This window comes from Streptomyces sp. NPDC056373, from assembly GCF_042262425.1.
Lineage (GTDB): Bacteria > Actinomycetota > Actinomycetes > Streptomycetales > Streptomycetaceae > Streptomyces.
This window is the reverse complement of record NZ_JBHJPX010000018.1, coordinates 44,336-100,058: the sequence shown is the minus strand read 5'-3', so window position 1 is coordinate 100,058 and position 55,723 is coordinate 44,336. Positions and strand designations below refer to the sequence as shown.

Annotated in this window: 49 protein-coding genes and 3 pseudogenes; 26 read left to right on the top strand and 26 right to left on the bottom strand. The window is 72.6% G+C overall.

What is annotated here, in order from left to right; genetic code table 11:
- The first annotated feature begins 101 nt into the window (after positions 1-101).
- The 3 genes from ACFCXS_RS32610 (at position 102) to ACFCXS_RS32600 (ending at position 1,519) form a co-directional block, all read left to right on the top strand.
- Entirely contained in the window at positions 102-548 is a 447-nt protein-coding gene (locus ACFCXS_RS32610) for an SHOCT domain-containing protein (RefSeq protein ID WP_376646957.1), read from the top strand.
- A 78-nt stretch (positions 549-626) separates the two neighbouring features.
- Positions 627-1,196, top strand: a complete 570-nt coding sequence (locus tag ACFCXS_RS32605; RefSeq protein ID WP_376646956.1) for a dihydrofolate reductase family protein — start codon at positions 627-629, stop codon at positions 1,194-1,196.
- A 134-nt stretch (positions 1,197-1,330) separates the two neighbouring features.
- The gene (locus ACFCXS_RS32600) at positions 1,331-1,519 is read left to right on the top strand and encodes a hypothetical protein (protein WP_376646955.1); all 189 of its coding nucleotides are present in this window, start codon (positions 1,331-1,333) and stop codon (positions 1,517-1,519) included.
- Between the two features lie 12 nt (positions 1,520-1,531).
- On the opposite strand, the pseudogene ACFCXS_RS32595 reads toward ACFCXS_RS32600, so the two are convergent.
- Positions 1,532-2,986, bottom strand: a pseudogene (locus ACFCXS_RS32595) (enolase C-terminal domain-like protein); the annotation flags it as partial.
- A 1-nt stretch (position 2,987) separates the two neighbouring features.
- Positions 2,988-3,677 (bottom strand): annotated as a pseudogene (locus ACFCXS_RS32590) (FAD-binding oxidoreductase); the annotation flags it as partial.
- A 75-nt stretch (positions 3,678-3,752) separates the two neighbouring features.
- On the opposite strand from ACFCXS_RS32590, the gene ACFCXS_RS32585 reads away from it, so the two are divergent.
- On the top strand, positions 3,753-4,460 hold the full coding sequence (locus ACFCXS_RS32585) for a 2-phosphosulfolactate phosphatase (protein WP_376646954.1): 708 nt from the start codon (positions 3,753-3,755) through the stop codon (positions 4,458-4,460).
- A gap of 109 nt (positions 4,461-4,569) precedes the next feature.
- On the opposite strand, the gene ACFCXS_RS32580 is transcribed toward ACFCXS_RS32585, so the two are convergent.
- Both ACFCXS_RS32580 and ACFCXS_RS32575 read right to left on the bottom strand, forming a co-directional pair.
- Positions 4,570-5,088, bottom strand: coding sequence for a hypothetical protein (locus ACFCXS_RS32580; RefSeq protein ID WP_376646953.1), 519 nt, complete (start codon positions 5,086-5,088; stop codon positions 4,570-4,572).
- A 371-nt stretch (positions 5,089-5,459) separates the two neighbouring features.
- A complete protein-coding gene (locus ACFCXS_RS32575; protein WP_376646952.1) occupies positions 5,460-6,023 on the bottom strand; it encodes a snapalysin family zinc-dependent metalloprotease in 564 nt (187 codons plus the stop codon).
- A 268-nt stretch (positions 6,024-6,291) separates the two neighbouring features.
- Between ACFCXS_RS32575 and ACFCXS_RS32570 the strand changes: the two genes are divergently transcribed.
- A complete protein-coding gene (locus ACFCXS_RS32570; RefSeq protein ID WP_376646951.1) occupies positions 6,292-7,749 on the top strand; it encodes a hypothetical protein in 1,458 nt (485 codons plus the stop codon).
- A gap of 77 nt (positions 7,750-7,826) precedes the next feature.
- Here the strand turns inward: ACFCXS_RS32570 and ACFCXS_RS32565 are convergent, their stop codons facing one another.
- The 4 genes from ACFCXS_RS32565 to ACFCXS_RS32550 form a co-directional block, all read right to left on the bottom strand.
- Entirely contained in the window at positions 7,827-8,438 is a 612-nt protein-coding gene (locus tag ACFCXS_RS32565) for a hypothetical protein (protein ID WP_376646950.1), read from the bottom strand.
- 64 nt (positions 8,439-8,502) lie between these two features.
- A complete protein-coding gene (locus ACFCXS_RS32560) occupies positions 8,503-9,327 on the bottom strand; it encodes a rod shape-determining protein (protein ID WP_376646949.1) in 825 nt (274 codons plus the stop codon).
- Entirely contained in the window at positions 9,324-9,698 is a 375-nt protein-coding gene (locus tag ACFCXS_RS32555; protein ID WP_376646948.1) for a TraR/DksA family transcriptional regulator, read from the bottom strand. The genes ACFCXS_RS32560 and ACFCXS_RS32555 overlap by 4 nt, the downstream gene beginning before the upstream one ends.
- A 43-nt stretch (positions 9,699-9,741) precedes the next feature.
- The gene (locus ACFCXS_RS32550; protein WP_376646947.1) at positions 9,742-10,053 is read right to left on the bottom strand and encodes a TraR/DksA family transcriptional regulator; all 312 of its coding nucleotides are present in this window, start codon (positions 10,051-10,053) and stop codon (positions 9,742-9,744) included.
- Positions 10,054-10,420: 367 nt separating this feature from the next.
- Between ACFCXS_RS32550 and ACFCXS_RS32545 the strand changes: the two genes are divergently transcribed.
- The 3 genes and pseudogenes from ACFCXS_RS32545 (at position 10,421) to secD (ending at position 15,119) form a co-directional block, all read left to right on the top strand.
- Positions 10,421-11,374, top strand: coding sequence for a sensor histidine kinase (locus tag ACFCXS_RS32545; protein WP_376647031.1), 954 nt, complete (start codon positions 10,421-10,423; stop codon positions 11,372-11,374).
- 2 nt (positions 11,375-11,376) lie between these two features.
- On the top strand, positions 11,377-12,060 hold the full coding sequence (locus tag ACFCXS_RS32540; RefSeq protein WP_376646946.1) for a response regulator: 684 nt from the start codon (positions 11,377-11,379) through the stop codon (positions 12,058-12,060).
- A 708-nt stretch (positions 12,061-12,768) separates the two neighbouring features.
- Positions 12,769-15,119, top strand: a pseudogene (secD, locus tag ACFCXS_RS32535) (protein translocase subunit SecD).
- Here secD and ACFCXS_RS32530 read toward each other — a convergent pair.
- The 6 genes from ACFCXS_RS32530 to ACFCXS_RS32505 all read right to left on the bottom strand — a co-directional run bounded on the left by ACFCXS_RS32530 (position 15,026) and on the right by ACFCXS_RS32505 (position 21,324).
- Positions 15,026-16,273 (bottom strand): glycosyltransferase, encoded by a 1,248-nt coding sequence (locus ACFCXS_RS32530; RefSeq protein WP_376646945.1) that lies wholly within the window; start codon positions 16,271-16,273, stop codon positions 15,026-15,028. The pseudogene secD and the gene ACFCXS_RS32530 sit on opposite strands and share 94 nt — an antisense overlap.
- Before the next feature lie 304 nt (positions 16,274-16,577).
- The gene (locus tag ACFCXS_RS32525) at positions 16,578-17,585 is read right to left on the bottom strand and encodes a trypsin-like serine peptidase (RefSeq protein ID WP_376646944.1); all 1,008 of its coding nucleotides are present in this window, start codon (positions 17,583-17,585) and stop codon (positions 16,578-16,580) included.
- Positions 17,586-17,844: 259 nt separating this feature from the next.
- Positions 17,845-18,339 carry an SRPBCC family protein gene (locus ACFCXS_RS32520; RefSeq protein ID WP_376646943.1) on the bottom strand — a complete coding sequence of 165 codons (495 nt, stop codon included), beginning with the start codon at positions 18,337-18,339 and terminating at the stop codon, positions 17,845-17,847.
- Between the two features lie 148 nt (positions 18,340-18,487).
- Positions 18,488-18,775 carry a zinc-ribbon domain-containing protein gene (locus ACFCXS_RS32515; protein ID WP_376646942.1) on the bottom strand — a complete coding sequence of 96 codons (288 nt, stop codon included), beginning with the start codon at positions 18,773-18,775 and terminating at the stop codon, positions 18,488-18,490.
- A gap of 182 nt (positions 18,776-18,957) precedes the next feature.
- Positions 18,958-20,598 (bottom strand): phosphoglucomutase (alpha-D-glucose-1,6-bisphosphate-dependent), encoded by a 1,641-nt coding sequence (gene pgm, locus ACFCXS_RS32510; RefSeq protein WP_376646941.1) that lies wholly within the window; start codon positions 20,596-20,598, stop codon positions 18,958-18,960.
- 231 nt (positions 20,599-20,829) lie between these two features.
- A complete protein-coding gene (locus tag ACFCXS_RS32505; protein ID WP_376646940.1) occupies positions 20,830-21,324 on the bottom strand; it encodes a hypothetical protein in 495 nt (164 codons plus the stop codon).
- Between the two features lie 139 nt (positions 21,325-21,463).
- Between ACFCXS_RS32505 and ACFCXS_RS32500 the strand changes: the two genes are divergently transcribed.
- The 3 genes from ACFCXS_RS32500 (at position 21,464) to ACFCXS_RS32490 (ending at position 23,094) form a co-directional block, all read left to right on the top strand.
- Positions 21,464-21,610 carry a hypothetical protein gene (locus tag ACFCXS_RS32500; protein WP_167526658.1) on the top strand — a complete coding sequence of 49 codons (147 nt, stop codon included), beginning with the start codon at positions 21,464-21,466 and terminating at the stop codon, positions 21,608-21,610.
- A 106-nt stretch (positions 21,611-21,716) separates the two neighbouring features.
- On the top strand, positions 21,717-22,589 hold the full coding sequence (locus ACFCXS_RS32495; protein ID WP_376646939.1) for a hypothetical protein: 873 nt from the start codon (positions 21,717-21,719) through the stop codon (positions 22,587-22,589).
- A gap of 178 nt (positions 22,590-22,767) precedes the next feature.
- On the top strand, positions 22,768-23,094 hold the full coding sequence (locus ACFCXS_RS32490; RefSeq protein ID WP_376646938.1) for an antibiotic biosynthesis monooxygenase family protein: 327 nt from the start codon (positions 22,768-22,770) through the stop codon (positions 23,092-23,094).
- A 70-nt stretch (positions 23,095-23,164) separates the two neighbouring features.
- On the opposite strand, the gene ACFCXS_RS32485 is transcribed toward ACFCXS_RS32490, so the two are convergent.
- Positions 23,165-24,505 (bottom strand): diacylglycerol/lipid kinase family protein, encoded by a 1,341-nt coding sequence (locus ACFCXS_RS32485; protein ID WP_376646937.1) that lies wholly within the window; start codon positions 24,503-24,505, stop codon positions 23,165-23,167.
- Between the two features lie 325 nt (positions 24,506-24,830).
- Between ACFCXS_RS32485 and ACFCXS_RS32480 the strand changes: the two genes are divergently transcribed.
- From ACFCXS_RS32480 to ACFCXS_RS32465, 4 genes are all read left to right on the top strand, one after another.
- Positions 24,831-25,337 carry an SRPBCC family protein gene (locus tag ACFCXS_RS32480; RefSeq protein WP_376646936.1) on the top strand — a complete coding sequence of 169 codons (507 nt, stop codon included), beginning with the start codon at positions 24,831-24,833 and terminating at the stop codon, positions 25,335-25,337.
- On the top strand, positions 25,337-26,404 hold the full coding sequence (locus ACFCXS_RS32475) for an LLM class flavin-dependent oxidoreductase (RefSeq protein ID WP_376646935.1): 1,068 nt from the start codon (positions 25,337-25,339) through the stop codon (positions 26,402-26,404). The genes ACFCXS_RS32480 and ACFCXS_RS32475 overlap by 1 nt, the downstream gene beginning before the upstream one ends.
- A 55-nt stretch (positions 26,405-26,459) precedes the next feature.
- Complete coding sequence (locus ACFCXS_RS32470; protein ID WP_376646934.1) at positions 26,460-27,140, top strand: hypothetical protein; 681 nt, start codon at positions 26,460-26,462, stop codon at positions 27,138-27,140.
- A 698-nt stretch (positions 27,141-27,838) separates the two neighbouring features.
- Positions 27,839-28,942, top strand: coding sequence for a GNAT family N-acetyltransferase (locus ACFCXS_RS32465; protein WP_376647030.1), 1,104 nt, complete (start codon positions 27,839-27,841; stop codon positions 28,940-28,942).
- A 64-nt stretch (positions 28,943-29,006) separates the two neighbouring features.
- On the opposite strand, the gene ACFCXS_RS32460 is transcribed toward ACFCXS_RS32465, so the two are convergent.
- Positions 29,007-29,597 (bottom strand): hypothetical protein, encoded by a 591-nt coding sequence (locus ACFCXS_RS32460; RefSeq protein ID WP_376646933.1) that lies wholly within the window; start codon positions 29,595-29,597, stop codon positions 29,007-29,009.
- Between the two features lie 149 nt (positions 29,598-29,746).
- On the opposite strand from ACFCXS_RS32460, the gene ACFCXS_RS32455 reads away from it, so the two are divergent.
- The gene (locus ACFCXS_RS32455; RefSeq protein ID WP_376646932.1) at positions 29,747-32,314 is read left to right on the top strand and encodes a SpoIIE family protein phosphatase; all 2,568 of its coding nucleotides are present in this window, start codon (positions 29,747-29,749) and stop codon (positions 32,312-32,314) included.
- 124 nt (positions 32,315-32,438) lie between these two features.
- A complete protein-coding gene (locus ACFCXS_RS32450; protein ID WP_376646931.1) occupies positions 32,439-33,131 on the top strand; it encodes a GAF and ANTAR domain-containing protein in 693 nt (230 codons plus the stop codon).
- 4 nt (positions 33,132-33,135) lie between these two features.
- On the opposite strand, the gene ACFCXS_RS32445 is transcribed toward ACFCXS_RS32450, so the two are convergent.
- Positions 33,136-35,268: a SpoIIE family protein phosphatase gene (locus tag ACFCXS_RS32445; RefSeq protein WP_376646930.1), complete on the bottom strand. Its 2,133-nt coding sequence runs from the start codon at positions 35,266-35,268 to the stop codon at positions 33,136-33,138.
- Positions 35,269-35,536: 268 nt separating this feature from the next.
- Between ACFCXS_RS32445 and ACFCXS_RS32440 the strand changes: the two genes are divergently transcribed.
- On the top strand, positions 35,537-36,262 hold the full coding sequence (locus ACFCXS_RS32440; RefSeq protein WP_376646929.1) for an ankyrin repeat domain-containing protein: 726 nt from the start codon (positions 35,537-35,539) through the stop codon (positions 36,260-36,262).
- A gap of 220 nt (positions 36,263-36,482) precedes the next feature.
- On the opposite strand, the gene ACFCXS_RS32435 is transcribed toward ACFCXS_RS32440, so the two are convergent.
- Entirely contained in the window at positions 36,483-36,650 is a 168-nt protein-coding gene (locus ACFCXS_RS32435; RefSeq protein WP_376646928.1) for a hypothetical protein, read from the bottom strand.
- 119 nt (positions 36,651-36,769) lie between these two features.
- Positions 36,770-36,952, bottom strand: coding sequence for a hypothetical protein (locus ACFCXS_RS32430; protein WP_376646927.1), 183 nt, complete (start codon positions 36,950-36,952; stop codon positions 36,770-36,772).
- A gap of 295 nt (positions 36,953-37,247) precedes the next feature.
- Here ACFCXS_RS32430 and ACFCXS_RS32425 point away from each other — a divergent pair, with 295 nt between their 5' ends.
- The 3 genes from ACFCXS_RS32425 to ACFCXS_RS32415 all read left to right on the top strand — a co-directional run bounded on the left by ACFCXS_RS32425 (position 37,248) and on the right by ACFCXS_RS32415 (position 41,420).
- Positions 37,248-38,069, top strand: coding sequence for a chitosanase (locus tag ACFCXS_RS32425; protein ID WP_376646926.1), 822 nt, complete (start codon positions 37,248-37,250; stop codon positions 38,067-38,069).
- A gap of 83 nt (positions 38,070-38,152) precedes the next feature.
- Entirely contained in the window at positions 38,153-39,115 is a 963-nt protein-coding gene (locus tag ACFCXS_RS32420; protein WP_376646925.1) for a DMT family transporter, read from the top strand.
- Between the two features lie 58 nt (positions 39,116-39,173).
- Positions 39,174-41,420 carry an MMPL family transporter gene (locus ACFCXS_RS32415; protein WP_376646924.1) on the top strand — a complete coding sequence of 749 codons (2,247 nt, stop codon included), beginning with the start codon at positions 39,174-39,176 and terminating at the stop codon, positions 41,418-41,420.
- A 12-nt stretch (positions 41,421-41,432) separates the two neighbouring features.
- Here ACFCXS_RS32415 and ACFCXS_RS32410 read toward each other — a convergent pair whose 3' ends face one another.
- The 3 genes from ACFCXS_RS32410 to ACFCXS_RS32400 form a co-directional block, all read right to left on the bottom strand.
- Positions 41,433-42,200 (bottom strand): sulfite exporter TauE/SafE family protein, encoded by a 768-nt coding sequence (locus tag ACFCXS_RS32410; RefSeq protein WP_376646923.1) that lies wholly within the window; start codon positions 42,198-42,200, stop codon positions 41,433-41,435.
- 175 nt (positions 42,201-42,375) lie between these two features.
- On the bottom strand, positions 42,376-44,436 hold the full coding sequence (locus ACFCXS_RS32405) for a DUF1996 domain-containing protein (protein WP_376646922.1): 2,061 nt from the start codon (positions 44,434-44,436) through the stop codon (positions 42,376-42,378).
- A gap of 252 nt (positions 44,437-44,688) precedes the next feature.
- The gene (locus ACFCXS_RS32400) at positions 44,689-45,369 is read right to left on the bottom strand and encodes a lytic polysaccharide monooxygenase (RefSeq protein WP_376646921.1); all 681 of its coding nucleotides are present in this window, start codon (positions 45,367-45,369) and stop codon (positions 44,689-44,691) included.
- A 567-nt stretch (positions 45,370-45,936) separates the two neighbouring features.
- Here ACFCXS_RS32400 and ACFCXS_RS32395 point away from each other — a divergent pair.
- Positions 45,937-46,899 carry a YihY/virulence factor BrkB family protein gene (locus tag ACFCXS_RS32395; RefSeq protein ID WP_376646920.1) on the top strand — a complete coding sequence of 321 codons (963 nt, stop codon included), beginning with the start codon at positions 45,937-45,939 and terminating at the stop codon, positions 46,897-46,899.
- A 13-nt stretch (positions 46,900-46,912) separates the two neighbouring features.
- Here the strand turns inward: ACFCXS_RS32395 and ACFCXS_RS32390 are convergent, their stop codons facing one another.
- Complete coding sequence (locus ACFCXS_RS32390) at positions 46,913-47,365, bottom strand: flavodoxin family protein (RefSeq protein ID WP_376646919.1); 453 nt, start codon at positions 47,363-47,365, stop codon at positions 46,913-46,915.
- Between the two features lie 131 nt (positions 47,366-47,496).
- The gene (locus tag ACFCXS_RS32385) at positions 47,497-47,928 is read right to left on the bottom strand and encodes a DUF3618 domain-containing protein (protein WP_376646918.1); all 432 of its coding nucleotides are present in this window, start codon (positions 47,926-47,928) and stop codon (positions 47,497-47,499) included.
- A gap of 179 nt (positions 47,929-48,107) precedes the next feature.
- On the opposite strand from ACFCXS_RS32385, the gene ACFCXS_RS32380 reads away from it, so the two are divergent.
- A complete protein-coding gene (locus tag ACFCXS_RS32380) occupies positions 48,108-48,557 on the top strand; it encodes an SRPBCC family protein (protein ID WP_104781657.1) in 450 nt (149 codons plus the stop codon).
- A 59-nt stretch (positions 48,558-48,616) separates the two neighbouring features.
- Here the strand turns inward: ACFCXS_RS32380 and ACFCXS_RS32375 are convergent, their stop codons facing one another.
- Together ACFCXS_RS32375 and ACFCXS_RS32370 are read right to left on the bottom strand one after the other, a co-directional pair.
- Positions 48,617-52,948 (bottom strand): HAD-IC family P-type ATPase, encoded by a 4,332-nt coding sequence (locus ACFCXS_RS32375; RefSeq protein ID WP_376646917.1) that lies wholly within the window; start codon positions 52,946-52,948, stop codon positions 48,617-48,619.
- 16 nt (positions 52,949-52,964) lie between these two features.
- Positions 52,965-53,519 carry a hypothetical protein gene (locus ACFCXS_RS32370; RefSeq protein ID WP_376646916.1) on the bottom strand — a complete coding sequence of 185 codons (555 nt, stop codon included), beginning with the start codon at positions 53,517-53,519 and terminating at the stop codon, positions 52,965-52,967.
- A 257-nt stretch (positions 53,520-53,776) separates the two neighbouring features.
- Between ACFCXS_RS32370 and ACFCXS_RS32365 the strand changes: the two genes are divergently transcribed.
- The 3 genes from ACFCXS_RS32365 to ACFCXS_RS32355 are packed head-to-tail and all read left to right on the top strand — an operon-like array spanning position 53,777 to position 55,513.
- A complete protein-coding gene (locus tag ACFCXS_RS32365; RefSeq protein ID WP_376646915.1) occupies positions 53,777-54,454 on the top strand; it encodes a hypothetical protein in 678 nt (225 codons plus the stop codon).
- Between the two features lie 10 nt (positions 54,455-54,464).
- A complete protein-coding gene (locus ACFCXS_RS32360; RefSeq protein WP_097214668.1) occupies positions 54,465-54,752 on the top strand; it encodes a BON domain-containing protein in 288 nt (95 codons plus the stop codon).
- Positions 54,749-55,513: a metallophosphoesterase gene (locus ACFCXS_RS32355; protein ID WP_376646914.1), complete on the top strand. Its 765-nt coding sequence runs from the start codon at positions 54,749-54,751 to the stop codon at positions 55,511-55,513. The genes ACFCXS_RS32360 and ACFCXS_RS32355 overlap by 4 nt, the downstream gene beginning before the upstream one ends.
- The last annotated feature ends 210 nt before the right edge of the window (positions 55,514-55,723 follow it).

The following is a 55,723-nucleotide window of genomic DNA, read 5'->3' as shown; positions in this document are numbered from 1 at the left end:
GCACGCTCACCCACGCCGGGTGAGGTCGATCGGGTCTTTCCGGATCAGGCTGAAGGCAGCACCCGCCGGTGGCCCGGCGGGCGTCGGGACGGAGGAGAGAGATGAGCGCGCAGACGTATCTGGCCTACGACTATCCCCTGTTGAGCGTCTTCTGGAGCATGCTCCTGTTCTTCCTGTGGATCATGTGGTTCATCCTGCTCTTCCGTGTGGTGGTCGACATCTTCCGAGACGACGACCTGAGCGGCTGGGCCAAGGCCGGCTGGCTGGTGTTGACCGTCGTGCTGCCCTTCCTGGGCGTGTTCGTCTACGTCATCGCCCGCGGCAAGAACATGGGTCGCCGTGAGATGGCGCAGGCCCGAGCACAGCAGGAGGCCTTCGACGCCCGCATCAGGCAAGCAGCGGGCAGTGAGGGCCGGTCCAGCAGTGTCGACGAGCTCGCCCGACTGTCCGAGATCCGCGACAGCGGTGCCATCACGGACGACGAGTACCGCAGGGCGAAGGAACTCGTCCTGACGGGACATGCCCCGGCCGGGCAGTCGGGAGGATGATGACGCGCCGCGCGCACAGCCCGCGGCAGCGCACCGGGACGTCGTACGGTCGAGCCCCGTGAGCGAGGAGGACCCCCGATGCGCAGCGTGACCTACTCGATGAACGTCTCACTCGACGGCTACATCGTCGGGCCGGACGGCGGCTTCGACTGGTCGGTACCCGACGAGGAGGTCTTCCGCTTCTGGATCGACGAGATCCGTGGGGTCGGTGTCCATCTGCTGGGGCGACGGCTGTACGAGACGATGCTGTACTGGGAGACCGCCGACCAGGATCAGACGCTGGACGACGCGCAACGCGAGTGGACCGCGCTGTGGAACCCGCTGCCGAAGGTGGTGTTCTCCAGGACGCTGTCGACGGTGCGGGGCAACGCCCGCCTGCTGTCCGGGAACCTGGCGACGGAGATCGAACGGTCGCGTGCCGAGCCGGCGGAGGACGACATCGCGATCGGCGGCGCGACTCTCGCCGCCGAGGCGGCCGCGTCGGATCTGATCGACGAGTACCGGACCATGGTCTACCCCGTGCTGGTCGGCGGGGGCACCCCGTACTTCCCGCAGCACGAACGCCGGGTCGATCTCGAACTGGTCGAGTCCCGCACGTTCGGTTCGGGAGTCGTCTACCACCGGCACCGGGTGGTGCGCCAGGACTGACGCCCCGCCGGCCGCACAGGCGCCTCCTCCCCCTCCGGCTGCCGATCGGTTCACCCGAACAGCCGCCCCCGCGCTGTGCAGCGGCCGCGGATGCGATGTCCTGGTCGGAGAGTCGTCCGTCCCATGGGGGAACCATGTACGAGATGTGCCCCGGCCTCGACGAGCCCGGCACGACCTTCGTCTGGCACGTGAAGGCCAAGAACGGAACCGTGGCCCTGTGCGGCCTGCCACTCGAACCGGGCGCGGCGAAGCCGGTGGAGACGGATCGCCACTGCCCGTCGTGCATGACCTCGTTCGGCCGCCTGGTCGACCGGCGCGGCTAGCTTCCGTCCCCGTCAGCCCACCCGGTACCGCTCTGCGCGCTCCGTGTTCAAGGTCAGGCCCAGGCCGGGCTCGGCTGTGCCGCCAGGGCCGATGCTGCCGCCTCGGGGGTCGAGGACGCCGTCGAACAGGATGCGTTCGATGCGGACATGGTCATGGAACCACTCCAGGTGGCGCAGATTGGGCACCGCCGCGGCGGCATGCGCGTGGGCATGGGGAGCACGGTGACCGGAGATCTCCAGGCCGCGGCCCTGGGCGAGAGCCGCGGCACGCAGCCAGACCGTGATGCCGCCGCACCGGGTGATGTCCGCCTGCAGGCAGTCGACGGCGCCGGCGGCGAGCATGTGCTCGAAGTACGGCAGGGTGTAGCCGTACTCGCCGGCGGCCACGTCGATCATGACCTGGTCGCGGATGCGCGCGAGGGTGCCGAGACGGTCGGAGGAGACCGGCTCCTCGAACCAGCTCACGCCCTCGTCGGCCAACGCGCGAGCGACCCGGACGGCCTGTTTGGCGTCGTAGCCTCCGTTGGCGTCCACGAACAGGGCGGTGGCCCCGTCGCCCACGAGGGCGATGGCGGGGCGGTCGCCGTGGGCGAACTTCGCCCCGATCACGTAGGGGACTCCGGGCCCCATGGTGGCGAGCGTGCCGGAGAGCGAGCCGCGCATGTCGCCGCGCAACCTCAGGTGGCGCGCGTACCAGTTGGCGGCGGAACCGGAGTCGGCGGCCAGGACGACGTTCTCGGGCAGCAGGCCGTTCAGCGTGTGGGCCACGTACTCCGGGTTGATCGGTTCGGCGTCCACCGCGGCGCGCCGTTCCATGACCTCCCGCCAGCGGGCGGTGTTCTTCTCGATCTTCTTGCGCCGGCCGTCGTGCTCGGCCGGCCGCAGGTGCGGCAGCAGCCGCTGCAGGGTCGCGCGGGCGTCACCGACGAGGTTGACCTCGAACGGGTAGCGCAGGCCGACCATGTGCGGGTCGATGTCGATCTGGACGGCCCGCGCCTGGCCGAACTCCGGCATGAACTGCGTGTAGGGGAAGCTGGATCCGATGACCAGCAGGGTGTCGCAGTCCTGCATCAGCTCGTACGACGGGCGGGTGCCCAGCAGGCCGATCGCGCCGGTGACATAGGGGAGGTCGTCGTCGAGCGCGTCCTTGCCGAGGAGCGCCTTGGCCACGCCGGCGCCCAGCCGGTCGGCGACCTCCATGACCTCCTGGCGGGCCCCGCGAGCGCCCTGGCCGATGAGCAGGGCGACCTTCTCCCCCGCGTTCAGCACCTCGGCGGCGCGCTCGATGTCGGATTCCGCGGGCACCGGGGCGTAGTGGGACATGCCGAGGCTGGAGGGCACCATCTTGAAGGCGTGCCCCGGGGCGGAGTAGTCAAGTTCCTGCACGTCGGCCGGGATGATGACGGCCGTCACCGAGCGGCGCGCCATAGCGGTGCGCATGGCCCGGTCGAGCACGTTGGGCAGTTGCGAGGTTGTAGCCCGAGACCCGGCGCGGGATCCGGGGGTACCCCGTGCGGATGTCCGCCAGGTACTCGGAGACGATGCGCTCCGGACCGAGGTGGATGTCGGCCCGGCGCCCGCCCTCGGCGATGATCCGTGCCCGTTCGGCCTCGGACGTGGGCCCGACCCACATACGGGTGCCGTCGTACGTGAGGACCTCCAGCCGGCGGACGTTGTCCACGGTCTTGCCGTAGGCCTGTGCCGAGGCCCCGCAGGAGTTGTTGCCGATCATGCCGCCCAGCGCGCAGTGGCTGTGGGTGGACGGTTTCGGGCCGAACTGCAGCTTGTGTCCGGAAAGTTGCCGGTTGAGTTCGTCCAGGACGATCCCCGGCTCCACGACGCAGGTGCGCGCGTCGGGGTCCACCGAGACCAGGGCGTGGCAGTACTTGGTCGGGCTGCGGAAGAGATGGCCGTGGACCCCGTCGACCAGGTGCGCCGCATCGCAGGCCTCGTCGACGATCCGCTCAGCCCCGCCCCGCCCGGCGCTCCTCGGAGCGGGTTCAGCCGGCCGGAAGGCGAGAGGGCCTAGACACCGAGGGCCCGGCCCGGCGGGCGTGACCGGCCGCCTCGGCGAACCGATTGGTGTCGAGGCACTCGTTGATGTTGGCCACGCGACAGCCCGCTCTTCTCTCGATGCACGGCCCTTGGCGTGATGCAGTTGCGGTGACGGTTCATGGTTCTGCTGGTCCGGGGTGGCGGCATCCGTCGGCCGGGCATGCGCGATCATGGCCCTGTGGAAGCTCGTTTCGTCGGCATCGCCGAGCTGGCCGAAGTCCCCTCCGTGGCCGTCGTGGTCGACGTCATGCGCGCCTTCACGGTTGCCGCGTGGGCCTTCGGCCAAGGGGCGGAGCGGATCGCTCTCGCCGAGTCACTGGACGAAGCCCTCGCGCTCAAGGCCCGGCACCCGGACTGGATCGCGCTCAAGGACGGTCCGCCCGCTCCGGGCTTCGACACCGTCAACTCCCCCGGTCTGCTGCGGTCTCTCGACCTGGGCGGACGCACCGTCGTGCAGAAGACGACGGCCGGGACGGTCGGCGCCCTCGCGGTCAAGGAGGCCTCACTGGTGCTGTGCGCCGGGTTCGTCGTGGCGGAGGCGACGGCTCGGCTTCTGCGGACCCGCACCGGTGACGGCGACGGCGTCACGTTCGTGGTCACGGGCGAAGGCGGGCGGGCCGATGAGGATCTGGCGTGCGCTCAGTACATCGCCCGCAGAACCGTCGAAGCGGGGACGGACGCAGCCGCCTACCTCCGCCGCGCCGGGCGTTCGCGCGCCGCCGCCGAGCTGGCGCAGGGCGTGCGTCAAGGCGTCCATCCCGATGACCTCGCTCTCTGTATCGAGCTCGACCGGTTCCCCTTTGCCATGGTGGCGGCCCTGGAAGACTCGCTCATGGTCCTCCGCCCGTGTGCCGTGCCTTCGCCGGCCGACGGGCTCTCGATCTGATCGCTCCCCCACCGGCCGAGCGGGTCGGTCGACGCTCACGGCTCCCGTCCGGCGAGGCGTTGCCCGGCGTACCGGCGGGCCCGGGCATCCGGGACGAGCCATCGCACCGTCAGTGCCCGGCGGCTGCCTTCACCAGGGCCACCGCCACGCCGATCGCGGCGTCCAGCACGCCCGCCACCACCGCCGCCAACACGCCGCCGCCCATGCGCAGCCCGCCCAGACAGCCCCACAGGAAGAGGGACACCACGCACACTCCCGCCGCTGCCGACAACGCGGCGTCCAAGGAGAGGACGTCCAGCGCGGCCAGCGCGATCAGTACGGCCGGGCCCACGGCACACGACAGGAGCGGGCTGCTGACGTACAGCATGCGGCGCAGCTCATGGCCCGTGGCGAGGCGGCGGTGGACGGTACGGTGCGCCTGCTGGTCGGCGACGAACGCGGCGAGCCACAGGCCCAGTGCGGTCGTGAGGACGGTGGCGACGGCGCCGAGGGCGCCCACCTCACCGAGGGACAGACCGACCACCACGGCGATCATCGTGATGGTCGCGTAGATCCGCTCCTTCAGCCGGTCGGCCAGTACACCGGCCTCCACGTCAGGCGGCGCATCCGCTCCACGGTCGTCCACCACCTGATGCCCCTCACCCGCGGTCCTCACCACAGCCGCGACACGCGTACGCCGGTCACCGCATCCAGCATGCCTTCCGAGGGTGCACACCCGTTGCTTCCACGCCGGACCTGACGGGGCGTTGCCGTGAACCGGTGGCGGGCCGCGAAGGGGCGCCCCCGCTGCGGAACCTGCGCGGACCGACCGTGCTGGTGCGTGCGCGGCCGGAGCGGTACCGCGAAGCTCCCGTCGGGGAACCGCACTTCGCGACGCGTCCGGTTCCCCCGCCGTACCGCATTCCGGCAGGGGAACCGTCGGCGCTGTCACCGCCGCCGCTCGAGGGCGAGCCGTCCCGCGAGGCGCCGGGCCTTCTCCGAACGAGTGCAGTTTCCGCGTCAGTCCACGATCACCCCGGCATGCGCCACCTGGGCTCCTCCGGTGAGTGCGCCGCCGAAGTTCCCCTCGACCTCCGCCTTCTCCGCCGCGTTCGGGTAAGGGTTCGCGCACGACGTGCCCGCGGTGGAGCCGGACATCAGGCTCGAGCACGGTCCGGGCTTGCGATCCGGCAGGCCCAGGATGTGCCCGAGTTCGTGTGCCGAGATGCGGATCGTGTTGTAGCCCTGGTCGACGGCCTGGCGCCCGATGTAGACGGTGCCGTTGCCCAGCGTGGTGGGCAGGGCCCGCGGCCAGCCGTTGTCCGCGATGACCCGTATGTTCGCGCGTTGCCCGGCCGCTACGGGCCGCAACTCGACGGCGTCGACACTCTCGTTCCAGATCGCCGCGCCCCGGTCGACGGCACTTCTGAACTCCGCGGAGCCGCTCGCGTCGTAGGTCACGACACGGGCGGCCGGAAGCCCGTCGGCCGTCGAGGGGACAGCGGCCGTGGCCTGACCGCCCGTCAGGGAAACGGTCACCAGACAGGCAGCGGCGAGACCGCCGGTCAGCATACGGACGTGCATGATCGACCTCCTTGTGGGGGAAGGGCAGTCGTGCTCATGACATTCCCTAGCCCATTGCCCAACGGGGTCGTCCCTGAATCCTCAGACGACGGCCGCCACCGAGACACCGATGGCGATGAACAGCCGGCCGGTGGTCAGTTCCCAGCGCCGCCGGAGCCACGGGGATCACCGCAGCCAGGGGCGCGTGTGCCCACCGGCGTTGACCTCGTACGCACGTCACCAGCACAATCTGCGGGCCTGCGTCATCCGCAGGCGAACAGGGGGAATCATGTGCGACACGTGTCCTGACCGTGAGACGCTCCATGCCATCGCGCGGAACCCGGCGGCACCGGTCGACGTACTGGTCAGGCTGCTCTCGGAGCAGGCCATCGCCGCCTGGGGCACGCTGGCCTGGCGCGTGCTGCCGGACGAGGTGGTCGACGCGATCGTCGTACATCCCGATCACAGGCTGCGCTCGACGCTCGCCGAGAACCCCTCGGTGACGCCGGAGCAGCGCGCCCGGCTCGTCGACGATCCCGACGCACGGGTGCGCGAGGCCCTGGCCTACGGCCCCGACTGGTTCCGCGTACCCGTGGAGCCGCTTCCGGCGGTCGTCCAGCGGCGTCTGCTCGCCGACGAGGACGCACGGGTCCGCCGCAGCGCGGCCGACTCCCGGCACACCGCTCCCGAACTGGTCGCCCTTCTCGCCGACCACCAGGACGCGCACCTGCGGAGGGCTGCGTGCCGCGAGTGGGCCGCGCTCTCCCAGGACGTCCGCGACCGCCTCCTCCAGGACCCCGTGGAGGAGGTGCTCCGGGCAGCCATGCGGGAGGCGTGCCGCGACGACGCGCGCTGCACCGACCTGCTGCTCGACGCGGACCTCGATCCCTTGCTCCGGCAGCAGGTGATCCGGTCCGGGGCCCTGAGCACGGCGACCGCCGAACGGCTCGCGGCCGGCGACGAGTCGGACCGGCGCGAACTGGCGGCCAACCCCCACCTGCCCGTGCACATCGTCCGCAGGCTGGCCGACGACGACGCGCACAGCGTCAGGCTGGCCGTGTCGGTCCGGCCCGAGCTGACGGAGAGCGAACGTGACGCCGTCGACATCACCATCAGCGCGTCGGACCGGCTGCATCCCGTCGAATGGGTGCGGCTGTGCGCCGATCCCGACGTGCTGCGCCGGTGCGCCCGGTCGGCCAACGTCCTGCTGCGCCGCAGCGCCGCCTACAGCCCACACCTGCCCGCAGACGCCGTCGAACTGCTCTCGCGGGACGACGACCACGCCGTGCGGCTCCTGCTGTGCGAGAACCAGTCGACCGTGGACGGCGAGGTCGTGCTGCAGACCTACCTGGACTGCCGGGTCATCACCAAGGGCGGCCTGCTCGGCCACGCCAACTTTCCGCGCACCGACGCCGGGCGGCGCTTCGCCGACGACCCGGACCCGGAGAAGAGGTGCCTGGTGGGACTCGACCCGCACGCTCCGGCCGACGTGGTGGTCCGGCTGCTCGCGGATCCCGACGCACGCGTGCGTGGCACGGCCGCGGCACACCCCGCCCTGCCCGTCGACCTCATCCTGAAGAGCTGCGACGACCCGGAACTCTCCGGCCGGGCCCTGAGCAACCCCGGCCTCCCGGCAGCGGTCATGCACCGCCACCTCGACGTCCTGGACATCCCACGAGCACTTCCGAGCGAACTTGATGAGATGTCAGCACACCCGGGTGCGCCTCATGGGACTGGACGGAAGTGAGCGCGCTGCGTCCGCAGGAAGGCCATCTGCGAGTCGGTCGCGTCGTGGAGGAGCACCACCCCGCAGTTGGAATCCGTTCAGCCTGGGGCCGTTTCGGCCCAGGCGGACTCCCACTCCGCCAGGTTGCGGTGCTGGATGACGCGGTGGGCAGTGCCGTAGGCGACGGCTGCCGCGGCATGCACGCCGAGAACGGCGATCAGGGCACAGCCCATGGCACGGCTGCGGATCTGATCGGGGCTCAGGGGTGGGTCGGTGAGCTTCCCGTCAGTACCGGCCCAGACGCGGAGGGTGCTGCCCTTGGGCAGAGCCGGCTGGGCATCGGCGTGCGCCGTACGGGTGCGTCCCTGGGGGTCGGTGAATCGGACCTCGGTCGGATAGAGGGTCCGCTTCGCCTCGGCCGAGCCGGGCTCGGGATGACTACGGGCGTCCTCGACGAGAACGGCGGTGGTCCGGTGGCGGGTCGCTGCCTGGTGCTCGGCGGCGCGGGCGTAGTGGCGATGGGCGGCGTCACCGACGAGGAACAGGGCGAGAGGGGTGGCCGCCGGCAGCACCAGGGTCAGACCGACGCCGAGCCATGCCTGGACCACGTCGCTGCGGCGGCGCAGGGGGTTGCGCCGCAGGCGCCAGAACATGACCCGGGGCAGCTCCCGCGGCGGCAGTGGTGGGGGCAGGGACATCTGGCCGGGCATGGTCCTCCTTTCGGCGTGGAAACGGCGCAGGGGGGCGCCGACCCGGTGCGAGGACGTGCGCGGCCTAGCGGGGGTGGGCGGCGGGTGGCGGGGGCGCCGCGGTCGAGGGGTGGGTGTGGGCGGCTTGCAGGAACCTGGCGGCACCCCGGACGGCCGCGGTGTGCGGAGCCGGGACGATGCGCAGCGGTGTCTTCAGCCGGGCCGTGAGGGCGAAGGTGATCTCGGGTCGCAGGGCTCCACCGCCGGCCAGGAGAACACCGCGCCGCAGGGCACCGGCGGTGAGGGAGGCGCGGTCCTGGCGGCGGATCGCGGTCAGCATCGCGGCCACCGCTTCGACGATCTGCTCGGGCATGGTCGTCTCACCGAGGTCGCTGGTGCCCACGGCCGTCCGGTGCGCGTCGGTGACGGCGCCGTCGCACAGCAGCACCGCCTCGGTGAGGTGGGCTCCGATGTCCACCACCACCAGCGGCCGCGACATGTCGGCGTCGGCGGCCAGGGCGATGCCGCGGGCGCTGGGCACGGTCAGGACGCTGCGGGGACGCAGCACCTCGACGGCGGCGCGGGCCCCGGTGCGGTAGGCGACGCCGTCGAGTACGGGTGTGGTGACGATGACCATGGGGCGGGTGAACCGGGGCAGCCGGTGGCCGAGCAGTCGCCGCAGCATCCGGCCACAGCCAGGAGCGTCGACGATGGTGCCGCGCTGGACGGGATGGATCGCACCGGCGCCGGGGAAGGTGACGGTGGGTACGTCGACGACCGTGCCCTTGCCGGCGATCCAGACGCGGGTGCGGGCGCTGCCCATGTCCAGCGCGATGCCGCAGCAGCGCCTGCACAGGGGCCACGGCCGGTGACGGGCGACGTCACCGGGCAGGCCGTGCGGGGCGTTCATGGCTGTGCCTCCTTGACCTGCTGGCAGCGGCCGCAGTAGCGGGCCTGCGGCACGATCATGAGCCGTTCCCGTTCGACCCGGCGCCGGCACAGGTGGCAGAGGCCGTAGCTCCCCTCGTTCATGCGGGCGAGGGCCGCTTCGACGTCGGTGAGGACCATGCGGGCGGAGGCGGCGAGTTTCACGCGGACCTCGATCTGCGCGGCGGCCCGTTGCCGGAGCCGGTCCTCGGTCCGGGAGGTGACCGGCCCGGCCAGCAGGCGCAGTTGCTCCTGCCGGAACAGGCGCTGCTCGTGGAGGTTCTCTCGCAGCGCGGCGAGGTCCTCGGCCGACAGCTGCGTCGTGCTCTCGTCGATGGTCTGGTGGTTCACCACGTCACCCCTTTGCGGCAGGGCGTTGGAGGTCGGTACGGACGGGTCAGGCGGTGCGGCGCCGGCAAGCGACGCAGTGGCGGGTGTAGGGCAGGATCTCGAGGCGTTCGGCGGGGACGGGCTTCGCACAGCCCACGCAGATTCCGTAGGTGCCGTCGTCGATGCGGATGAAGGCCTCCTCGATCTCTCCGAGGACCCGCCGCATCGCGGTCTTCTGCGCGGACAGCAGGTGGTCCTCCGGGCCGCGCTCGCTCTCGTCGAGGGCTCGCAGCTGGGCCAGCCGGGAGGTGCGGGCGTGTTCCAGGTGCCGGCGGGCCTCGTGCGGGTGGGGTTCGGCCCGGGGGACATCGAGCGACATGGTCGGTTCCTTTTCTCGGCGGCGCGTGCGCGGATCGGTCATGCGCGGCGGGCGGCCCGGCGGCGTTGCCGGGCCGCCCGTTCGCTGTCGGGTGGTCGTGTGCTCTCCACCTTGGCCCGGCCCGCGCCGGATACCCATCGGGCGCGGAACCCATTTGCGGCGGGACGGGGGACCCACGGGGCCGAGCCCTGGGTGCCGCGTGCCCGGGGAAATGGGGGTCAGGTCCCATGGACGGGACGCGTGGGGAAGGGGCAGCCTGATCGAAAGGCTTGCTCAGTGCCCGTGCCGCGAAGGCGGCGGGCCCCGCGATGGCCGACTGTGGAGGTGAGACCCGGGTTTCGGAAGGGGAGGCGCAGGGACCGTGACGGTGTCCTTGTTCTGGCGGATTTTCGCGCTCAACGCCGTGGTGCTCGGTACGGCCACGGCCTTGCTGCTGTGGGCTCCGGTGACCGTGTCCGTGCCGGTGCTGCTGACCGAGGCGGTCATCCTGGTCGGCGGTCTGGCCGTGATGCTCGTCGCGAACGCCGCGCTGCTGCGGTTCGGCCTGGCTCCCCTGGACCGGCTCACCAAGCTGATGACGACCGTGGACCTGCTGCGGCCCGGCCAGCGCCTGCCCGCTTCCGGCGGTGGCGGGGTCGCGGAGCTGATCCGTACGTTCAACGCCATGCTGGAGCGGCTGGAGCAGGAGAGGGTCGCCAGCAGCACCCGGGCCCTGCTGGCCCAGGAGGGGGAACGCCGCCGCATCGCTCAGGAACTGCACGACGAGGTCGGCCAGAGCATGACCGCGATCCTGCTGGGCCTCAAGCGCTCGGCGGACGACGCCCCGGAGCCGCTGCGGGGGGAGCTGCAGGAATTGCAGGAGATCACCCGGGAGAGCCTGGACGAGGTACGCCGGCTGGTGCGCCGGCTGCGGCCGGGGGTGCTGGACGATCTGGGCCTGGTCAGCGCGCTGACCTCGCTCAGTGAGGACTTCGCCACCCACACCGGGCTGCTGGTCACCCGCCGCTTCGACGCCGACCTGCCCGCGCTGGAGCCGGAGTCGGAGCTGGTCCTCTACCGCGTCGCGCAGGAGTCGCTGACCAACGTCGCCCGCCATGCGGACGCCCGGCGGGTCACCGTCGCCCTGCAGCGCGCCGACGACGGCGTGGTGCTGACGGTGACCGACGACGGCAGCGGTATCGAGGCGCCCCGCGAAGGCGCCGGCATCCGCGGCATGCGCGAACGCGCCCTGCTCGTCGGCGGCACCCTGGAGATCACCCCGGCGCCCCGGGCCGGCACCCGCGTTCAGCTCACCGCGCCCGTCGCAAGGAAGCAGCCCTGACCATGCCCGACACCACCACGCCCGCCCCGGCGGAACCAGGCGCGATTCGCATCCTGCTCGCCGACGACCACGCGCTGGTCCGCCGCGGTGTGCGGCTGATCCTCGATCAGCAACCGGACCTCCACGTGGTCGCCGAGGCCGGTGACGGGGCCGAGGCCATCGAGCTGGCCCGCACCCACGACGTCGACCTGGCCGTGCTCGACATCGCCATGCCGCGCCTGACCGGCCTGCAGGCGGCCCGCGAACTGGCCGCTCTCGAACCGGGCCTGCGGATCCTGATGCTCACCATGCACGACAACGAGCAGTACTTCTTCCAGGCTCTGAAGGCGGGCGCGAGCGGGTACGTGCTGAAGTCGGTCGCCGACCGGGACCTGGTCGCCGCCTGCCGGGCCGCGATGCGGGACGAGCCCTTCCTGTACCCGGGCGCGGTCACCGCCCTGATCCGCAACTACCTCGACCGGGCCCGCCACGGTCAGGAAACACCCGACCAGATCCTCACTCCCCGGGAGGAGGAGGTCCTCAAGCTGGTCGCCGAGGGCCACTCGTCCAAGGAGATCGCGGACCTGCTGTTCATCAGCATCAAGACCGTCCAGCGGCACCGCGCCAACCTGCTGCAGAAACTCGGCCTGCGCGACCGGCTCGACCTCACCCGCTACGCCATCCGTGCCGGGCTGATCGAGGCCTGACCCGAATCCGGGCCCGGTCCGTACATCGCGAGGGAGGGGGGAACGGTGCACCACACCGTGCGCACAGCGCCCGTCGTCGGCGCCACTCGGCTCCGCTCCCCCGTCGGCGCGGTGCTCGCGGTGGTCGTGGCGGTGCTGGCCGTCCTCGGCCTCGCCACCCCACCGCCCGGTGCACCGGGCACGGGCCCGTCCGCCCACCTCACGTCGGCCGGCCACCTCCGTCACGACGTAACGCGCCCGGCGCCGGGCCACCCCCTGTGCGTAGGGGCGTGCACATCGGCGGACGGTCTCCGGTACGACGGGACATGCACAGCGCCGGGTCACCTCCGGTACGACAGGACATGCACGACGCCGGACCGCCTCCAGTACGACGGGGCGTGCGCCGACGACGGGTGCGATGCCGCTCGCGTCGTCCGTGCGGCGGGCCGTCACGAGCAGCCGCAGGGGGAGCACCCGGTCCCCCGCGGCCTCTCCGGCACCTGCGACCGGAGCGCGCACGCCACCCCGTGCCGGCTTCCGAGCCCGTGCGGCCCTCCGACCCGGCGCGTGCCCGCCTCGCAGCCGCACGTGGCCCAGGACCAGGGGCGGGCACCCCCGGTGTCCTCCGGCACCTGACGCCCCTTCCGCCCGCCCCTTCTCCTTCACCCCGACCACGCCGCAGCGGCCCGCGACGGCCGCCGCGGTGCTGTGCCCTGCCGGAGGCCTCCCTTGAACCGTGCCCTGCGCGTGAGAGCGCTGCTCGCACTCGCCGTGCTCGCCCTGTCCCTGTACATCGCCGCCACCGTGCCCGTCCGGCTCGGACTGGACCTGCGCGGCGGTACCCAGATCGTGCTGGAGACCCGTTCCACCCCCACGGCCGACGCGGACCGCGCGGCCACCGACCGCACCCTCGAGGTGCTGCGCGGCCGCATCGACGCGCTGGGCGTCGCCGAACCCACCCTGGTGCGCTCCGGCGACGACCGGATCATCGTCGAACTGCCCGGTGTGCAGGATCCGAAGCAGGCCGCCGAGGTCCTGGGCCGCACCGCACAGCTCACCTTCCACCCCGTGCTCGGCACCGCGGACGGTGCCGGCGACACCTCCCGGCCGCTGCCGAAGCGCCCTCGGGAGCGCGTCCTGCCCGGCGAGTCCGGTACCGCGCTGCGTCTCGGGCCCACCTCGCTGACCGGCGAGGACGTCAAGGAGGCGGCCGCCCGGTTCGACCAGCAGGGCGGCGCCGGATGGCACGTCACCGTGGACTTCGAAGGTGCCGGCAGGGACGGCTGGGCCCGGCTGACCGGCGAGGCCGCCTGCCGGGCCCCGGGCGACCCGGCGCGGCGGGTCGCCATCGTCCTCGACGACAAGGTCATCTCCTCCCCCCAGGTCGACCCGTCCGTCGCCTGCGGGACCGGCATGCGCGAGGGCGCCACCCGGATCACGGGCTCCTTCAGCTCCGAGGAGGCCCGCGAGCTCTCGTTGCTCATCAACGGCGGGGCCCTGCCCGTGCCCGTCGAGACCGTCGAGCAACGCACCGTCGGCCCCACCCTGGGCGCGCAGGCCATCGCCGCCGGCACCTGGGCGGCGGCCCTCGGTACCGCGCTGACCTCGCTGTTCATCATCGCCGTCTACCGGCTCATGGGGAGTATGGCCGCCCTCGCCCTGGCTTGCTACGGCCTGATCTCCTACGCCGCCCTGGCCGCCCTCGGCGCCACCCTGACCCTGCCTGGCCTGGCGGGTTTCGTCCTGGCCATCGGCATGGCAGTGGACGCCAACGTGCTCGTGTTCGAGAGGGCGCGCGAGGAGTACGCGCTGCCCCGTCGGCCCAGCGTCCGTTCGGCGCTCACAGCGGGCTTCCGCAACGCCTTCAGCGCGATCGCCGACTCCAACATCACCACGCTCATCGCGGCGGCTCTGCTGTTCCTCCTCGCCTCCGGGCCCGTTCGCGGCTTCGGTGTCACCCTCGGCATCGGTGTGCTCGCCTCCATGTTCAGCGCCCTGGTCGTCAGCCGGGTGCTGGCCGAGTTCGCCGCGGGCCGTCCTGGCGTACGCCGCCGCCCGGGTCTCACCGGCATCGCGGGCATCGGCGCGCTCCGCGACCGCCTCACCCGTCGCAACCCCTTCCTGATGCGCCGCCCGCGCCGCTGGCTCGCCACCTCCGCCGCTGTGCTCGTGCTGGCCGGCTCGGGCATCGCGGTGCGCGGCGTCGATCTCGGCGTGGAGTTCACCGGGGGCCGCCTCATCGAGTACAGCACCAGCGGTCCCGTCGACCCCGGCCGGCTGCGTGCCGCCCTGGCCGACGCCGGTTTCCCGCGCGCGGTCGTGCAGTCGTCGGGCGACACGGGTCTGACGGTGCGTACCGACCCACTGACCCACGCCGAGGAGGCGGAGGTCACGGCACTCTGCGCGACCTCGACCGGCGGGCGGACAAGGTCCGTGACGAACTGATCGGTCCCAGCCTCGGTGAGGAGTTGCGCCGGGGAGCGCTGATCGCGCTCGCCGTGGCCCTCGGGGCGCAGTTCGTCTACCTCGCGGCACGCTTCCGCTGGGTGCTGGGCTCGGCGGCGGTCGTCGCGCTCTTCCACGACGTGGTGATCCTGCTCGGGGTCTTCGCCTGGCTCGGCAAGCCCGTGGACGGGGTGTTCCTGGCGGCCCTGCTGACCGTCATCGGCTACTCCGTGAACGACTCCGTCGTCCTGTTCGACCGGGTCAGGGAACTGGTCCGGCGCAGCCCCGCGGCGCGGTTCCCCGGCCTTGTGAACGAGGCGATCCTGCAGACCCTGCCCCGCACGGTGAACACCGGCATGGGTGCGGCGTTCATGCTCACCGCGCTCGCCGCGCTGGGCGGTTCCTCGCTCACGGACTTCGCCCTGGCGCTGCTCGTCGGTCTTGTCGTGGGGACGTACTCCTCGGTGTTCATTGCGGCTCCCCTGGCCATCCGGCTGCACCGCCGCTCCGCGCGGGGGGGAGCCGTCCCGCCGGCGGCCGGTCACGGAGTGAGCCGGTCCAGCGCGGCCAGGACGGGGGCCACACCGTCCTCTTCGGCCAGGCCATGGGCCAACTCCCGTGCGCGAGCGCGGTGACGGGGGTCGCTCGTGGCGCGGCGCAGAGCGCAGGCCAGTGAACCGGCGGTGAGGCGCCGCAGGGGGACGGCGCACGGTGCCGTCCCCAGGGCGACCAGGCGCGCCGCCCAGAAGCCGCCGTCGAACTGGACGGGCACCGGAATCGTGGGGACTCCCGCGCGCAGGACGGCGGCGGTGGTGCCGGCTCCTGCGTGGTGGACCACGGCGGCGGTACGGGGGAACAGCAGGGCGTGCGGCACGTCGCCCACGGTGATCACGTCATCGCCGGCACCGCGGGCGGCGAGGCCGGCCCAGCCCTGCTGCACGATGCCGCGCAGTCCCGCCGTCCGCAGTGCCCGCACGATCCCGGCGCTGAGGTGCTCGGCGTCCGGTACCGTCGCACTGCCCAGACCCACGAACACCGGCGGGGGTCCTGCGGCCAGGAACTCCTCCACTTCGCCGGGCAGTGCGCGGGTGTCGTACGGCCACCAGTACCCGGCGACCTCCAGTCCGGGGCGCCAGTCCTTCGGGCGGGGCACCACCCGTTCGCTGAAGCCGTGCAGGACGGGCCAGTGGGCCCGCTCGTGGGCGCGGCGGCCGGCTGAGGGACCGCGGAGAGCCATGCCGTGCCGGGCGCGCAGCCGGTGCACGGCCCGGGTGAAGACACGGTCGACGGCGCAGGTCACGGCTCGTCCGCCCAGGTGATTGCTCACCGTGCCGAACGATCGCCCGCCGAGCATGGGCGCGCCGAACTCGCGCGTCGGATGCTGGGGTTGCAGGAAGAGGCCGAGACTGGGAAGGCTCAGTCCCTCGGCGATGGCACGGCCCAGCGGTGCGACGGCTCCCGCGGCCAGGACGACGTCCGCGCCGCGGGCCACCTGGACCAGGGCGTCGGTCATCTCCTCGGCCGCGGCCCGGGCCATCGACACCACCCGCAGCAACTTGCCGGGACCGGTGGTGCTGGCGTGCAGATCGCGGCCGCGGTCGGAGTGCGACACGGCGTGCGGGTCGACCGGAGTCGGGTGGAAGCGCACACCCGATCCGGCGGCCAGGGGCTCGAACAGGCCGTGGGTGGCGAGCGTGACCTCGTGCCCGCCGCGTGCCAGCACCGCGCCCAGCCCGGTGTAGGGCGCGACGTCGCCGCGCGATCCCGCCGTCATGATCACCACGCGCATGGGTCCCAGTGTGGACCGGCCGGGCGGATGACACGCGGTGCATGGCCGCACGTGGACGAAAATCGCCGTTGCCGGTGTTTCTCCGGCCGGTTCTCATCACGGGCTGTCCAGGCTGCGGAGAAGGCCGGTGGCGGCGTGGCGCGGTCGCGTGGCCGCGTCGCCGGTGAGGTGGTCGGCAGGCGGTGGGCCCTTCGGCCGTCCGGTGGCAGTCGGCAGGCGGTGGGCCCTTCGGCCGTCCGGTGGCAGGCAGCCGCTTCCTGCGCAGCGCGCTGACGGAGGAAGCGGCTGCCGGGGAGGCTCCGGCTCAGGACGACTGGGCGCTCTGGTACAGGTTCTGGGCGTCCGCGCCGAAGTACGGGCCGTACATGGCGTTCGGCAGGAAGTTGTACTTGAAGCTGTTCACCGAGGACTGCAGGCCGGTCCCGGTGGCCTCACTGAACTGGGTGAACCAGGGGCCGCCGCTGGCGCCGCCGGTCATGTTGCAGGTCAGGCCGTGGTCGTTGGACAGCAGGAAGTCGCGGGTGGTGGTGCCGCTGCAGTAGACGAACTTCTCGCCGTCGTACGGTGCCGCGGCCGGGAAGCCGAACGAGTACATCGCCTTGTTGTAGCCGGTGTTGAACGCCAGCCCCTGGCCGCCGACGACGTCGGTCAGCTTCTTCCCGTCCAGCGGGGCGACGACGGCCGCGCCGATGTCGTAGTTGATGTCCTCACTGGCCGTCCACTGGGGGGTGGACAGGGTCTTGGCCGCGGTCCAGGTGCCGTACGGGCGCTGCCCGTCGTGGTAGCCGGGTACGAACACCCAGTTGGTGTGCCAGGCCCCCTCCAGCTTGACGCAGTGCCCGGCGGTGATCACGGTGCTCTTGTTGGCGCTGGTGACGGCGTTGCCGGAGCAGGAGGCGGTACGGCCCTGGTAGCTGAAGAACACCCGTCCCGCGGTCTTGGCCACCGCTCCCCCGCCGGACCAGGGGCCGCCGCCGTACGGGAAGGCCAGCGGACCCGCGGCGGAGGCGGGAGCGCTGGGGGCCACGACCGTCGCCTTGCCCTTGCGCGGTGCCGGGGCCTTCACGTCGGAGCGGTCGACGGTCAGCAGGTCGAGCGGCGTGGCCTCGCGCATCCGCTGCGGAGTCCAGAAGGCCAGGGCGCGTTCCTGCGCCGAGGCGGTCATCACGCCGGGGCCCGGCGCGGCGCTCGCGGGTGTGACGGTGACGCCGGTCGCCAGGAGCGTGGCGATACCGGCGAGCGCGCCGAGGACGGAGCGGCGCACGCGGGTGCTGCCGGTGGACGGGTGCGGGCTGCGGGGTCGGCCTATCACGCGGTCTCCTTCTGCTGTGGGGGCCGGGCGGCGGGAGGCCCGTCCGCCCGGTCAGGCAGGGGTGTCACTGCGGACGGTCAGAGGGCAGCGTGCCACCGGGAGGCCGATATGGACAGGTGCATGTCATGCGTTGGCCGAAACTTCGCGCCTCCCGGCGCCGAGCGCGACCAGTGGGCGACCAGCGGGCACAGAAGAACCCGGCCTCACATGGAGGCCGGGTTCGGGGAGTGCCGCTGGTGTCAGAAGAGTGCGGCCGGTGTCAGAGGATCGGGCCGGCGCCGCCGGTGCCGCCGGGGCCGCCCGGCTCGACACGGCCGCGCCATGCGCCGGATTCGACTCCGCGCTCCTCGATGTACTGCTTGAAGCGCTTCATGTCGCCCTTCACACGGCGGTCGATCGTGCCCATCATGTCGCCCGCCTTCTCCACGGCACCGCTGGGCTCGACATCCATCACGAGCTCCACCCTGGTGTGGGTGTCGTCCACGCGCTCGAAGCGGACGGAGCCCCTCTGGTGGGTGTCTCCGCTCGTCGTGCGCCACGTGACCCGCTCGTCGGCCAGCTGGTCGACGATCTCGGTGTCGAACTCGCGCCGTACGCCGCCGATCTTGGTGGTCCAGTGGTTGTGACGGTCGTCCAGCTGCCTGACCTCCTCGACGCCCTCCATGAAGTTCGGGAACTCCTCGAACTGCGTCCACTGGTTGTAGGCGGTGTGGACGGGGACGTCGACTTCCACGGTTTCCTTGATGGTGCTCATCTGACTGCCTCCGTATTCACTGATCGACTGCGGGAGGCCCATCGGCCCACTCAGGTCCGGGCCCGTGGACGCCGAGTACCCGGGATGCTCCGCTTGCCACATCGACTGTGATCACGAGGCGCGTGCCCGACCGGTCCGGCCGCGGGGATCAGAACCGGTCGTGCTGCTGCGGCTGCCCGTACGCCTGGCCGCTCGGGCCGTTGGCGCCCTGGGTCTGCAGCTGCTCCGCCTGCTCCTTGGTCACCTTCTGTTCCGCGCCGCAGAAGGTGCACTGCGTCAGGTACTTCGTCGAGATCGGGAACAGCGGGACGAAGAACAGGGTGAACTTCGTGACGCGCTTCCTGAGCGTGTGGGCGGCGGGGTTGCCGCACTGACCGCACACGAGCGTCAGTATCGCCAACTGGTAGAGATATCCCTTGGTGCCGAAGATGATCACGTGTCGGTCCTTCCCGGTCGGATCTTCATCCAGTGTCCTGTATGGCGGGCACGTCGGGCACCTCGGGCACGCCGCCTCTCGTTCGTGTGGAGCTCCCGGCGCGGGCGGATCCGGTCAGGTGACGGTGGAGCGGCACACGGCCCGGGCCCCGCGAGAGCGGCCCGGGCCGTGTTGTGCCGGGGTCAGCCGGACAGGGCGGTCAGCACCACGGACTTGGCCTCCTCCTGGACCCGGCCGAGGTGGTCCGGGCCGAGGAACGACTCGGCGTAGATCTTGTAGACGTCCTCGGTGCCCGAGGGGCGGGCCGCGAACCAGGCGTTGTCCGTGGTCACCTTGATGCCGCCGATGGCCGCGCCGTTTCCGGGGGCCTCGGTGAGCACCGCGGTGACCGCGTCGCCGGCCAGGGTGTCGGCCGTGACCTGGGCCGGGGAGAGCTTGGCGAGCAGGGCCTTCTCCTCGCGGGTCGCGGGGGCGTCGATGCGCGCGTACGCCGGTTCGCCGAAGCGGGCGGTCATCGCCGCGTAGTGCTCGGAGGGGGTCTTCCCCGTGACGGCCGTGATCTCGGAGGCGAGCAGTGCGAGGAGGATGCCGTCCTTGTCCGTGGTCCACACGGAGCCGTCCCGGCGCAGGAAGGACGCGCCGGCGGACTCCTCCCCGCCGAAGCCGATGGTGCCGCCCGCCAGTCCGTCCACGAACCACTTGAAGCCGACGGGCACCTCGACCAGCTCGCGCCCGAGGTCGGCGGCGACCCGGTCGATCATCGCGGAAGAAACCAGGGTCTTGCCGATGCCGGTGGTGGCGGGCCAGCGGTCGCGGTGGGCGTAGAGGTAGGAGATGGCGACGGCCAGGTAGTGGTTGGGGTTCATCAGGCCCGCGTCCGGGGTGACGATGCCGTGCCGGTCGGCGTCGGCGTCGTTGCCGGTGGAGATCCGGAAGCGGTCGCGCCGCTCGATGAGCGAGGCCATCGCGTACGGCGACGAGCAGTCCATGCGGATCTTGCCGTCCCAGTCCAGCGTCATGAACCGCCAGGTGGGGTCGGTGTGCGGGTTGACCACGGTCAGGTCGAGGCCGTGCTGTTCGGCGATGCGGCCCCAGTAGGCGACCGACGCCCCGCCGAGCGGGTCGGCGCCGATCCGGATACCGGCCGAGCGGATCGCGTCCAGGTCGAGGACGTCGGGGAGGTCGGCGACATACGTGCCGAGGAAGTCGTAGCGGCCGGTGGTGGGAGCGGCGAGGGCGCGGTCGTAGGGGACGCGCCGCACGTCCTTCAGGCCGCCGCGGATGATCTCGTTCGCCCGGTCCTGGATCCAGGAGGTCGCGTCGGAGGCGGCGGGGCCTCCGCTGGGCGGGTTGTACTTGAACCCGCCGTCGGCGGGCGGGTTGTGGGAGGGCGTGACGACGACGCCGTCCGCGAGGCCGGTGGTGCGGCCGCGGTTGTGGGCGAGGATGGCGTGCGAGACGGCCGGGGTCGGTGTGTAGCCGTCCGCGTCGTCGATCAGCACGGTCACCTCGTTGGCGGCGAACACCTCCAGGGCGGTCACGCGCGCGGGCTCCGACAGGGCGTGGGTGTCGGCGCCCAGGAAGAGGGGGCCGTCGATTCCCTGGCCGGCCCGGTACTCGCAGATGGCCTGGCTGGTCGCGGCGATGTGGTCGTCGTTGAACGCGTTCGCCAGGGACGAGCCGCGGTGTCCTGAGGTCCCGAACGTCACGCGCTGCCCCGGGTCGTCCAGGTCGGGGCGGCGCGCGTAGTACGCGGTGACCAGCCGAGCGACGTCGACGAGATCCTCGGGTCCGGCCGGACTTCCCGCTCGCTCGTGCTGCATGGGCCCGCTCCTCCGCATGGGTTGATCCTTCGTGTGCGGGCCCCATCCTTTCTCGTCACGGCGGGGCCGCGCGAGGGGCGCGCCCCGGTGAGGGTCGGATGTGCGCCAGGCCACGCGGGAAGGGGCGGCTCGGATCACGAGGAAGGCGGCGCCACGGACCACCGGACCATCCGGTGGCGCGTCGCGCCGCCTGCTCCCCCGGTGCCGGCACGTCCATCGCGCCGGCCCTGCTCAGATCCGCCCGCCGGTGAGACGGGTGAGGGGACCGTGCGCGCCGCGTTCCGCACGGCGTCCGACGGCGTAGGACGCGGCGCTCAGGGCGGTCAGGCCCGCTCCGACGCCCGCCGCCACGATCTTGCGGTGGGCGATGACCGTCCAGGCCGTCTTCGCCGTGGTGGCGACGTGGCCGGAGGCCGTGACGACCGCCTGACGGCCCGCCTCGACGCCCTTGGCCGCGGTCCGGGCGGCCGTCCTGGCCGACTCGGCGGAGCGCTCCGCGCCCGACTTGGCCGCTGACGCCGCCTCACCGGCCTTGCCCGCGGCTCCCTTCGCCGCCTCACCGGCCTTGCCCGCGGCTCCCTTCGCCGCCTCACCGGCCTTGCCCGCGGCTCCCTTCGCCGCCTGCGAGGCCGGCGCGGTGGCCTTGTCCGCCGTGCGGCGGGCCTTGGACTCGGCGGTCCGTGCGGTGGACGCCTTCTGATTCGTGCGCTTGTTCTCTTCAGTCATGGACACCGACTTGCCTCTGACTCCGGCGGCAAACACATTCGCTCGCGCACCGGCCGGGGCAAGGGGGTGCCTGAGCACCTCGCCGAAGGGGTAGGCGCACTGCAGGCACGTGACATCACGACAGGAAGGAAGGTGCGTCATGGCCGGAATGCTGGACCGCATCAAGCAGTTCGCCCGGAGCCCGCAGGGGCGACGGGCCGTCGAACAGGCACGCCGGGCCGCGGCCGACCCCCGCAAGCGGGCCCAGGCCCAGCGCCTGCTCGGCAGGCTCAAGGGCCGCCACTGACCCGGACACCCGGCCCGCCGGAGATGCAACTCCCCGGCCACACAGGTGTGTTCATGCGCGCTGTGGGCACTTGGCTCGCACCACACACCTGAGGGGAGCTGGTTCGATGAGCAGGGCGGGAAACGGCAGGCGGGTCTGTGCGTTAGGCGTCGCCGGAGTCCTGGCCGGTACGGTGCTGGTGGGCTGCGGCGACGACGACTCGGGCGACGGTGCGCAGGGCACCTCGGCGACATCCGGAGCCGGCGCCCGGGAGCGGGGAACCAAGGCGGTGCGCTCGGCCTACGACAGGACGGCCGAGGAGGACACCGCCAAGGTGAAGCTGCGGGTGCGCACCTCGGCCCAGGGCGCCTCGCAGACCGCGAACGGGCAGGGCTCCGTGGACCTGGACGACGGCGACAGCGTCATGACGCTCACCGTGCAGGGGCAGCAGATCGAGCAGCGGGTGATCGATCAGGTCCTGTACCAGAAACTGCCCAAGGGGCAGGCCCCGGGAGGCAAGCCCTGGATCAAGATCGACCTGCGGAAGGTCGGCGCGCAACAGGGCGCGGATGACGGGTCCATGAGCGACCCGGCCCGGTCCGCCGCGTACGCCAAGGCGATCACCGACAAGGACGTGACCGAGAAGGGCAAGGCCACGGTCAACGGCGTGGATACCACGCACTACCGCGTCTCGGTCGACGTGACCGGTCTTCCGAACGGCGACACCCTGCGCGAGCAGGTCGGTCCCACCCTGCCGATGGACGTCTGGCTGGACGACGAGGGCCGGATGCGCCGTCAGCAGCTCGACATGACCGTCGAGACCCCGAAGGGGACGCAGCGCTCGTCCGCCGACGCCTCGTCGGCGCCCGAGAAGGTCACGGTGCGCACGGTCATGGACTTCACCGACTTCGGTACCGAGGTGGAGGCGGACGAGCCTTCGCCCGGGCAGGTCACCGACATGACGGGGAAGGCTTTGGAGCAGGGCGAGCGGCAGAGCTGACCCTGGCGCACCCGCCCTTGTTGCCGCACAGCCAGGGGGCGGCGAGAGCGGCGGGGCCCTCGCTGCCCTCCCGGGCGGCGAGGAACTCGACCGCCCGGGCGAAGTCCCTGCCGCCGAGCAGCACGCGCGGGCGGGGGTCTCGACCTGCGCAGATGTGCCATCGGGCAGTATGGGGCACATGAGCGTAGTCAAGATCAACGTGCTGACCGTGCCCGCCGAGCAGCGGGAGATCCTGGAGAAGCGGTTCGCCTCGCGGGCGCACGCCGTGGAGAACTCCGACGGGTTCGAGTGGTTCGAACTGCTCCGCCCGGTGGAGGGCACCGACACCTACCTCGTCTACACCCGGTGGCGTGACGAGGAGTCGTTCCAGGCCTGGATGGAGGGGCCGATGAAGAGCGCGCACCAGGGCGGCGGTGAGGGCGGCGAACGGCCGAAGCCCGCGGCGAGCGGCTCGACGCTGTGGTCCTTCGAGGTGGTGCAGCAGGCCGGGCCGAAGGAGGCGTGACACCGACGGCGTGACGCAGGAGGCCCCCCGTGCCGTGCGGCACGGGGGGCCTCCTGCGTGAGGGGGGTGCTCAGGTGCGCCGGGAGCGCGTGGGGACGGCGGTGCGCCCGACCGCGGCGGCCAGCTTCCGCAGCCGGCGCCAGTCGAGGCGCGGGGGCGCCTCGGGCACTCCCGGACGGTCACGGGGCACCCGGACACGCAGGGCGCGGCGTGCGATGCGGCAGTGGACCGGGGCGGGCATGGTGAGCGCCTCGCCGTCGAGGCCGACCTCCAGCTCCGCCTGGTCGGCGTCGACGACGACGCGCTGGGCGGTGAGCACCGTGAGCCCCTCCGGGCGCGGGGACAGCAGCAGTTCGGCCGCTTCCACGGCACTGTCCACCCGGACGGCGAGCACGCCCAGCCGCCCGGAGTTGAGCCGCTCGCGCCGGCCGAAGCCGAAGGGGTCGTCCATGCGGTAGGCGTTGTTGCTGACCAGGATCGCCTGCGGGTCGGCAACGGTGGTGCCGTCGGCGGTGGCCGTCAGACGCGGACCGCTCTGCCGGCTGAGGAGGTCGGGCAGCCGCTCCAGGGCGGCTCCCACCTTGCCCTCGCGGTAGCCGGGGCTCTGCACGACGGCCCCGTACACGCCGAACGAGGCGTTGTTGACGAAGGGGCGGTCGTCGGCGAACCCGATGTCGACGCGGAGTTCGACACCGTCGGTGAGGGCGTCGAGGCAGCTGGCGGGGTCGTCCCGGTCGAGGCCCAGGTCCATGGCGAAGTGGTTGCGCGTCCCGGCGGCGATGACGAGGAACGGCAGTCCGTGTTCCACGGCGACGGCGGCGACCAGGGCCTGGGTGCCGTCGCCGCCCGCGACGCCCAGGAGGTCGGCTCCGTCGGCGACGGCGGCCTTGGCCAGGGCCGTGACGTCCTGGTGCTGGTCGGGGTCGAGCAGCACGACCTGCGCGCCCAGCGCCTCGGCCTTCTCCTGCAGGTTGAACTTCTCGACCTTGCCGCCGCCCGAGCGCGGGTTGAGCAGCAGGAAGGGGCGCAGTGGCGGCGGTGTGCGGTACTCCTTGACCCGTACGGTCCGCAGACCTGTGCTGCGCAGGGCGTAGCGGCCGCTCCAGACCGCCCCGCACCACAGGAGCAGGGACAGGAAGACCACCCAGAGCAGATTCGCGGCGGCGAAGAGGGTGATGAGGCCGACGGGCGCGGCGACGGCCAGCGCGGCCGACACGATACGGACCACTCCCCGCCGGGACAGGACCCACCAGAGCGCGGCCGCGGTGAGGGCGAGTCCCGCGAGGCCCGCCACGAGCAGCAGCAGACCTCGCAGGCCGCCGGAGACGAGCGGCAGCAGGGCCGCCAGCGCGGCCGCGGCCAGGGCGCCCCGGGCGGCCCATCGCTGCCGGCGGTGAAACCGCTCGTCCATCGCCGATCCCATTTCGTCCCTCCGCTCGAAGGCCGGCGCGGGCGGGTCCTGAGGACCGCGCCCCGCCGTGACCATGGTGCCCGCCGACGCGTCGGCTCCACCACCGTCTTCCCGGACGGCTCCCCCTCCGCCGGTCACGTCGGACGTGAAGATCCCCGGTGCGGAGCCACGGGTAGCGTACGCGGCCCCGCGGCCGTGGTTCCCGCGCACCGGGCCACATCGGCACGCTCACCTGCTTTCCTTCAGTCCCTCATCACTTGACCTGGTGAGTCTCATTACGCAACTCTGTGGCGACAGTCCTTGTCGACGAGGAGGCCGGCACGCGATGGAGTGGACGGGCGCACGGTACGCGGACCAGCCGACGGTCGAGGTGACGACGTGGGTCGCCGCCCCGCCGGGGAGGGTGTGGGCGCTGGTGTCGGATGTGACGCGCATGCCCGAGATGAGCCACGAGCTGCGTTCCGCGCGGTGGACCGGGGGTGCGACGGGACCGGCCGTAGGGGCCCGGTTCGTCGGCGCGAGCCGGCACGAGCGGTTCGGCGAGTGGGAGACGACCTCGACGGTGGTCGCGTGCGACCCCGAGCGGGTGTTCGCGTGGGCGGTCGGGGATCCTGCGGAGCCGAGCGCGGTGTGGCGCTTCGCGCTGGAGCCGAGGGACGGCGGGACCGAGCTGTCGCAGTGGATGCGGATGGGACCGGGGCGCTCGGGGCTGTCGTTCGCGATCGACGCCATGCCGGAGAAGGAGCAGAAGATCGTGTTCGTACGGTTGCGGGAGTTCGAGCGGGGCATGACCGCCACGCTGGAGCACATCAAGCACCGCCTGGAGGCGTGATGCGCGCGGCGACGACCGTCGAGGCGGCGGCCCTGGGCTCCTGGTCCCGGCAGGCCGACTTCGTCGTGGAGGCGGAGCGACTGGGGCTCGACGTCTGCTGGGTGGCCGAGGCCTGGGGCTCGGACGCCCCGTCGGCCCTGGGCTTCTACACGGCCCGCACGGAGCGGATGCTGCTCGGCTCGGGGGTCATGCAGGTCGGCACCCGCACGCCGGTCGCCCTCGCACAGACGGCGATCACCCTGTCGAACCTGTCCGGAGGGCGGTTCCTGCTGGGGCTCGGCCCGTCCGGTCCGCAGGTGATGGAGGGCCTGCACGGGGTGCCGTTCGCACGCCCCGTGGCGCGGGTACGCGAGACGGTGGAGATCCTGCGGCACGTGGTCGCGGGGGAGAAGATCGCCTACTCGGGCTCCGAGTTCCGTGTCCCGCTGCCCGACGGGGAGGCGGTGCCGATGCGCCTGTCCATGCGCGCCGAGCACGCCGTACCCGTCTATCTGGCGGCTCTGTCGCCCGCCATGCTGAAGCTGACCGGCCGGGTCGCGGACGGCTGGCTCGGTACCAGCTTCGTCCCCGAGGGCGCGGCGGAGGCCTATTTCGCTCCCCTGGACGAGGGCCTGGCCGCAGCCGGCCGTGACCGCGCGGGCTTCGACGTCTGCCAGGGGGCCGAGGTCGCGTTCGCCCGGGACGAGGAGGCGCTGGCCGCCATGGTCGCCGGCCGGAAGAAGGAACTCGCCTTCAGCCTGGGCGGCATGGGCTCCGCGTCGACCAACTTCTACAACCGGGCCTACAGCCGTCAGGGCTGGGCCGAGGTCGCGGCCGAGGTCCGGCGCCGCTGGCAGGCGGGCGACCGGGACGGTGCGGCCGGCCTCGTCACCGACGAGATGGTGCTGGCCACCACGCTCATCGGCACGCAGGAGATGGTGCGGCGGCGCCTGCGCGTCTGGTGCGACGCCGGTGTGAACACGGTCCGTCTCTACCCGGCCGGCGAAACCCTCGACGAGCGGCTCGACACGCTCGGCAGGGCGATCGAGCTGGTCCACGAGACCGAGGCCACCGGGGCGGGCGGGTAAGCTCCCCTGGCCGATCACCGGGCGAGACGACCGACAGGGGGGCTCCGTGCGGGCCATGGCTGCGCTGACGACGACCGCACTCTGCCTGCTGGCGGAGGTGGCCATGGCCGGGTGCGGAGCCGGCGGCTCCGGCGAGGACAGGTCCGCGGGCGAGATCCTCGACGAGGCCAACGCGCGGATGCGGAAGCTGGACACCGTCACCGTGGACATCACCAACCGCACCACGAGCGGCGGCACGGTGACCAGCCACCTCGTGACCGACCTGGACGGCCGGTGCAGGTCGAAGACCACCTGGTCCGGGGGCGGCGCCCTGGAGCAGATCCGGCTGGACAAGACCGACTACGTCCGCCCGAACCGGGCCTATCTGCAGAAGTGGAAGAACAACCCCGGCGTCACCGGCGAGCAGAGGCTGTGGGTGAAGACGCCGGTGGACCCGGCCTCCAAGGGCGGCGACGGCCTCACCTCCTGCACCCGGCCCTTCGATTCGTTCGGCACGGCGAAGAAGGGCGGCTCCTCGCGCGTCGGAGGCACCAAGGCCATCGAACTGATCGTCACCGACAAGGCCGACAAGGCCGGGACATACACCTTCTACGTCGCCGACGAGGGCGAACCGTATCTGCTGAAGACGGTGTACAAGAGCGCCGCGCAGCACACCACCACGGCGTTCAGCGGTTTCGACGAGCCGCTGGACCTGCGGGCGCCGAAGCCGGGCGAGGTGCTGGGCGTCGGCGGCTGAGCGCCCGTCAGGAGGTGGCGCTTTCCGTTGGATTTCCGGCGGCAACCGGCCGAGGGGGACGAATCGTCACTCCGGGGCTTGACGGGGCGGAGCCGGGCTCGGCCTACTGGAAGCGCAGCCGGCCGTGTCGGGGGTCTGGTCCGGTGCCGGCCCTGGGGTCGAGTCCACTCCGTACTCCCCCACCGGAACGCGGGTCAGGGGTCTGATGGTGCGGCGACGTTGGGCAGCGGTGGTGGGTCTGGTGGCCTGCCTGCTGTTGCTGCAACTCGTCGTTCCGGGGCCGGCGGGCCCGGAGAGTTTGGCCGTGCCGGCCGCAGCGGCGGCGGTGAACGCGCCGGATGCGGGCGCCGCGTCGAGTGCCGGGGCTGAAGGGACCGAAGGAGCCGGCGAGTCCTGTCCGTGCGAGGACGAGCCGTCGGTTCGGCAGCTCGCGGCGCGCACTCCGCGGGCCACGGGGGCGGCAGGGGTGAGCCCGGTGGTGACCGGGGCGGCCGTGGTGGGCAACGGCGGTACGGACCTGCGTGCGGCGGTGACGAGCCCGTGTCCGGGGGCGGCCGGATCCGCCCCGAACGCCGAACGGCTGCAGACGTTCCGCTGCTGAGCGACGGCAGTACCGACAGGGCCTGCGCCGTGCGGCCTGAGTACTGCCCTGGTGCCGAATCGCGGTGATGTGCAGGCCTTCGTGTGTCCCCATGCCGATGACACAGGAGGCAGAGTTGCCTGGAAAGCGCGTTCTCGTTCTGAGGCCGGACGAGCTCGGCCCGAACGACCAGAAGATGTGGCGGGAGATCCGGACGGAGTCCGGCGCACCGGCGAATCCCTTTCTCGACCCGGCCTTCACCGTTGCGATGGGCCAGGTCAGGCCGGGAGCCAGAGTGGCACTGCTGCTGGACGACGGTTCCCCGGTGGGGTTCTTCCCGTACGAGGCGGGGGTGCTGGGGCGGGGCCGGGCCATCGGGTTGGGGGTTTCCGACAGTCAGGGGGCCGTGTTACGCCCCGGGATCAGGCTGGAGGCCCGGCGGTTGTTGCGGGTCTGCGGGCTGTCGTCCTTCGAGTTCGACAACCTCGAAGCCGGTCAGTCGGTGTTCGAGCCGCACGCGGTCGAGGAACTCGCCTCCCCGGTCGTCGACCTCGGCGAGGGCTTCGCGGCGTACACGGAACGTCTGCGGATGCGGTCGCCGGGCTTCCTCAGACAGACCCAGGCCAAGGAGCGCAGGCTGGCCCGGCAGGTCGGCGAGGTGCGGTTCGTGTACGACACCCGGGACCCGGCGGCGCTGCGGGCCCTGATGGAGTGGAAGTCGGCGCAGTACCGCCGGACCGGCCGGCGGGACCGGTTCGCGCAGGAGTGGATCACCCGGCTGGTGGGGCTGCTCGGAGAGAGCGAGGAGCCGGAGTGCCGCACCGTGCTGTCCGTGCTGTACGCCGCCGGGCGCCCTGTCGCCGCGCACCTGGGGCTGCGCTCGCGCACGGTGCTGTCCTGGTGGTTCCCGGCGTACGACCGCGCGTACGCCAAGTACTCCCCCGGCCTGCTGCTGCAGTTGCGGATGCTGGAGGCCGCCGCGGCCGACGGTATCGAGATGGTCGACCTGGGCAGCGGCCCTGCCCGCTACAAGGAGTCGCTCAAGACCCGTGACCTGCGCGTGTACGAGGGAGCGGTGGTGCGGCCGGTGCCGGGCGGAGCCGCCCACTGGCTGGGCCGCGAGCCGGCCCGGGCCGCCCGTCGCTTCGTCCGCGGGAGGCCCCGGCTGGCCGGTGCGGCGGCCCGGACGCTCGAGGAACTGGGCCGGTTGCGCGGCGGCTGAGGCCGGCCGGGAAAGGGGCGCCCGGCCCCTGAGGGCCGGGCGCCGTGCGTTCGGCTCGTGGCCGTCAGCCCGTGGCGGTCCAGCTGTGGGCGACGTCCACGACGACGCGGTCGTCCAGTTGCTGCACCCGGAAGGGCAGCCGCGCGCGGACGCCCAGGCCGATCTGGGTCTCACCCTCGAAGCTGCCGGCGAACCGGGTGTCCCGGAAGGTGCGGTAGCCGGTGAGATCCACGCCCGGCAGAGGGCGCGCCACCTGGCCGGGGTACGTGGCCGCGCCGGTCTCCGGGTCGTACGCGGGCGCGGTCACCCGCACCTCGAGCACGGCGCCGCCGGACACGGCGATGTAGCGGCCCGAGCCGTCCTGGTAGAGCTTGTCGACGTACTGGACGGTGTACCCGACGCCGCTGCCCGCGCCGGGCACGTCGATGACCATCCGGTCGAAGCAGGTGTGCCGACCGGTCCTGACGTCGGTCATCGGTGCGACGCCCGTGCCGACGGCGGTCTTGGCGAGGCTTCCCCAGCCGGTCGGACACGCCGTGGCCCGGGCGGTGGACTGCGGGCCGGCCACCGGTGCGGCGCCGGCCGGGACGGCCGCCACGCCCACCGTGGCGCCCACGAGTGCGATAGTCGCGCATGCTTTTCTGATTCTCACCATTGCCGCCCCCGAGGCTTGCGTGTGGCTGATGCCGGTTGAGACGGCCGGGCCGGCCGAAAGGTTGCACTTGCCGCGCCGGAGCGCCGTCCATGGGACATCCTGGTGGGAAGCGATTGGTGTCCGGTGCGTCCGTACCGGGAGGACGCGACATGGATGAGGCAGCCGCCGTACCGGACGGACCGCGGTCAGCCGCCGGCCCGAGCCGGGACGGGGCTGAGAGCCGGGTCCCGGGAGAGGCGACGGGCCAGATCGAGGATGCCCTGACGGGTCCGCTGGTCGAGGCCGTACGGGACCTCGACGGGTACGGCGGGCTGGTCTACCTGCGTTCCCGGGACCGTCGCTCGCTGGTGCTGGCGATGATCACCGGCGTGCCCCGTTCACTGCTCAGGAGCTGGTGGCGGGTGCCCGTGGGCGGTGCCCTGCCCATGGCGGAGGCCTATCGGCGCGACGAGACGCTGTGGCTGCCGGACGAGCACGCCACCATGGTCCGCTTCCCGCACTTCACGGCCGGGCTCCCCTACCCTTTCGGCTCCGCCTACCAGCCCGTCCGGACCGGGGGCGAGGCGGTCGGCGTGCTGGTCGTGCTGCGGTCGGCGGCCCGGGCCCCGATGGACGGGGAAGCGGTCGGTCTCGCACTGCGCCCCGCCCAGCGGACCATGCAAGAGCGCCTCGACCGCCTGGTCGCGGGCCGGGCCGGCCCGGACTCCGCCGCACACCACGTCGAGTACGACGACGAGCCGATCAGCGTGCGGCTGCCCACCTCGGCCGCCCACCCGGTCCGGGTCGGGCTCATCGACTGGGACCTGGACAGCGACCGCTGCACGGCGGACGACGACGCCCTCGAGCTCCTCGGCCTGGACCGGTCGGCCTACGGCGGCACCATCGCGGACGTCGAGGCCCGGGTCAGCCCCGACGACCTGCACGAACTGCGCGAGAGCCGGCACGACGCGCTGGCCGACGGCCGGGTCAGGTCCCGGCACTTCCGGGTTCTCGACGAGTCACGGGGCAAGGACAAGACCGGCTTCCGGCCGGTCGAGCTGTGGGGCCATCTCGTGCGGGGCGGCACCGGGTCCGCGCGGATCCTGGTGGGCGCCCTCGTCGACGCGGGCGGCGGACTCACCGCGGCCGAAGCGGCCGAGCGGCTGCCGGACGGGCTGTTCTCCCTGGACCATGACGGCCGCCTGACCTATGCCAACCGTCGCTGTGAGGAACTGCTGGGCTCCGGCCGGGAGGACCTCTTCGGCCGCTATCCGTGGGAGGTGGTCACCTGGCTCCGGGATCCCGCGTACGAGGACCGCTACCGGGCGGCGATGCTGTCGCAGGAGCAGGTGTCCTTCCTCGTCCGGCGGCCCGACGGGAACTGGCTGAGTTTCGTGCTGTTCCCGGACGTGCACGGGCTGACCGGCCGGGTCTTCCCGACCGGGCCGCCCACCGGTGCCGAACCGGGGCCGGCAGCCGGGGCCGACGCCGCCGGAAGCCTCGACGCCGTCGCGCCGCCGCCCGGCCCGGTGGCGGCCGCGCGGGCCGGAGCGCTCTACCACGTGGTGCAGATGGCGAGCGTGCTCACCGAGGCGGTGACCGTGCTGGACGTCTGCCGGGCCGTGTCGGAGCAGTTGCTGCCCGCCTTCGGCGCCCGGGAGCTGGCCCTCTACACCGTCCGTGAGGGCCGGATGTACCTGCTGTGGGAGTCGGGCTACCCGGAGGGCTTCCTCACTCCGTTCGAGGGCGTCACCCTCGACACGCAGCTGCCCGGGGTCCACGCGCTGACCACGCGGCTCCCCCTGTTCTTCGAGTCGCCCGACGAACTCTCCCTCGCCTATCCGGGCATCACCCTGGACCGGATGCAGGCCTGGTCGTTCCTGCCGCTGATCGCCTCCGGCCGCTCCGTCGGTTCCTGCATCCTCGGCTGGGACGCCCCGCACCGGTTCACCCCGGACGAGCGGTCCGCCCTCACCGCGTTGAGCGGCCTGGCCGCCCAGGCGATGGAACGGGCGCGGTTGTACGACTCGGAGTCCGCCGTCGCCCGTGGCCTCCAGGAAGGACTCCTGCCGCACCGGCTGCCCGCCGTGGAGGGCCTGCGCACCACCGGCCGCTATCTGCCCGGCACGCAGGGCATGGCGATCGGCGGCGACTGGTACGACGTGATCACCACCGGGCGTGGCGTGGCCCTGGTCATCGGGGACGTCGAAGGCCACAGTGTCGGCGCCGCCGCGGTGATGGGGCAGCTGCGCAGCGCGGTGCACGCCTTCGCGGCGAGCGAGCGCCCCCCGCAGGAGGTCATCACGCACACCAACCGGCTGCTGAGCGAGCTGGAGTCGGACGTCTTCGCCACGTGCTGCTACATCGAACTCGACCCGGCCACCGGACGGGCCCTCGCCGTGCGGGCCGGCCATCCCCCGCCGCTGCTGCGCCACCCCGACGGGCGGGCCGAGACACTGGATCTCGCGGGCGGTGTCATGCTGGGCGTGCAGCCCGACTCGGTGTACCCGGTCACCGCGCTCACCCTGGCCCCCGGCAGCGTGCTCGCCCTGTACACCGACGGGTTGGTCGAGCGGCCCGGCAGCGACATCGAGTCGGGCATCGACGCGGTCCGCCGCCGGCTGTCCGAGACCCCGGCGGACTCGGTGGAGCACCTCGCCGACCGGCTGGTGGGCACGGCCCGGCAGGCCCGGGAGCGGCCGGACGACGTGGCTCTGCTGCTCACGGCGTACCGGTGATAACTGTTTGCCCCCCGGGCCGCCGCCCGGGCGCCCGACCGGGCGCCCGACCGGGCGGGCGCACGGCTGTGCGAAGCGGCTCGGAGTACGGTGGTCGGGACCGGCGAGCAGGGCGGTGATTGCGGTGGAATGGCAGCGGTATGCCGAGCAGATGGCCCGGCTCGCCCGGGATCTGAGCGCGCAGGATTCCGTCCAGGCGACGCTGGACGCCATCTCGTCGTCGGCGGTGGAGGTGATCGGCGGCTGTGACGCCGCCGGCATCCTGACGGTCTCGAAGGGCCGGGCCGTGACCCTGTCCGTGTGCGGTGACATGGTCGCGGAGTCGGACCGGTTGCAGGGCGAGTTCGGTGAGGGCCCGTGCTTCGATGCCGCGCGTCGCGTGGACGGGGAGCGGCTGTTCCGGATCGCCGACATGACCCGGCCGCAGCCGTCCTGGCCGCGGTACAGCCGGGCGGCCCGCGACCTCGGGATCGGCAGCATGACGGGTGTCCTGCTCTACACCCACGAGGAGGACTTCGGTGCGCTGAACCTCTACTCGCGCCGCCCCGGGGCCTTCGGCGAGGACATCGAGGCCGCGGGCTGGCTGCTCGCCTCCCATGCCGCGGTGGCGCTGGCCACGGCCCGCACCGTGGATCAGCTGGAGCACGCGCTGGAGACCCGGCACGCCATCGGTGAGGCCATGGGGATCCTGATGGAACGCCATGAGATGAGCGAGGACGAGGCCTTCGGTGTACTGCGGCGCATCTCCCAGGAGCACAACCTGAAGCTGCGCGACGTGGCACGGCGGGTCAAGACCGGTTCCCCGGACCCGGGTTGACGTCTCACGCCGGACCGTCGCCCAGCCGGGAGGCGCGCAGGAGGAGCACCGCGATGTCGTCGGCGTGCTGCCCGGTGGGGGTGGTGTGCCGGACGAGCCGGTCGATGAGCCGTTCCAGGTCGTGGCCGTCGGCGGTGTCCAGGTGGGCGGCGAGGTCGGTGGTGGTGCGGGTGGCGTCGGTGCCGGGGAGTTCGACCAGACCGTCGGTGTACAGGGCGAGGGTGGTGCCGGGGAGCAGGGGCACGGTGGTGACCGGGTAGTCGGTGCCGGTGTCGATGCCCAGCAGCGGGCCGGGCTCGATGTCGAGGACTGCGGCGGGGTGCCGGGCCTGGCGCAGCAGCGGCGGCACGTGTCCCGCGCTGGCGAGGGACGCCTGGTGGCGGCCCAGGTCGAGGTGGACGAAGAGGCAGGAGACGAGCAGTTCGGAGTCGAGGTCGGCCAGGAGCCGGTTGGTGCGGGCGAGGACCTGGCCGGGTGCGGCGCCGGCGGTGGCATGGGCGTGGATGGCGGTGCGGACCTGGCCCATGAGGGCGGCGGCGGCGACGCTGTGGCCTTCGACGTCGCCGATCACGGCGGCGGCGCTCGTGTCGCTCAGGCGCAGCACGTCGAAGAAGTCCCCGCCGACCTCCGTGCCGTGGCCGGCGGGCAGGTAGCGGGCGGCGACGTCGAGACCGGGCAGGCGCGGCAGGGCCCGGGGCAGCAGTGCGCGCTGCAGTTCGTGCACGAGCCGGTGTTTGGTGTCGTAGAGCCGGGCGCGGTCGAAGGCCTGGGCGATCAGGCCGGACAGGGAGGTGAGGACGGCGCGTTCGTCGGCGGTGAAGGCATGCGGCCGGGTGTAGGACAGGATGCAGCAACCGACCGGCCGGCCGGAGATGACCAGGGGCAGGAACGCCCAGGCCTGTTTGCCGCTGATCTGCGGCGCCTTGGGGTACCCGGCGGCCAGTTCGCCGGGGTCGGCGAAGAAGGCGGGGGTGCCGCTGGCGAGGGCCTGGCCGGCGGGGGTGAGGTCGGTGTCCAGGGACAGGGCGTCGAGGCGCTCCATGACGTCGGGCGGATAGCCGTGGTGGCCGATGATCTTGAGCCGGCCCGCGTCGACACCGGACAGCACCAGGCCCTGGGCGCCGAAGGCGGGCAGGATCTGGTGGGCGATCAGCGCGACGAGGTCGTGCACGGTCACCGACTCGGTGAGCACGGCGGCCAGGTGCACGAGTTGGTAGAGGCGTCCCGTCGGGGCCGCGACGGGCGACCGCGCACCGGTGGGCGGCGCGTGCTCGGCGTGCTCCGCGCTCGGCAGGACGCGGACGCTGATACCGCTGGCGTCGGGGTAGAGCTGGAAGGTCAGCGACTGGTCCGGTGGGCGGAGCGCGGTGAAGGAGACCGGGGCGCGGCTGATGATCGCCGTCCGGTAGTGGTCCTCGATGACGGGGTCGTCGAGCCAGGGCAGCGAGTGCCAGGGACGGGTGCCCAGGAGACGGTCCGCGCCGCGCCCCAGCAGACGTGCCGCGGTGGCGGTCGCGAAGGTGATGCGGCCCTCCAGGTCGAGGGCCAGGGCGCCCTCGGGGAGGCGTTCGAGGTAGTCGGCTGCGGCCAGACCGGTCTGCGCGGGGTGGCGGGTCGCGTCGACGGGGACGACGCGCGGCAGGTCGGGCAGGGACGGCGGCCGGGTGGCGTCGTCCAGGAGGCGGGCCATGCGGCGGGCGCTGGAGATGATGTGGCCGTGCTCGCGTGGGGTGACCCGGCGCGGCCGGCCGGCGGGCCACATCAGCACGAGACCGCCCCAGGAGCGGCGTACGCCGGTCAGCGGGGCGGCCACGAGGGCGAACGGGTAGGGCAGGACGGCGGCGGCCCGGGGGTACCGGCGGGCCATCTCCTCCTGGCCGGCGATGCTGACCAGGGCGTCGTCGTGGATCGCGTCGGTGACCGGGACCGGTGCGGTCAGGGGCAGCCGCTGCCAGGGGGCGCTGAAGGCCACCGGCAGACCGCACAGGGCGACCAGGCGCAGCACCGGCTCCGCCTCCTCGATCAGGTAGAGGCCGCCGATCGAGGCGCCGGTGCCGCGCACGGTGTCGGCCAGCGCGATCCCCAGGGCATCGTCCGGCGATCCGGAGCCGCCGGGGTGCTCCTTGCTCCCGGGCATGGTGTCCTCCCGCTCCTACCCCGGACGCTACGCCTGGCGGAGCGTGCGGGCATGTCATCCGGACGGGTGCCCGGTTTGCGAGTGAATGTGCAGGGCCGGTCGGGGCACGGCCGTGGGCCGGCGGGCGACCGCGTACCCGCGGTTTCGCAGAGGTGACCCTGCCGGTTGTTGCGCCCGGGCGGCCCGGCCGGCGGTTCCGCACAGGCGGCTGTGCCGGCGGACGTCCGGTGGCAGAATCGGGAGCCCTGGACGGCATGGGGAGGCCGGCTTGCGGACGCTGACATCACGGGACCCACTGGCCGTCGCCGTCACGGAAGCGATCCGGGCCGGAGATCTGCCCCGGCTCCGGCACCTGCTCACCGAGCATCCGGGCCTCGCCACCGTGCGCATCACCGAAGAGGGTGAGGACGGCCCGGGCACGCGCAGTCTCCTGCACATCGCGACCGACTGGCCCGGGCACTTCCCTCGCGGTCCCGAGGTGGTCGCGGTCCTGGTGGCCGCCGGGGCCGATCCCCGCGCCCGCTTCGGCGGAGCGCACGAGGAGACGCCGCTGCACTGGGCGGCCAGCAACGACGACGTGCCCGTGCTGGACGCGCTCATCGCGGCGGGGGCCGACATCGAAGCGCATGGTGCGGTGATCGGCGGCGGCACTCCGCTCGCCGACGCCCGGGGATTCGGCCAGTGGCGTGCCGCCCACCGGCTGATCGAACACGGCGCCCGCATCACCCTGCAGGACGCGGCCACGCTCGGACTGCTCGACCGGGTCCGGGCGTACGTCGAAGCCGACGGGCCGCCGTCACCGGACGAGATCACCAGCGCGCTCTGGGGCGCCTGCCATGGTGGGCACGCGGCGACCGCGCAGTACCTGTACCAGCACGGCGCGGACCCCCACTGGTGCGGCTACGACGGCATGACCCCGCTCGACATCGCCCGCGCCCAGGACGCCGACGACGTCGTGCGGTGGCTGTGCGACCTGGGCGCGAGGAGCACCTAGCCGCCTGCCATGAACGGTCAGCCGGGCATTACGGTGGGACACGAAGACCTCCGTGCGGTGTGTTCCTGGACAGCTCCACCACATCGGAGGTCTTCGCCATGTTCAAGACCCGCCGGTGTCAACAACGCTCGTGATCAATGCACCTGGGTCGTGTTCGGGAGGTGGTTCCGGTACTTCGCCTCGTGCCGTGACGCTCTCGGTTCGCATGTGGTCATGTCCCTCACCGTCCCGTCGGCAGGCTGCTGAGGAACGGGGCGATCCGGTCGGCGATCACCCGGTCGTCGTGCGCCGAGGTGCGCCGGCCACATCCGAGGAAGTCCAGGCCCGACTGGTCGAGGAACCAGTAGTGGACCCCGCTGTCGCCGGCGTCCTTGCGTGCCTCGACCACCTGTCACACATGCCCGGCGTTGCCGTCGAAGCCGACGGCGACGAGGCCGGCACCACCGGGAGCCTCCCGCGCCCCGGCCTCGGGTTCCTGTCTTCGGACGTCAGCTGCGTGCCGTCTCCTCACAGGCAGTAGCGCACGAGCCATTCGTCCTGGTTGTACGCGGTACGCGCCGGGTCGGGCACGCCGGCCGCCCGCTCCTCGACCATGTCCTCCACACGCACCGGCTCCGGCAGTACCCCGAAGCGTGCCCGGCGGGCGGCGCTCTCCGCCTCGCTCCCCTGCTGCGACGTCGCCTCGTCCACGGCGATTCCCCTCTCGGCTGGTCGGCCCGACCGTTCGGCCCTTGGCGGGCACTGAGTTGACGTGCGAGAGGGGCGGTTGGTTCCCCGTGGCGCCGGCTCAGCCCCGGAAGGGGGGCCGATTGTCCACGGGTTCCGGCTTGTTCGACCCTACGAACTTCCAACCCGCTTGTTTCCCTGGCGCCTTCACGGTGATAGGAAACCTTCCTATCAGTTCTGCACGGTCGCTCTTCCAACCCGTGCAGTCCTGCACCCGCACGGCCTGCTCTTCCAACCCCCCACTCCGCTTGGAGGCACCGTGAGACACCCCTCTGCCCCTGCCGGCCGCCGTACCGTCCTGGCGCTGTTCGGCGCGGCCCTCGCGACCACCCCGTTCCTGAAGCCGCCACGCGCCACGGCCTCCGTGGCCGCGGTGGGGCTCGACGACCCGGCGAAGAAGGAGATCGCCATGCAGCTCGTGTCGAGCGCGGAGAACTCCTCGCTCGACTGGAAGGCGCAGTACCAGTACATCGAGGACATCGGCGACGGCCGCGGCTACACCGCCGGCATCATCGGGTTCTGTTCCGGCACCGGCGACATGCTGGACCTCGTCGAGCTCTACGCCGCCCGCAAGCCCGGCAACGTCCTCCAGAAGTACCTGCCCGCCCTGCGCGAAGTCGACGGCTCCGACTCGCACGACGGACTCGACCCCGGCTTCCCCGGCGACTGGCGCCGGGCGGCACGGGAGGCCGAGTTCCGGCGCGCTCAGGACGACGAGCGCGACAGGGTGTACTTCGACCCGGCGGTCCGGCAGGGGAAGGCGGACGGGTTGCGGGTGCTGGGCCAGTTCGCCTACTACGACGCCATCGTCATGCACGGCGACGGCGGCGACCCCACGAGTTCCCGCAACATCCGCAGGCGTGCCCTGCGGACGGCGAAACCACCGGCGCAGGGCGGTGACGAGGTGACGTACCTCCACGCGTTCCTGGACGCGCGGGTGTGGGCCATGAAGCAGGAGGAGGCGCACAGCGACACGAGCCGGGTCGACACGGCCCAGCGCGTCTTCCTGAACCGGCGCAACCTCGACCTCAGCACGCCGCTGGACTGGAAGGTGTACGGCGACAGGTACCACATCGGCTGACGCCCCGGCCCGGGAAGTGGTCCACCAAGCGGGCACGGAAGTGGACTCCTTCCCGGGCCGCCCGGCTACCTAGCGTCGCTCCCATGAACGCCACCACCACCCGCGGAGCCCTGCTCGCCGCGCTCGCCTGCGTCCTCGTCGGAGGGTCATTCACCGCCAACAGCGTCCTGGGCGACTACCCGTACGCGGGCGGTCAGTTCCTGCGCTACGGCCTGGCCTGTCTGTTACTGCTCCCGGCGGCCGGGACAGGTGCCGCCGACCGGCTGCGAGCCCTGACACCCCGCCAGTGGGGCCGTCTCGCCCTCCTCGCCGCGGTCGGCATGGTCGGTTTCAACCTGGCCGTCCTCGCGGCCGAGCGCACGGCGGAACCGGCCGTGCCCGGCGTGTTCGTGGGCTGTGCGCCGGTGGTCGTCGCCGTGCTCGTCCCCCTCCTGGACGGGCGAGGACCTCAACGGACGGTGCTGTACGGGGCGTTGCTCGTGGCCGTCGGCGCCTTCACGGTCCAGGGCTGGGGGCGCACGGACAGCGCGGGCATCGCCTTCTCGGTCTGCGCCCTGGCCGGGGAGGTCGGGTTCGCCGTACTCGCGGTCCCCGTGCTGCGGCCGCTCGGGCCCAGGCTGCTGTCCGCCGTCGTGTGCGCCGTCGCCGCACTGGAGTCGGCGGCGATCGGGCCACTGGTCGACGGGGGCGGGTGGCTGCGGCGTCCCGACGGCGTCGAGACGGCCGCGCTGCTGTGGCAGGCGGCGGTGGTCACCGTCGTCGGCTTCGTGTGCTGGTACATGGGCATGCAGCGGATCGGCGCGGAACGCGCCACCCTGTTCTCCGGCCTCATCCCGGTCGCGGCGGCCTGCACCGCACCGCTCGTCGGCACGGGCTCCTACGGACTCCCGCAGGCGGCCGGCAGCGCACTGGTGGGGGCCGGGGTGGCACTCGGGTCGGGGGTGCTCGGGCGCGCGGGAGGCGAGCGCCGTTCACGGGAGCGGGCCTTTCGGGGGAACGGGCGCCCGGAGTCCCAAGGTGTCCGCGTGCCGGAAAGGCCGGAGTGATCCCCCGTGCATCTAATGGACGGCATTGACCTCCCGGCCGACACAGGAGACGACGTCCATGCCGCAGAGCCGCACCGGTGAAGGGGACCAGAAGGCCGCGCGCGGGGGTGTGCTGCGGCGGCTGGGCGAGTGGTGCGCACGCCACTTCGTCGTGGTCATCATCGCCTGGCTGGTGGCACTGGTGGCGCTGCAGGTCGTCAGCCGTGAATTCGGAGGGGAGTACTCCGACAACTTCAGCCTGCCCCAGGCGCAGGCCCAGAAGGGCCTGGACGTGCTGAAGGCGCACGATCCCCAGGCCGGCGGCTACAGCAGCCAGATCGTGATGCGCGACGACCAGCCCCTGACAGCGCTGAGCTCCCAGATGTCCACCACGGTCGCCGATCTGGAGAAGCTCCCGCACGTGCTGTCCGCCCAGAACCCGCTGACCGCCCCGGCCACGCCGAGCGGTCAGAAGAACGTGGGCCCGTTGTCGGGCGACAAGGAGACGGCCTACATCACCGTCCGTTTCAACGTGCAGCCCTCGACGCTCGGCGACGACTACCTCAACGGGGTCGACAGCGCGGTGCAGCCGTTGCGGTCGGCCGGGGCGGAGGTCGAGTACGGCGGGCCGCTCGGTGAGCTCGCCCGGCCGTCCGCCGACGACCGGGTGAGCGAGCTGATCGGTTTCGGCGTGGCGGTCATCGTGCTGCTGGTCGGCTTCGGAAGCGTGATCGCCGCTGTCATCCCGCTGCTGAGCGCGCTGATCAGTGTCGTCGGGGGTCTCGCGATCCTCGGGCTGCTGGCGGCGGCCTTCACCTTCGCGACGGTCTCACCGACCCTGGCCACGATGATCGGTCTCGGTGTCGGCATCGACTACGCCCTGTTCATGCTCACCCGGCACCGGCAGAACCTCATCGACGGCGTGGATCCGGTTCGGGCGGCGGGTCAGGCCGCGAGCACCAGCGGCCACGCCGTTCTCGTCTCGGGCTGCACGGTGATCATCGCGCTGGCGGGCCTGTCCGCGTCCGGGGTCTCCTTCATCTCCCTGCTCGGTGTCGCCGCCGCCGTCACCGTCGTCTCGGCCGTCGTCGGCGCGCTCACCCTGGTGCCTGCGCTGCTCGGCTTCATCGGCCGGCACATCGACCGCTTCCATGTGCGCACGCCCATCGCCGAGACCGAAGCCGGTGCGGGTGACACGCCACAGGGCACCTGGCACCGGTACGCCCAGCGGGTGGAGCGCAGACCGCTGTCGTTCCTGTCGGCGGGTGTCGCCGTGGTCGTGGTCCTCGCGATCCCGTTGTTCTCCATCCAGCTCGGGCACATCGGTGACGGCGCCGACCCGACGTCCTTCACCGACCGACGGGCGTTCGACCTGATGTCCGACGCCTTCGGGCCCGGCTCCAACGGCCCGCTCACGGTCGTCATCGACCAGACGAACGTGCCCCAGTCGCAGCGCTCCGCCCTGGCCTCGAAGGCCCAGCAGTCGCTCGACAAGGTCCAGGGCGCCGCCGTCGTCACTCCCCTGGCACCCACGCAGGACGGCGACATCCTGCTCGGCACGGTCTACTCGACCGTGTCCCCGCAGAACGCCACGACCACGGACCTGACCAACCGTCTCGTCGACGACACACTGCCGGACGTCGTCCAGGGCACGGACGCCAAAGGGTACGTCACCGGTACGACGGCGACCCAGGTCGACTTCCGTGACATCGTCGCCTCCCAGCTGCCGGTGATCATCGCCGTCGTGGTGGGTCTGGCGTTCCTGATCATCCTGGCCGTGTTCCGGGGGCTGCTCGTCGCCGTCAAGGCGGCCGTCCTGAACGTGCTGTCGATCGCCGCGTCGTACGGCGTGGTCGTCGCGGTCTTCCAGTGGGGCTGGGGCGGTCCCGCTCTCGGGGTCCACGGCGAGGTGCCCATCGAGAGCTATGTGCCGATGATGATGTTCGCCATCGTCTTCGGCCTCAGCATGGACTACGAGATCTTCCTGCTGTCGCGTGTCCACGAGGCCTGGCTCCGCACCGGGGACGCCAAGGGATCGGTCGCGCACGCCCTGGAGATCACGGCCCGCGTCATCACCTGCGCCGCGCTGATCATGGTGAGCGTGTTCGCGGCGTTCCTCCTCAGCGACAACATCGTGGTCAAGATGCTCGGGCTGGGGCTGGCCGTCAGCGTGCTCATCGACGCGACCGTCGTACGGCTGCTCATGGTGCCGGCCGTGATGACGCTGCTCGGCCGGCATGCCTGGTGGATGCCGCGGTGGCTGGACCGCGTGCTGCCGCACATCGACGCCGAGGGGTCGAAGGCCGAGGCGCGCCCGGCTTCGTGACGCGGCCTGAGGTCAGTGGAGCACCAGGTGGACGAGAGCGACCGTGCCGACCGACACGATCAGCGTGCGCAGCACGGCGGGGCTGAAGCGGCGTCCCGTTCTGGCGCCGATGAGGCCGCCGAGCGCCGATCCGGCGGCGATGAGCAGGACGGCCGTCCAGTCGAAGTGGGCGAAGAACAGGAACAGCACGGCGGCGACGGTGTTGACGACGGCGGCCAGCACGTTCTTCACGGCGTTGAGCCGCTGGAGCGTCTCGTCGAGGAGCATCCCCATCAGGGAGACGTAGATGATGCCCTGCGCGGCGGAGAAGTAGCCGCCGTAGACGCTGGCCAGCGTCAGCCCGGTGAACAGCAGGGGGCCGCCGTCGCGGCGTACGGGGCTGCTCCCCGTCTCGCGACGGCGGCGTACCCGTTTCGCGATCCAGGGCTGGCACGCGACGAGGACGAGGGCGAGGCCCACCAGGACCGGCACGATCCGTTCGAACGCCGACGCGGGCAGGGTCAGCAGCAGCACGGCACCCGTGAGACCGCCCAGCACGGCTCCGATGCCGAGCAGCAGGACACGCCTGCCCTGGCCGCGCAGTTCCTCGCGGTAACCGACGACCGCGGTGACGGAACCGGGGACCAGGCCCAGCCCGTTGGACACCGTGGCGGTGACCGGGGGCAGTCCGGCGGCCAGCAGGACCGGGAAGGTGATCAGCGTTCCCGAGCCGACGACGGCGTTGACGGCCCCGGCGCCCGTGCCGGCGGCGAGCACGGCCGCCATCTCCCACGGCGTCACGCCGCTCCACCACTCGTGCGGTTCCCGGTGAGGTTCATGGGGCCACGCTAGAGGGTCGGTGCTTCGGCGACGGTCGAAGGGTGCCGGTGACCCGTCCCGGCCGACGCACAACGGCGGCGGGATCCGGTGGATCCCGCCGCCGTCACCGCCTCACGCCGGGGCGTGTTCAGCCGCCTCACATGTGGCCGCGCCTCACCCGGCGGAGGACGACGAAGCCCGCGATGACCAGTGCGGCACCCGCCGCGGCCGGCCAGAGCTGGGCGCCGGTGTCGGCCAGGCCGCCCTCGCCGACCGCCTGGGGCTCGGTGCGGGACGGGGCCGACGGGGCCGGGGCGGCACTGGTCGCCCGGCCGACGGCCTGGGAGTCACCGAGGCCGTCCTCATCGTCGCCGTTCTTGGAACCGCCGCCCTGCTCGGCGGCGTTGCCGTCGTCGGCGGAGGCCGTCGCCTTCACCTCCGGCCGGGCGCCACCGGGAGCCGTGGACGCGTCGCCGGGCTCCGGCGAGGGGTCCGGCTTGTCCGCCGGGGGCCTCGCCGCCCCACCCTTGCCGTCGTCACCGTCGCCGCCCTGGTCGCCGGGCTTGCCGCCGCCGTTGCCGTTCTGCGGGGCGTCGGGCGTCTTGGTCGGCTGCTCCTGAGAACTCTGGGGGCTCTTGGCCGGCTCCTCCTGCGGCGCCTGTGTCTTGGTCGGCTGCTCCTGAGGAGCCTGGGGGGTCTTGGTCGGCTCCTCCTGCGGGGCCTCCGTCTTCGTCGGCTCCTCCTGGGGCTCCTCGCTCGGTGCCGGCTCCTGTCCACCGCCCGCTCCGGCACCGCACTTACGGCCGTCGTTGATGCAGTCGACCATCTCCCCCATCAGATCCTCGTCGAAGATGTTGATGAAGTCGCCGTGGTCCGTGACCGGCTTGTGCAGCTGCTCCGGGAAGGAGTCGACCGCGAACAGCGGTGTCGTACGGCCGCCGTCCTGCAGGCTCGGCGCGTCGATGTCGTAGACGACGCGCTGGACGAGTTGCGGGACGGGGCGGAAGCCGGACGGGCAGTTCCCGGCGGCGTCCGCGAACGCCATGTGGGTGCGGTGGTTGGCGCTGTCGATGTTGCGGCCGTCCCAGCAGCTCTGGAACTTGAAGGTCCGTACGACGTCGCTGCCCTGCGGGCACAGCGGGTACTTGTCCTTCAGCTGCCGGTCCTCGAAGCCGGTGCAGCTCCACGAGGCGTTGGCGTTGGCCGGGCCGTTGACGAACGACTTGGCGTCGCCGGTGATGATACGCAGCAGCCGCGGCATGGCCGTGACCTTCTCGCGCGGGTTGCCGACCAACGTCAGCGTGACCTGCTTCGGCGTGACGATCTCGCCGGCGTTGCCCTCGATGCCGCCGCCGGGCTTGACGGCGTCCTGCTCCTGGGCGCCGTTCTGCAGACGCACGACGGGCCAGTAGTAGGACGACTTGTCGCCCTGGTCGTCGCAGCTGGTCCCGGCCTTCGCCAGGTCCTGGTCGCTGGCGAAGGCGTTGTTGGACTGGTTGCCGACGTAGTCGTGGAAGTGGTGGGCGCCGTTGGTGACGCCCGGCGCGGCGATGATGTTGTCGGAGTTGAACAGCCCGTTCTCGTTCACGCCGCAGCTGGTGGCGAAGGAGCCGCGGGACGCGCCGCCCTCCTCGCGGGGGTTGTTCACATTGGGCTGGACGCTCTTGATGTCCGCGAAGTCGGCGGCGACGGGGCCGTTTCCGGCCTGCCCGCCGTTGGCGCCCTGGCCCTGGCCGTTCTGCTGCCCCTGGCCTGCCTGACCCTGCTCCTGGCCGGGCTGCCCGGTTGCGCCGGCGTCCTTGCCGCCGCCCTGCTCGGGAGCCTGATTGCCGTCCTGGAGGGTACAGGCGGCGAGGGCTTCCAGCCCCTCGGGGCGGTCTCCCACGCGGTCGATGGCGATGGCGATGCGCTCGAGGGTCGCGGCCCGCTTCTCCTTCAGCGGGTTCACGACCGCGCTGTCGGCGAAGCCGGGGTCCTGCTGCACCTGTTGGGCCGATTCGCTCAGCCGCTGGTAGGCCTTGGCTGTCTGCTCGTCGAGGAGGGCGAGTTCCTTGTCGACCTCCCCTCGCGCCTCTTCGGGGACGGTGGTCAGCTTGCTGCCGACGTCCGGGCAGTCGATCGTGGCGCCCGCGGTCCGGACCCCCGTGCCTGACCGCGTCCGGGCGGAGTCACCGCCCGAGCCACCGTCCGTGGCCGAGGCGTAGACGTTCGCGGCCATCAGGCCGCCTCCGCCGAGGATCAGTGCGAATGCGGCGAAGGTCGCGCGTCGTGGGCCGGTAGGGCGTCTTCGCGTGTTGCGTCCCAAGGGTGCTCTCCTGCGCTTGTGGCGTGCCGGGCATGAAAATCCCCTCGCCCCATACGTGCGGGAGCACCGCTGCGTTCACCCACCTCGAAAACTTTCGGAGAATTCTCATGAAGCCCGGACCCGCCGGGGCCCCGCCGGACGCGCCGTCCGGCGGGGCGGCGCAGGTCAGCGGAAGTTCACGTCACTGCACAGGAAGTAGGTCTGGTCCATGTGCGAGGCCTGCCAGATCGTGTACACGATGTGCCGGCCGCTGCGGCCCGAAGTGCTCACGGGAATCTCGTAGTTCTGGCTGGGCGCGTACCTGCCGGTGCGCTTGACGAGCTGGAGGTCGTTCCAGGTCAGCGGCTGGGTGGTGGGGTTGAATCCCTGCCGCGTCACGTACACCTGGAAGTAGTCGGCGCCGTGGCTGGCCTGGTCGTGGAGCTTCACCGTGAAGTTGCCGGTGATGTCCGTCGTCTTCCAGGCCCCGACCGTGTCGAGGGAGTTGTACCGGCCACCCTCGGTCCGCCCGCCGCTGCACAGCTGGCCGTCGGGGACGACGGCCGGGAAGTTCCCGCCGGAGCCATTGCGGTACAGGCCGTTCCAGTTCCACATGGCGTTGGCGTCGGCCCGCCACGCCTGCCAGCACATGGGGTCCTGCTGGGCCATCGCGGGGTTCAGGTGGTCGTTGCCCCAGCGCAGCCAGCAGCCGTAGTTGCGGGAGGCGGGGTCGACGACCGAGCCGTGGGCGACGGCTGTGCCGCTCCACGGGATGAGGCTGAGCAGCGCGGCGACCAGCACGCTCAGGGTGAGCGTCAGGCGGGACCCGAACCGGGCCGCCGGTAAGTCATGACCATGACAATTCATGATCTCCTCTTCCGGGTGTGGGGGTGTCGTGCGTTCAGTCGCACTTTCGATCATGTTTCGAAGTGGGAGCGCTCCCACCCTGCACAGGGTGCGCCCGATGGTCATGCGTCGGCAATGTGTGTTTGCGCCACTTCCGTAGCGATCGGCCGGAGCCCGGTCGGGCTTTTTCGCGGTGCGCCGCGCCCGCTCCGGTGGCGCTCTCCCGATTCGGCACCCGGGTCGGCCGTGCCGGGGCGGCTTAAGGGTCCGGCCCGGGGTTACCCGTCTCACATGGTGAAGCTGCATATTCCGGGACGAAAAGAACACGCCGAGTCCGAGGCCCCGCCCCGGGAGAGCCCGCCCGCGGGGTCCGAGGCAGATCGGCGGGAGACTTTCGGGGCCGGCCGCGCGGAGGCTGCCGGGGCTGACCGCCGGGAGACGGTCGAGGGCGACCGTGGGGAGGAGGCTGCCCGGGCGGAGCGGCGGGAGACTGCTGAGACGGCTGAAGCGGACCGCCGGGACGGCTCCGTCGAGGAGCGTCGGGAAGCCGCCGCAGCCGCTTTCGGCGAGCCGGGGCCGGATCCCTCGGTGGAGCGCGCTGCGCCGGACTCGCCGACCGAGTTGCCGCGGAAGTCCTGGGTCGCGGTGTTCAAGGGCAGTGTGCGGGAGTTCAAGGACGACGAGCTCACCGACCGCGCCGCCGCCCTGACCTACTACGGCGTGCTGGCTCTTTTCCCCGCACTGCTGGTGCTGGTGTCGATGCTGGGCCTCACCGGCCGCTCGACCACCGACAAGGTGACGGAGAACGTCCGCGAGCTCGTCCCCGGCTCCGCGGGCGACATCATCACCCGGGCCGTGGACCAGTTGCAGGGCAACGCCGGCGTCGGCTCGCTCATGGCGATCGTCGGTCTGGTGCTGGCGCTGTGGTCGGCGTCCGGCTATGTGGGGGCCTTCATCCGCTCCGCCAACGCCGTCTACGACATGCCCGAGGGCCGGCCGGTGTGGAAGCTGCTGCCGATGAGGGTGGGCGTCACGGTCGTGCTGCTGGTGATGGCCGTCATCAGCGCGCTGATCGTGGTGTTCTCTGGCGGGCTGGCCAAGCAGGCCGGAGACGCCCTGGGCATCGGGGACACCGCGTTGACGGCGTGGTCGATCGCGAAGTGGCCCGTCCTGGTCCTGCTCGTCGTGAGCATGATCGCGATCCTGTACTGGGCGGCGCCGAACGCCAAGGTGAAGGGGTTCCGCTGGATCACTCCGGGCAGCTGCCTGGCCCTGCTGATCTGGATGGTCGCCTCCGCCGGCTTCGCGGTCTACGTGGCCAACTTCGCCTCGTACAACAAGACCTACGGCACCATGGCCGGTGTCATCGTCTTCCTCGTCTGGCTGTGGATCACCAACCTGGCGATCCTGCTGGGCCTGGAGTTCGACGCGGAAACCGTGCGCCAGCGGGCCATCGCCGGTGGGCATCCGCCCGAGGACGAGCCGTACACCCAGCCGCGGGACACCCAGGCGTGGGACGAGCAGGACCGGCGCCGGGTGGAAGAGGCCTGACGGCCCCCGCGGTTCAGCCCATGAGTCCGGCGGCCACCGTCGCGCCCAGTTCCCAGCACCGCTCGAGGTCGCCCTTGTCCGGCTCGCCGGTCACGGTCACGGCCTCGGCGGTGCGGCGCCAGCCGAGTCCCGTCGTGACCGACTCGATGCCGCGCACCGCTCCGGTGACGTCGTTGCCGCCGTGCACCCAGTAACCGAAGGGTCGGCCGCGGGTGGCGTCCAGGCACGGGTAGTAGACCTGGTCGAAGAAGTGCTTGAGCGCTCCGGACATGTAGCCGAGGTTCGCGGGAGTGCCGAGGAGGATGCAGTCGGCGGCGAGGACGTCGGAGGCGTTGGCGGACAGCGCGGGCACGCGGACGACGCGGACGTTCTCGATCTCGGGATCCGTCGCCCCGGAGACGACGGCCTCGAACATCGCCTGGCAGTTCGGCGAGGGCGTGTGATGGACGATCAACAAGGTGGCCACGGCACCTGACCTTGCCGTCCGGGCACCCGTCACGCAAGCCGGGCCCCGACACCTCGTGCGGTGTCGGGGCCCGGCTTGCGTGACGCTGTCGCTCAGCAGTTGCCGCGACGGCGTGTCCGCAGGCAGACGACTCAGTGGTCGCCGCGACGGCGGATCAGCAGGCAGGCCACCAGGACGGCACCCGCGCCCGCGAGCAGGGCGGCCCGGTGGTCGCGTACCGACCGCGGTGCCTTGTCCTGCCAGACCTGCTCGGCCTGTGCGGCCTTCTCCTTGGCGCCCTCGGCGGCGGCGACGCCCTTCTGCTTGACGGGCTCGGGCAGCTTCTCCTCCACGGTGTGGGCGACGTGCGCGGCCTTGGCCCTGGCCTGACCGCTCCACTCCTGGGCCTTCGCCCCGGCCTGTTCCCTGACCGCGACGGCCTTCTCCCGGGCGCGTGTCCTGACGTCGGCCCGGTCCGCCGGCGCCTGGACGATGTCGCCCAGTTCGTGGCGGGTGTGCTCGACCTGCTCGCGGAGCTCCTCCTGGCTCCCGGCGGTCGGCTCGTCGTGCGGGGGCTGGGTCATCGATGTGCACTCTCCTCGATCTCGGCCACGTCGGCCTTCACGCTGTCGATGGTCTGCTTGGCCGGGTACCAGCGAGGACGGAAAGAACACCTGGTCGGACGAGTTGTGATGACGAGGAGTGAGCGGCGCGAGATCTGGTACCCGTCCGTCGCTCACACACGAGAGAGGGAGGTTTCGCCTTGTCGCAGGTAGAGGAATCCATCGAGGTCCGCGTGCCGGTGCACACCGCGTACAACCAGTGGACGCAGTTCGAGTCCTTCCCCGAGTTCATGGACGGCGTCGAGCGCATCGAGCAGCGCACCGACACCCTCACGCACTGGGTGACGAAGGTCGGCGGACAGGCGCGGGAGTTCGACGCGGAGATCACGGAGCAGGTTCCGGACGAGCGCGTCGCCTGGACCACCGTGGGCGGCGAGGCGCGGCAGGCCGGTGTGGTGACGTTCCACCGCATCCAGGACGACACGACCAAGGTCATGCTGCAGATGGACTTCGACCCGAGCGGTGTGGCCGAGAACGTCGGCGACAAGCTGGGCTTCGTGAAGCGGCAGGTCTCCGGTGACCTGAAGAGGTTCAAGCAGTTCATGGAGGCCCGCGGGACGGAGACCGGCGCCTGGCGCGGCGCGGTCTGACCGTATGTGAGGAGGCCGCCACCACAGTTCGTGGTGGCGGCCTCCTTTCGTGTTCCGCCCTACGACGCCACCGGGGCGGCGATCCCGCTGCGGAAGAGGTGCCGGGCCTGGCGGCTCAGGTCGTCGAGGCGCAGGGCGAGGTGCGCCGCGGCGTCGTAGAGGGCGTGGACGGCCCGGAGCCGTTCGATGCGGGGGGCCAGGGCCGACAGGGCGATGGCCAGGGCGACACCGGCCCAGGCCACGGGCCCGAGCGGGGTACAGCCGAAGAAGTGGCTGACGCCGGGGGTCTGGACGAGGCCGGCGAGGACGGCGGCGGAGCCGAGGGCCGTGACCCACACCAGCGTGCTGTGACGGCGCCCGGAGAGGGTCTGCACGAGCTGGGCACCGACCACACCGCACAGGGCCATGGTGGTGGACCGGCGTTCCGTGCCGGGGGTGAGGCGGCCGATGAGATACGCCGCCACGGCGCCGAAGCAGGTGGTGATGCCGCGGCGGCGGATGGAGCGCAGCAGGGGCGCGCCGAGGACGTCGAGGCCCATCGGGCCGGTCGCGGCGTGCTCCGCGGTCGAGGGGTCGCTGCTCGGCGTGACGGCCACGGCCATGGCCGGGAACATGTCGGTGAGCAGGTTGACGAGCAGCAGCTGACGGGTCGACAGGGGCGAGGCACCGGCGAGCAGAGTGCCGAGCACGCTGAAGCCGACCTCGCCGGCGTTGCCGCCGATGAGGATGCTCACCGCGTCGGCGACGCTGCGCCACAGGGCGCGGCCCTCGGCGACCGCGTCCACGAGGACGGACAGGTCGCCGCTGGTGAGCACGAGGTCGGCGGCGTTGCGGGCGGCCGCCGAGCCGCGGGACTCCACGCCCACGCCGACGTCGGCGGCCCGGATGGCGGCCGCGTCGTTGGCGCCGTCACCGGCCATCGCCACGACCCGCCCGGCCTGTTGCAGGGCCTCCACGACGTGGAGCTTCTGCTCGGGGGCGACCCGGGCGACGACTCCGGCACCGCGCAGGACCCGGACGCGTTCGCGGCGTTCCATGGCGACGAGTTCGTCGCCCGTCACCGCCTCCGTCTCCTCCGGCCACCCCAGTTGCAGGGCGATGGCGCGGGCGGTCTCCGGGTGGTCGCCGGTGAGCATGACGGGCAGGATGCCGGAGCGGCGCAGTTCCGCGAGCAGGGCGTGCGAGGTGTCGCGCGGCACGTCGGCGAGGGCGACGAAGCCGCTGAACTCCAGGTCCGCGAGCGGCGCGTCGAGTTCGGTCTCGGCGTCGTCGGCCCGGCAGGCACGACGGGCGACGGCGAGGACGCGCAGTCCCTGCCCGGCGAGTTCGTGGGCGGTGTCCGACGCATGGCCGGGCAGGTCCCGGCAGGCGGGCAGGATCGTCTCGGGGGCGCCCTTGACGACGAGGAGTTCGCCCATGTCGGGGTCGCCGTCGCGACCGACGGCGGCGGCGTAGCCGCGGCGGGTCTCGAAGGGCAGCTCGCCGGTGGGGGCCCAGCCCTGGTCGGGCGGGGCCACATCGAGGACGGCCTCGTCGGTGGCGTGCGCGACGCGGCGGCCCTGCCCCGTCTCCTCCTGCGGGCAGGCACGCGCGGCCAGCCGCACGATCGGGTCGGCCCGCTCGTCGTCCGTGGCGAGGACCGTGCCGTCGGCGGTGGCGACGCGGACCAGGCGCAGCTTGTTCTCGGTGAGGGTGCCGGTCTTGTCGAAGCAGACGGTGTCGACCCGGCCGAGCGCCTCCAGGGTGCGCGGGGTGCGGACCAGGACGCCGCGACGGGAGAGCCGGCGGGCCGCCGCCATCTGCGCGACGGTGGCGACGAGCGGCAGGCCCTCGGGGACGGCGGCGACGGCGACCGCGACACCGCCGCTGACGGCGCGCCGGACGGGGCTGCCGCGCAGCAGGGACAGGCCGGTGACGGCGGCGCCGCCGGTGAAGGTGACCGGCAGGGCCTTGCGGGTGAGTTCCTGGAGCCGGGCCTGGACGCCGGCGGGCGGCGGGGTGCGGGCGGCGAGGGTGACGGCCCGGCCGGCCTCGGTCCGGTCGCCGGTGTCCACCACGAGGGCGGTGGCGCGTCCGGCCACCACGGTGGTGCCCTCGAAGACCATGCAGGTGCGCTGGGCCACGGGGAGCCCGGGCGTGGCCTCGACCGTCTTGCTCACCGGCAGGGACTCGCCGGTGAGCGCCGACTCGTCGACCTCCAGGCCGTCGACGTTCAGCAGCCGGGCGTCGGCGGGTACGACGTCGCCGGCGTCGAGGCTGATCTCGTCGCCGGGCCGCAGCCGGGCGGCGTCGACGGTGACCGTGCGTTTGCGGCTGTCCTGCTTGCGGGCCTTGGGCTGCTGCCGGGCTGCGAGCCGGGCCAGGGCCTGTTCGGCGCGCAGCCGCTGGAGCCCGCCGGTCACGGCGTTGAGGTCCATGGCGCCGACGACGAGCAGGGCGTCGACGACCGAGCCGAGCAGCGCCGAGGCGACGGCGCCCGTGGCGAGGACGGGGGTCAGCGGATCGTCGAGTTCGCGGCGTACGGCACCGGCCGCCTGCCACGACCAGCGGGCGGGAGTGAGTGCCGGGTGCCGGGCCAGACGTGCGGCCTGCTGCCGTGAGCGGTCGGCGACGAGGGCCAGTCCGCTGGGCTCGGCGTCGCGGTCGGCGCGTCCCAGCCGGTCCCTGGCCTCGTGGGGTTCCAGGGCGTGCCAGGGGATGTGCAGCCGGGGCGGGGGCGGGGTGGCCCGGGCGACGCGGACGGCTTCGAGCCAGCCGGTGGTCAGGGCACCCGCGGCGGCGATGTTGACGGGGGCGTGCCGGGTGAGGGGCCACAGGAGGTGACGGCCCGGGGGCTGCCCGCCGCGGGCGACCAGGAGCCCGGACAGGGCCGCGCCGGCCCGGGCCAGGGTCTGCGACCGGCGTCCGACGCGCCGGGCCGCGGGGATCGCCGTGAGCAGCCGCCAGACATCGGCGAGGCCTCGCGGGGCCAGTACGTCGACGCCCCAGGAGACGGCCGCCCGTCCGTCGGTGAGGGCGATGGCCACGTCACCGGCGGGCAGGCCGGCCACGAGGTGCCCTTCGCCGGACTCGTGCAGGCGGGCGACGGTCACGACCACGCGCCCCTCGGCCTGCAGACCCTGAACGACGTCCCCGAACGGCTTGGCGCTCGGGGCGACCTCGTCGGCGAGCCGGGTGATGTCCTTCAGGTCGGAGCCGCCCGCGATCACGACGTGCAGTCCGGCCCGGCGGGCGGCGTCCAGGACGGCCTCGGCGAAGGGGTGGACCGGGTCGTCGGGCAGGCCGTCGCCGGTGCCGTCCTGCCGCAGGCTGCGCAGGGCGTCTGCGTGCAGGACGAGGGCGTCGGCGATCTCCAGTTGCCGCAGCCGCTCTCCGTTGCGCAGCAGGATTCCGGCGTGGGCGAGAAAGGTGCCGAGGGTCGCGCCGAAGGCGGCCGGTCCGTAGCGGGCCGCCTTGGGGGATCCGGCGAGGACGGCTTCGGCGGCGTCCCCGGCGCTGTGGGTGATGAGGAGGGTGGCGGCGGCGCCGGCCAGGCTGCCCGTGGCGGCGTGGGAGGCGTACTCGGCGGCGGGGGTCACCTTGAGCGGCGGCCGGGTCTCGGCGGGGCAGGACACGCTGATGCGCCGGTGGTGGCAGACGTCGTCGTGCAGTGCCTCGAAGGCCGCGGCCCTGGCCACCGACTCCGTGAGCTGGTTGCCGCGCAGGATGCCGTCGAGCACGAGGGCCAGCGGGGTCTGGCCGATGCCGTGGGCGGCGGCGTTGGCGGCGGCGAGGACGAGTTCCATGCCGGACGTGCCGAACCGCTGCCGGAGCAGGGCCCGGAAGCGGGGGTTCTCACGCAGCAGGGTGACGGTGGCGGTGATGACGCGCGAGGTGGGAGGCAGGCGCAGGGACCGGCCGGCCAGGGCACCGGCCGCTCCGGCGGCGTCGAGCAGGATCGCCGCCGCGGTGACGCGTACCTCGGCGGGGTCGCCGGGGTGGCTGGTGTCCCGGGCGTTGGGGTCGGCGCCCTCTTCGAGTCCCAGGCGGGTGGCGAGCGCGGTGGCCCGCTCGGTGACGCGGTCGGTGGCGGCGTCCTCGGCCACGGTGACCACCAGGCGGCCCAGTCCCCCGTCCCAGTACGCCGTGAGGACATCCGGGTGCTCGGCGAGTTCCTCGGCGACTTTGTGGGCGAGCGCGCCGGGGTCGCCGCCGGGGTGCCGCAGCGCGAGGTGGAGGCGCTGCCCCGCCTTCCAGTGCTGTCCGCCGGTCAGGGCGTTGCGCGCGACGTTGCGGACGCGGCGGGTGGTGTCGTAGAGGGTCGTCGCCGACCGGGCGGTGCTGCGGGCGGCGCCTGCGGCCGCGCCGGCCACGGCCCCGACGAGCGGGGTGACGGCGAAGCGTGTGAGCATCTGCTGCTGTCCCGACTCAGCCGGTGGGGCGGCTGTGGTGTGCGTGCCCGTGCGGCTGTTCGTCGTCGTGGTGCGCGGTGGCCTCGGCGACCTGCTTCAGGGCGGAGGCGGTGGCGGTGTCGCCGACCTTGGCGGGCTGTTCGTGGACGTGCTGTTCCGGCTGGTCGTGCCGGTAGTGGGAGGAGGCGAGCCTGCCTCCGGGGCCGTACGCGGAGGTGCCCTCGTCGTCCTCGCCGGTCCGGGCGGAGCGGCGGTCGCCGCCGCCGCGGGTCTGTGTTCCGCCGTTCGGTGACGCGCCGTCGGGCCGTTGCCCGGGCCGTGGCCGGGTCAGCCAGGCGACGGCGGCGCCGGTCACCGCCACCGGCCACTCCACCACTCCGGCCACGCCGAGCACCCCGGCGCCGGCGTAGACGGCCATCCGGCGGCCGCGCGGCGAGACGGCGCCGATCCTGTCCAGCGCGCCCGTGGCCGCCCTGCCCACCTGCTCCGCGCCCGGCAGGTGCCGGAGGCCCGAGGCCACGGCCCGCAACGGCTGCGGAAGATCCGACGAACGTGACGTCTCCTGGTTCATGTCGACCTCCACAGGCGCGTTGTCGGCGGCGCGATCCGGTTCCTCTACCTTTCGCCCCATATTCCGTCTTTGACAGATTATGCGCTTTTCTTGTTCGGCCGGGTGCCAGGGCCCTCCCGGGCGGTCGGCCGGGTGAAGGAGTGCGGAAGCCGTCCGTGTCGGGTCGGGAGCGCCGGGTACTCAATGCAGGCACACAGGCCGTCTCGGGTCCGGACACCGCACGGCAGCGGAGAGTCCGGTTCGGCGAAGGAGTGGTCATGACGCAGAACGGTGATGACGCGACGCTCGTCCGGCGACCGGGGATCCCCGACCTCCGGACGGCACCGGACGGTGCCGAGCCCGCGCCACCACAGGATCCGCAGGCGGACCAGCCGCTGCAGGAACTCCCCCAGGACCGCAACCAGGCGCTCCTGGAGGCGGCCAAGCAGGTCGGCGCCCTGCTGAAGCGCGAGGGGCACCTGTTCGCGCTGGCCGGGAGTGTGGCCGCGTACGCCCACGGGGGCGAGAAGAACCTGCAGCACGACGTCGACTTCGCGATCCGCCCCGAGGACGCGGAAGGGGTGGCGGCCACGCTCCACGGGGCCGGGCTGACGGTGTACACCCCGCCGGAGGACTGGCTGATCAAGGCCACGTGCTTCGGCCAGCCGGTCGACATCATCTTCGAGCTGGCACACCGGCCGGTCGGCGCGGACATGCTGGAGCGGGCGCAGGAGCTGCCGGTCGACTCGGTGCGCATGCCGGTGCTGGCCCCGACCGATCTGCTGTGGAGTCTGACCGCCGCGTTCTCGGAACACCACTGCGACTTCGGGGCGGCCCTGCCCATCGCACGCGCCCTGCGGGAGAAGGTCGACTGGGAGAAGGTCCGGCGCGAGTGCGGGGACGAACCCATGCCCGCGGCCTTCTTCTTCCTCCTGGAGCGTCTGAACGTCATCTGAAGGAGCACCCATGAGCACCCACGGTTCCCAGGACGCGGGCGGCGGGCCGCCCGCCGAGAACCTGGACTACCGCATCGCGCACCTCCAGGACCGCCTCGCCTCCGGCGAACTCGGTGAACTGGGCGTACGGGTCGAGGCTCGCGGCCGGACGGTCCTGCTCACCGGCACCGTGCCCTCCGCGCCCTGCCGCGACGAGATCGTGCGCACCGTCCACGAGGAGCTCGCCGGATTCCCCGTGCACAGCGACCTCGTGGTCACCGAGGCGTCCTCCCCCGACCACGCGGAGGAGCTCTCATGATCCGCGTCGCAGCCGTCGGAGACATCCACATGGGGCCCGACAGCCAGGGCGTGCTCCGCCCCGCCTTCGAGACCCTGCCCGAGTGCGCCGACCTCCTGCTGCTGGCCGGGGACCTCACCCGGCACGGCACACCCGAGGAGATGCGGGTGGTGGCCCGGGAGGTCCGGGACCTGGCCGTCCCGGTCGTCGCCGTCCTCGGCAACCACGACCACCACGACGATCGTCCGGACGAGGTCACGGCCATCCTCCGGGACGCCGGTGCGCAGGTGCTGGAAGGACAGAGCACGGTCGTGGAGAGCGGCGGTGCGCGGATCGGCGTCGCCGGGACCAAGGGATTCGGGGGCGGCTTCGTCGGCCGGTGCGCCGGGGAGTTCGGTGAGCCGGTGATGAAGGAGTTCGTCCGGCACTCGCGCCGGTCTGCCGACGGACTGCGAGAGGCCCTGGAGCGGCTGGCCCGGGAGGGCTGTGGCGCGCGGATCGCCCTGACCCACTACTCCCCCGTGGCGGACACGCTCGCGGGCGAGCCGCTGGAGATCTACCCGTTCCTCGGAAGCTATCTGCTGGCCGAGGCGATCGACACCGCCGGAGCCGACCTCGCGGTGCACGGGCACGCCCACGCCGGTACCGAACACGGCATGACGAGCGGCGGTGTGCGGGTGCGCAACGTCGCCCAGCCGGTCATCGGGCGGGCCTTCCACGTCTACCACCTGCCGGCGCGCGAGCCTGCCGGGGCCGGCGCCGCCGCCCGGCAGGCCCGCTGAGCACCCGGCCGGCGAAGGACCGGCGCAGCGGCCGGCTCCGGCCGGGAACGACTCACCGGCCGGTGCCGGCCTCAGGGGGAAGTGATCCGGCGAGCGCGGCGACCGCGTCGAAGGTGAACCGAGTCGCGAACCTTTCGTGACACCCGAAGTCCGTCAGCCGGCGTCCCCCCCCGGGGGGGAGGGGGGGGGGGGGCCCCCGGGGGGGGGGCC

What these genes read in the sequence shown, in the direction of transcription:
- ACFCXS_RS32385 (WP_376646918.1), bottom strand. Translation starts at nt 47,928, where the DNA reads ATGACCCAGCCCCCGCACGACGAGCCGACCGCCGGGAGCCAGGAGGAG.
- ACFCXS_RS32560 (WP_376646949.1), bottom strand. Translation starts at nt 9,327, where the DNA reads ATGAACGCCCCGCACGGCCTGCCCGGTGACGTCGCCCGTCACCGGCCG.
- ACFCXS_RS32605 (WP_376646956.1), top strand. Translation starts at nt 627, where the DNA reads ATGCGCAGCGTGACCTACTCGATGAACGTCTCACTCGACGGCTACATC.
- ACFCXS_RS32355 (WP_376646914.1), top strand. Translation starts at nt 54,749, where the DNA reads ATGATCCGCGTCGCAGCCGTCGGAGACATCCACATGGGGCCCGACAGC.
- ACFCXS_RS32365 (WP_376646915.1), top strand. Translation starts at nt 53,777, where the DNA reads ATGACGCAGAACGGTGATGACGCGACGCTCGTCCGGCGACCGGGGATC.
- ACFCXS_RS32360 (WP_097214668.1), top strand. Translation starts at nt 54,465, where the DNA reads ATGAGCACCCACGGTTCCCAGGACGCGGGCGGCGGGCCGCCCGCCGAG.
- ACFCXS_RS32370 (WP_376646916.1), bottom strand. Translation starts at nt 53,519, where the DNA reads ATGAACCAGGAGACGTCACGTTCGTCGGATCTTCCGCAGCCGTTGCGG.
- ACFCXS_RS32400 (WP_376646921.1), bottom strand. Translation starts at nt 45,369, where the DNA reads ATGAATTGTCATGGTCATGACTTACCGGCGGCCCGGTTCGGGTCCCGC.
- ACFCXS_RS32420 (WP_376646925.1), top strand. Translation starts at nt 38,153, where the DNA reads ATGAACGCCACCACCACCCGCGGAGCCCTGCTCGCCGCGCTCGCCTGC.
- ACFCXS_RS32455 (WP_376646932.1), top strand. Translation starts at nt 29,747, where the DNA reads ATGGATGAGGCAGCCGCCGTACCGGACGGACCGCGGTCAGCCGCCGGC.
- ACFCXS_RS32530 (WP_376646945.1), bottom strand. Translation starts at nt 16,273, where the DNA reads ATGCGCGTGGTGATCATGACGGCGGGATCGCGCGGCGACGTCGCGCCC.
- ACFCXS_RS32600 (WP_376646955.1), top strand. Translation starts at nt 1,331, where the DNA reads ATGTACGAGATGTGCCCCGGCCTCGACGAGCCCGGCACGACCTTCGTC.
- ACFCXS_RS32500 (WP_167526658.1), top strand. Translation starts at nt 21,464, where the DNA reads ATGGCCGGAATGCTGGACCGCATCAAGCAGTTCGCCCGGAGCCCGCAG.
- ACFCXS_RS32490 (WP_376646938.1), top strand. Translation starts at nt 22,768, where the DNA reads ATGAGCGTAGTCAAGATCAACGTGCTGACCGTGCCCGCCGAGCAGCGG.
- ACFCXS_RS32375 (WP_376646917.1), bottom strand. Translation starts at nt 52,948, where the DNA reads ATGCTCACACGCTTCGCCGTCACCCCGCTCGTCGGGGCCGTGGCCGGC.
- ACFCXS_RS32505 (WP_376646940.1), bottom strand. Translation starts at nt 21,324, where the DNA reads ATGACTGAAGAGAACAAGCGCACGAATCAGAAGGCGTCCACCGCACGG.
- ACFCXS_RS32445 (WP_376646930.1), bottom strand. Translation starts at nt 35,268, where the DNA reads ATGCCCGGGAGCAAGGAGCACCCCGGCGGCTCCGGATCGCCGGACGAT.
- ACFCXS_RS32480 (WP_376646936.1), top strand. Translation starts at nt 24,831, where the DNA reads ATGGAGTGGACGGGCGCACGGTACGCGGACCAGCCGACGGTCGAGGTG.
- ACFCXS_RS32405 (WP_376646922.1), bottom strand. Translation starts at nt 44,436, where the DNA reads ATGGCCGCGAACGTCTACGCCTCGGCCACGGACGGTGGCTCGGGCGGT.
- ACFCXS_RS32520 (WP_376646943.1), bottom strand. Translation starts at nt 18,339, where the DNA reads ATGAGCACCATCAAGGAAACCGTGGAAGTCGACGTCCCCGTCCACACC.
- pgm (WP_376646941.1), bottom strand. Translation starts at nt 20,598, where the DNA reads ATGCAGCACGAGCGAGCGGGAAGTCCGGCCGGACCCGAGGATCTCGTC.
- ACFCXS_RS32550 (WP_376646947.1), bottom strand. Translation starts at nt 10,053, where the DNA reads ATGTCGCTCGATGTCCCCCGGGCCGAACCCCACCCGCACGAGGCCCGC.
- ACFCXS_RS32610 (WP_376646957.1), top strand. Translation starts at nt 102, where the DNA reads ATGAGCGCGCAGACGTATCTGGCCTACGACTATCCCCTGTTGAGCGTC.
- ACFCXS_RS32495 (WP_376646939.1), top strand. Translation starts at nt 21,717, where the DNA reads ATGAGCAGGGCGGGAAACGGCAGGCGGGTCTGTGCGTTAGGCGTCGCC.
- ACFCXS_RS32570 (WP_376646951.1), top strand. Translation starts at nt 6,292, where the DNA reads ATGTGCGACACGTGTCCTGACCGTGAGACGCTCCATGCCATCGCGCGG.
- ACFCXS_RS32415 (WP_376646924.1), top strand. Translation starts at nt 39,174, where the DNA reads ATGCCGCAGAGCCGCACCGGTGAAGGGGACCAGAAGGCCGCGCGCGGG.
- ACFCXS_RS32475 (WP_376646935.1), top strand. Translation starts at nt 25,337, where the DNA reads ATGCGCGCGGCGACGACCGTCGAGGCGGCGGCCCTGGGCTCCTGGTCC.
- ACFCXS_RS32460 (WP_376646933.1), bottom strand. Translation starts at nt 29,597, where the DNA reads ATGGTGAGAATCAGAAAAGCATGCGCGACTATCGCACTCGTGGGCGCC.
- ACFCXS_RS32470 (WP_376646934.1), top strand. Translation starts at nt 26,460, where the DNA reads ATGGCTGCGCTGACGACGACCGCACTCTGCCTGCTGGCGGAGGTGGCC.
- ACFCXS_RS32575 (WP_376646952.1), bottom strand. Translation starts at nt 6,023, where the DNA reads ATGCACGTCCGTATGCTGACCGGCGGTCTCGCCGCTGCCTGTCTGGTG.
- ACFCXS_RS32540 (WP_376646946.1), top strand. Translation starts at nt 11,377, where the DNA reads ATGCCCGACACCACCACGCCCGCCCCGGCGGAACCAGGCGCGATTCGC.
- ACFCXS_RS32485 (WP_376646937.1), bottom strand. Translation starts at nt 24,505, where the DNA reads ATGGACGAGCGGTTTCACCGCCGGCAGCGATGGGCCGCCCGGGGCGCC.
- ACFCXS_RS32465 (WP_376647030.1), top strand. Translation starts at nt 27,839, where the DNA reads ATGACACAGGAGGCAGAGTTGCCTGGAAAGCGCGTTCTCGTTCTGAGG.
- ACFCXS_RS32565 (WP_376646950.1), bottom strand. Translation starts at nt 8,438, where the DNA reads ATGCCCGGCCAGATGTCCCTGCCCCCACCACTGCCGCCGCGGGAGCTG.